Raw genomic sequence first — 56,424 nt, 5'->3', positions numbered from 1 at the left:
TGCCAGGCGCGACCGGCGTCAGGGCGCCTCGACGTACGACGGGGGGCCGGTGCGGCCCCGGCTCAGTCCTCGACGAGGGCGGCTGCCAGCCGGGTGCGCAGGCTGGCCCGCTTGCGCTCGAGCTTGGCGTTGCGCTTGAGGAGGTCCTCGACGTGCTCGCGGGTGCGGGCCAGCTCGACCAGCAGGTCGCCCAGCGCGTCGGTGGTGGTCGCGAGCCGCTCCTGGGTCGTGGGCTCCACGACCGCCCGGACCGGCGCGGGCGAGGGCAGCAGCGGCGTGGTGTCGCCGACGACGTCGTACCCGCCGTCGGCGAGGGCCTTGCGCCAGCGCTCGCCGAGGTCGAGGAGCTCCTCGTGCAGGTCCGCGGGTGCCGGGGGGAGGGCGTCGGAGGCCGGCGCCAGGTGGGCGTCGACCAGCTGGCGCCGGATCCGCCCGTCCGCGCGGCCGTCGACCGAGGCGTTGACGCCGCGCAGCACCTCGAGCGAGCCCAGGGACGAGCCCAGGGACGAGCCCAGCGAACCGGCCGCCGCCGCACCGGCGGGGCCCGAGAGGCCCGCCGGGGCGGGGGTGGCCGCATCCGCGGGGGTCTCGAGCGGCAGCGATGCGGGGTCGGCGCCGACGACGCGGGCGACGCACTGCCAGGTGGCGAGGGTCGGGTCCTCGCCCGGCTGCGGCACCACGACGTGCACCCGGTCGGGTCGCCGCAGCTCCGACGACCAGCGCTCCAGCACCTGCTCCACGTCCTGGTCGGCCCAGAAGGCACCGGCCTCGTCGAGTCGGCGGGCCGGGTCCAGGACGCGGCGGGCGTAGCGACGCAGCTCCAGGTCGGAGCCGGCGCGGACCGCCTCGGACCACGCGGCGACGAGCTGGCGCGCGGGGTCGGCCAGCGTCGCGACGAGGTGCACCTCGAAGCCGGCGAGGCTGTCCAGCAGCAGGGCGACCTGCTCACGCGTGGCGCCGGCCAGCAGGTCGTCGGAGACGACGACCGCGTCGTGGGTCTTGGCGCCCTCCTTGCGCGCGCGCTTGCACAGCAGCGCGAGGGTCCCCTCGACCTCCTTGCGCTTCAGCCCGTAGGTGCCGTGCAGGCGGCGCAGCTCCAGGGCGGCACGGCGCGCCTCGTCGGCGCTGCGGGCCGGGACCCGGACGCCGGCCTCCGCGAGCGGACCGGCGTGCGCGGCGAGCGCGGCGGCGAGTGCGCCGGCGCCGGTGTGCGGGAGTCCCAGGTGGACGACGAACCTGCGCTTGGCCATGCCGCCAGCGTGGGCCAGCGAGGGGAGCGGCAGGTGAACGGCGGGGTGGCGCCCCGCCGACGCCTCGTCTAAGCCTGGGTGAAGGAGGCCATGGTGCGCTCGGGCTCCCAGTAGGCCTTCATCGAGGTCACGCGGCCCTCGTCGTCGACGACGTAGACCATGACCAGGTCGGTCGTGGTGTGCGAGCCGTCGGCGAAGGCCGTGCGGATCGAGCCGATGTTGGCGCAGGTGTTGCTGCCCGGGTTGGCGAAGGACTCGGTGATGGTGAAGGCGAAGGTGTCGATCGGCGCGATCGCCTGCTCCCAGAACGCCCGGATGCCCGCGTGCCCGCGGTGGCCCTTGCCCTCGGGGTCGAACATCGAGGGGCCGACCGGGTCCTCGACGACCCCGTCCTCGGCGTACACCGTCAGCCACTCCTCCAGGTCGCCCTTGGCGACCGCGGAGTAGGAGCGCATCGAGGCCATCCGCGCCGGGTGCTCGTCGGTGCTGGCGCGCCAGTCGATGGCGTCGGAGGTGAGGGCTGCGGGGCGGGCGGAGCCGGTGGTGGTCGTCACGAGCGGATCGTACGACGGAACGAGAACGTGTTCTAGATCTCCGTCTCTCGCATACGTCGGCGGGACCGGCGCCCGAGGTCAGCACTGCGCCCGGGGGCTGATCTGAACCGCCGAACAGTCACTTCCGAACCGCCGAACAGTCAGTTCCGAACCCCCGAGCCGTCAGTCCTGCACGTGCCGCTGGGCCCACTCCACGAGCGGGCGCAGCGAGCGCCAGTCGTCGCGCACCAGGTCGAGCGCCGTGGCGGTGTGGATCTCCGGCCCGAAGCCGTGCTGCTTGCCCAGGGTCAGCGACTTGTGCCGCAGCAGGGCGATCCGCGGGTGGTCGGCGTCGAAGCCGCGCGGATGGGTCTTCAGCGTGTCGCCGCCGACCTCGAAGCCCTGCCCCTCCAGGCCGGCGACGAGCGCCTCGAGCTCGGGTCCGAAGCGCTCGTGCGCGACGGCCTCGCGGTACGCCGCCAGCCGGGTGCCCGACGCCTCGTAGAACCCGGCCCCCGTGCGCAGCCCCTGCGGGCTGATCTCGACGTACCACCCCGTCGCCGGGCCGACCCCGACGTAGGCCCCCTGGTGGGTCTTGTACGGGGTCTTGTCCTTGGCGAACCGCACGTCGCGGTAGGGCCGGAAGATCTTCGCGGTGCCGAACTCCGCCTCGAGCTCCTTGCACAGCGCCGTCATCGGCGCCTTCACGGACTCGGCGTAGACGTGCTTGTGGGCCTCCCAGAACGACTTGGTGTTGTCGACCTCGAGGTCGTCGTAGAAGTCGAGCGCCGCGACGGGGAAACCGGTGAACTCCACGGCTCGACCCTAGAAGCAACCGAGCCCACCGCGGGGGTGGGCTCTCGTGGTCGCAGTTTCGTATGTGGAGCGGATGACGAGACTCGAACTCGCGACATCGACGGTGGGCGGAGCGTCGCGCTCTGCGCGCTGGTGGGACCTGGAGCGGATGACGAGACTCGAACTCGCGACATCGACGGTGAGCGGAGCGTCGCGCTCTGCGCGCCACGTGGGGTTCCCACGAACTGGAGCGGATGACGAGACTCGAACTCGCGACATCGACCTTGGGAAGGTCGCGCTCTACCAACTGAGCTACATCCGCACGACCGGCTGACCGGCCGCCGTCATGCTAGACGATCGGCGGCGCAGGCGGGTGCGGGGGTCAGCGCGGGTCGGGAAGCGGCGGGTACCGGCGGTCGCACTCGGCCGGGCCCTGGCAGGAGCGGAGGTCGCGGAGCCGGGAGCGCAGGGCGTCGAGCACCTCGGCGTACTCCCTGGCGCCGGGGCGCAGGTCGCCGCTGCGCAGCTCCAGCAGGTTGTCGAGCTCGTGCGGGTCGACCTGGCGGTCGTAGAGCTCGGACTGGCCGGTGAAGTGCTCGGCGTAGGTGTAGCGGGCGGTCGTGACGCCGCGGAAGGCCCAGCCGTCGTTGCCGCGCACGGCTGCGCGGCGCTTGGTGCCGGCCTGGATGAGCGTGGTGCTGGACGGCGGTCGCGCCCGCTCGCCGCGGAAGAGGTCCAGCAGCGAGCGGCCGTCGACCCGGCCGGAGCGGCGCACGTCGTCCAGGGCGCCGGCGGCGTCGAGGATGGTCGGAGCCAGGTCGACGGTCTCGGCGAGGGCGGTCGAGGTCTCGCCCGAGGGCACGCCCGGTCCGCGCACCAGCAGCGGCACCTGGAGGTTCTCGTCGTAGACCTGGTTCTTGCCGCGCAGCCGGTGCTCGCCGAGCAGGAAGCCGTTGTCGGAGGTGAAGACCACCAGGGTGCGGCCGAGTTCGCCGGTGCGCTTGAGGGTGCGCAGGATCGAGGCGTTGGCCTCGTCGACGGCCGCGAGCGAGCGCAGCCGCTGCCGGTGGGTGCGCAGCACCTCGGAGTCGGGGACCTTCTCCCCGATGCCGGAGTAGCGCGGCTTGTCGGACACGTCGGCCTCGTTGTACGACGGCTTGCGCATCGACGGCGGGCGGGCGTCGCGGTGCAGCCGGTCGGGCCGCTCGGCGCTGAACGGGTGGCCGACCGGCTTCCCACCGACGATCGCCTCGTGCGGCGCCACGTGGCTGACCCACAGGAAGAACGGCTTCGCGGCCGGTGCCTGCGCGCGCACCCAGTCCGACGAGCGCCGGGCCAGCACGTCCGTGGCGTACCCCTTCGGCGTCACGGGCCGGCCGTCGCCGAAGAAGGTCGTGCGCGTGTAGGCGTAGGTGCGCTCGGTGGTCGGGTCCCACCAGTCCCAGCCGAGTGGGCGCGGCGAGCGCGCGGTGTAGCCGTTGAGCATCTTGCCGGTGAAGCCGGTGCGGTAGCCGGCCTGGCGCATCCAGGTCCCGAGGTTGCCGCGCAGGTTGCGCCCGTCGCGGTACGCCGCGAACCGTGCGTGGCCGCCGAACGGGCCGTCGTTGTGCTTGACCCCGTTGTTGTGGGCGTACTCCCCGGTGAAGATCTCCGCCCGGGCCGGGCAGCACAGCGGGTGCGGGGAGATCGCGTTGACGAAGTCGACCCCGCGCCCGCCCAGCAGGCGGCGGGTGAGGGGCATGGCGGAGAGGTCGGTGTCGGCCTGGTCGTCGGTGGTGATGAGCACGATGTTGGGGCGGCGGACCTTGCGGGCCTCGGGCGCGGCCGCGTCAGCACCCGCGCCGGCGCGGGAGCCGACGACGGCGGGTGCGGGTGCCGCCGGGGCGAGGGCGGCGGCGCGGACGGTCCGGCCGTCCCGGGTCGCGCCGTCACCGGCAGGGTCGGGGTCGACGACGCCGACGGCGAGGACCCCCGCGAGCACCGTCAGGCCCACCTGGGCGGCGAGCTCACGGGGGCGGCGGTGCACCCAGGGCGCGGCGGAGGTGCGGACCCACTCCGCGTGCTGCCGCAGCTGTGCGCGCCGGTCGAGCGCCTCGATCTCGCGCGGGCTCGGCACGGCCAGGTCGTGCTCGACGCCGAGCGCGTCGAGGACGGCGACGGCCATCCGCTGGTGACCGGCCGGTCCCAGGTGCATCCGGTCCTCGTCCCAGTAGCCCCAGTGGCGGTACTCCCGCATGCGCCAGAAGTCCACGACGGTGGCGCCGTGCCGGTCGGCGGCCTCGCGGACCAGCTCGTTGTAGAGGGCGAACCGTCCGCGCAGCAGGCGGTACGTCGCGGAGCCGCCCGGGTCGAAGGCGGTAAAGACGACCAGCCGGGCGCCGGTCGCGGCCAGCCGCCCCAGCGCGTCGTCGTACGCCGCCACGAGGGCGTCGACGTCGACCTGCGGCCGCAGGATGTCGTTGGCGCCGGCGTAGATGCTCACGAGGTCCGGCGCGAGCGCGAGCGCGGGCTCGAGCTGCTCGGCCAGGATCGGCAGCAGCTTGCGGCCGCGGATCGCGAGGTTGGCGTAGCCGAAGTCCGGCTCGCGGGCGGCCAGCACCTCGGCGACGCGGTCGGCCCAGCCGCGGACGCCGTTCGGGCGCGTGGGGTCGGGGTCGCCGACCCCCTCGGTGAAGGAGTCGCCGAGGGCGACGTAGCGGCGGAAGGTCGGCGGCACGGCTCGACCCTATGCGGCGGTCGCGGGACGTCGTTCCCGCGTGGGCGTGCGGCGGCTAGGGTCAGCGCGTGCTGCTCTCAGACCGGGACATCGTGGCCGAGATCGACGCCGGCCGGATCGTGCTCGACCCCTACGAGGCCGGGATGCTCCAGCCCTCGTCGATCGACGTGCGCCTCGACCGGTTCTTCCGGGTCTTCGACAACCACAAGTACCCCCACATCGACCCCGCGCAGGACCAGTCGGACCTGACCCGGATGGTCGAGCCCGAGGGCGACGAGCCGTTCATCCTGCACCCCGGGGAGTTCGTGCTCGGCTCGACGTACGAGGTCGTGAGCCTGCCCGACGACATCGCCGCGCGCGTGGAGGGCAAGTCCTCCCTGGGCCGCCTCGGGCTGCTGACCCACGCGACCGCCGGCTTCGTCGACCCGGGCTTCTCCGGGCACGTGACGCTCGAGCTCGCCAACGTCGCGACCCTGCCGATCAAGCTCTACCCCGGCATGAAGATCGGCCAGTTCTGCTTCCTGCGCCTGACCTCGCCCTCGGAGCACCCCTACGGCTCGGCGAAGTACGGCTCGCGCTACCAGGGCCAGCGCGGCCCGACCCCGTCGAAGTCCTTCCAGAGCTTCCACCGCACCCAGATCTGAGCCGCCAGCACTGAGTTAGGCAGCCCTAAGTTAGGGTTGCCTACATGACTCTCGCCCCGGCCGTGCGGCCGCTGCTGATCTGCGCCACCGAGGTGGTCCACGCCGAGCGGCTCTCCCCGTCGTTCACGAGGGTGCACCTGGCCGCGCCGGAGCTCGCCGACCTGGGCGTCGGCCCCCGGTCGTACGACCAGCGGGTCAAGCTCGTCTTCCCCGACCACGTCGACGGGCCGCTGCCCGTCCTCGGCGACGGCGAGGACTGGTACGCCGCGTGGCTGGCGCTGCCGCAGCCCGAGCGCGGTCACATGCGCACCTACACCGTGCGCGACGTGGTCGGCTCGGGCGTCGACACCCGGCTCGTGGTCGACCTGGTCGTCCACGGGGTCGAGGGTCCTGCGGGCGGGGGACACGGCGAGGCCGGGCCCGGCTCTCGCTGGGCCGCGGCCGCGCGCCCCGGTTCCCGGGTCGTGCTGGTCGGCCCGCGTCGCGGGATGCCGTACGGCGGCATCGAGTTCGCCCCGCCGGCCGGGGCCGAGCTGCTCCTGGCCGGGGACGAGACGGCCGTGCCCGCGGTGCTCGCCACCCTCGCGCAGCTGGAGCCGACCGCCCGGGGTGCGGCGTTCCTCGAGGTGCCCCTCGCCGCGGACGTGCAGTCGGTCGTGCACCCCGAGGGGGTCCGGGTCACCTGGCTGCCGCGCGTGGGGGCCGCCCACGGTGCGCTGCTCCACGCGGCCGTGCTGGAGCACCTCGGGGCCGGGTCCGCACCCGTCGTACCCGAGGTAGCGGAGGACGAGGTCGACCCCGAGCTCTGGGAGACCCCCACCCACTCCTCCTCCGGCGAGGAGCTGGAGCCGGTCGTCCACACGGTCGGCGACGACCTCGCTGACGTCTACGCCTGGATCGCCGGGGAGTCCCGCGTCGTGACCGGCCTGCGTCGCGCGCTCGTCCGTGACCTGGGGCTGGACCGGCGCCGGGTCGCCTTCATGGGCTACTGGTGCGAGGGTCGCGCCATGGGTGCCTGACCGCCTCGCGGGGATCAGCCGTCGAGGCGGTCGGCGACCCGGCGCAGCTGCTCGGCGAGCCGGTGGCGCTGGGGTGCCCGGGGCGGGCGGGGCGCGCTGCTGCGGGAGAGACGGTCGAGGTCACCTCGACTGTGTGGCGTTCCGGTTCAACCAGGTTGAACCAGAACGCCACACAGTGGTGTCCCACGCCCGTCCCGGCCGCGTGCTGTTCCCTGACGGGTCGAGGTGATGGGGCGCGGGCTCGCAGGGGCGCGGGACACTGTCGCCTCAGCGGCAACCAGCCCCGCAGCTGCGGACCGGGCCCTCCCACCCGGCGACCTGCAGCACCGCGCCGACCCCGCGGGCGGTGGCGCACGCCCGGGTGAAGACCTGGCCGTACCCCACCCGCACCGACCGCCCTCCGCGGCCCGCCACGAGCAGGTCCCGCTCGAGGTCGCGGTCGCGGTCCACGAGCAGCGTGTGGTCGATCCGACCGTCGAGTCCGACGTGCACGTTCCAGGGTTCGTAGACGACGTCCTGCCACATCGACCGTCCCGCGTGCTCCAGCAGCACCTGGCGGGCGCCCCGCGGCAACCCGTGGGCACGCTCGACCCGGCGCAGGTACTCCCGCTCCAGCACCGAGCAGCTCCCCGCCGCCACGTCCGCCAGCACAGCGACGAGCAACGCCCGACGCGACACCCGCGGCCGCAAGGCCAGCGCCTCGGAGAGCCGCTGCGCCGTCGTACGCCGGGAGCCCGCCGCATCTGCCAGCGCGGCGACCAGTCCCAGCTCGTCGGAGGCGGCCAGGGCGACGTCGAGGACCGCCTCCTCGAGCCGGACGCGAGGCGGTCCGAGGTTCCAGAGCGTCAGGTCCTCGAAGCCGGCTCGCCGGTGGACCACGATCCCCGGCGGCGGCGTGAGTCGGCGGTTCCGCTCCACCACGACGTGCAGCTGATCGGTGTCGCGGCGCCTGCGTCCGGGTCCCTCGAACGCCCGCCACGCCGACTCGCCGGCGAGCCCGGCCGGCCACGCCCAGAGCACCGCTGCCCAGGCGAGCTGCTGCCACGAGGGTGGACCCGTGTGGTCGACGTAGACGCCGCGGTGCACCTCGACCAGCTCGCGGCGGCGCAGCATCCTGTTGACGGCGGTGGCGTCGGTTCCCGGCAGGGCGAGCAGCTGTCGCCGGGCGACCACGCCGTCCTGATCCCGCAGCACCAGCCCCAGCTCGTCCATCCCCCGACCCTCGCGCGCCTCGAAGCCATTGCAGCCCGATCCTGTGGGTCCTGTGGATGACTGCTCTCGAGAGGTGGCCCGGTACGACGAGCGGGCCGGACCCGTCTCGTCCGCCGGGGACCTGCTGCGTGACCCACTGTGTGGCGTTCTGGTTCAACCAGGTTGAACCGGAACGCCACACAGCGGGGAGGGACGACTTCCTGACCGGGCTGGTGGGCCGTGCTGGGGCGTGGCGCCGGGCCGCGATGTGTCACCGCGAGCATCGGGCCCTACGAGCGTCGAGCCCATAACGACGGAGCCCCGGACCTGGCGGTCCGGGGCTCCGTGGCGTGCTGCTGTGCCGGTGGGACTCAGATGTCGAAGAGGGACTCCACCGACTCGATCTCGACGTCCGTGCGGGGCTGGTGGGCCTCGCCGCTGGAGACCGGCTTCGCCTGCTCCGGGGCCTGCTCCGGGGCCTTCTCCTCGGCAGCCGGCTCCTCGGTGGGCTCCGCCGGGGCGGGCTCCTCCTCGGTCGCCTGCTCCTCGGCGGCTGCCTCGGGCTCGGCCTCGGCCGGCGCCTCGGCGGCTGCAGCCTCGGGGGCAGCCTTGGTCGTCTCCGCGGTCGGCTCGGACGCGGTGTCCGTGCCGTCCTCGGCGAGGTTCTCGGCCGAGACGTCGACCGGGGCTGCGGCGGTCGCCGCGGCGGGGGTCGAGCTGGACGGGGCGGTCGCCTTAGGGGGTGCCGGGACGTTCTCCGGCGCCGCGATGTCGAAGAGCGAGCCGCCGGCGTTGAGGTCCACCGCGGGGGCGGCGGGCGTCGGCTCGGCCGGAGCAGCCTCGGTCTTCGCCTCGGGCTCGGGCGCCTTCTTCTCCGCCGGGGCGGGGGTCTCGGCCTCGGGCTCGGGTGCCTTCTCCTCGGCAGGAGCCGGGGTCTGGGCCTCGGTGGGCTCGGCCTTCGCCGTCGGGGTGGGCTCCTCGGCGACGATGTCGAAGAGGGAGCCGCCGCTGGAGAGGTCGACGTCCTGGGCGGGGGCCGGGTCGGCCGCGGGGGCCTCAGCCTTCGCCGCCGGCTCGGACGGCTTCGGGGCCTCGGCCTTCGGGGCCTCCTCCGCCGGGGCCTCCTGAGCCGGGGACTCCTTGGCAGCCGCCGGCTCCTCGGCCTGCAGGTCGAAGAGCGACCCGCCCGAGCCGAGGTCCGCGGACGGCTCGGCAGCGGCCTGCTTCGCAGCCGGCTCCGCCTTCGCCTCGGCCGGCTCGGCCTTGGCCGGCTCAGCCTTCGCCTCGGCGGCCTTGTCGCCCGCGTCCGAGTCGCCGCCCAGGTCGAAGAGCGAGCCGCCGGAGGAGGCGGCCTCCTTCGGGGTGGCCTTGGCGGCCTCGGCCTCCTCGGCCGGGGACTTCTCGGGCGACGCCGTGGCGGACGTGGCGGTGGTGCCCGATTCGTCGTCGAACATCGACGAGGCGTCGTCGAAGAGCGAGGAGCCGCCGGAGGCCTTGGCGGCCGGACCGGCGTCCTGGGTCTCGGTGACGGTGTCCTCGGTGATGGTCACGTCGCCGGCCTCGGGCTCTGCCTTCGTGGCCACGTCGGTCGCGGTGCCGCCGGAGCCCGACCCCTCGGAGTCGTCCGCGGAGCCCGCGGCCTTCTTGGCGGCCGGGGCCGTCGTACCGGCTGCGGCGCCGGCGCCGGGGAGCAGCTTGGTGGCCTGCTCGCCCTTGACCGAGGCCAGCAGCATCTGCGCGACGTCGAGGATCTCGACCTCCTCGCGCGCCTCGCCCTTCGACTGCTTCATGGTCAGGCCGTCGGACAGCATGACGCGGCAGAAGGGGCAGCCCACGGCGATCTGGTCGGCACCGGTGCCGACCGCCTCGTTCGTGCGGTTCATGTTGATCCGCTCGCCGTAGTTCTCCTCCATCCACATGCGCGCGCCACCGGCGCCGCAGCAGAAGGACTTCTCGCTGTGGCGCTCCATCTCGACGTACTCCGCGCCGGGCAGGACCTGGAGCAGCTCGCGCGGGGGCGAGTAGACGCCGTTGTGGCGACCGATGTAGCAGGGGTCGTGGTAGGTGATCGAGCGCTTGTGGGCGCCGGGTCCGGCCGAGACCGGGGTCAGCTTGCCCTCGCGCACCAGCCGGTTGAGCAGCTGGGTGTGGTGCACGACCTCGAGCTCGACGCCGAACTCCTTGTACTCGTTCTTGAGCGTGTTGAAGCAGTGCGCGCAGGTCGAGACGACCTTCTTGACGCGGTACTCCTTGAAGTTCTCGACGTTCTGCTGGGCCAGGCCCTGGAACACGAACTCGTTGCCGGCGCGGCGGGCCGGGTCACCGGTGCAGGTCTCGCCGTTGCCGAGGACGCCGAAGGAGACGCCCGCCATGTCGAGCAGCTCGGCCACGGCGCGGGTGGTCTTCTTCGCGCGGTCCTCGTAGGCGCCGGCGCAGCCGACCCAGAACAGCCAGTCCACCTCGTCGAGGTTCGAGATGTCCTCGCCGACGACCTTGACCTCGAACGGCAGGTCCTTGGCCCAGTCCATCCGGGCCGAGGACGACATGTTCCACGGGTTGCCCTTGTTCTCCAGGCCCTTGAAGAGGCCGTTGAGCTCGGCCGGGAAGTTCGACTCCACCAGGACCTGGTGGCGACGCATGTCCATGATGTGGTCGACGTGCTCGATGTCGACGGGGCACTGCTGGACGCAGGCGCCGCAGGAGGTGCAGTTCCACAGCACGTCGGGGTCGATGACCGCCGCGCCGTTGCTGGGGTTGTAGAACCACTCGCCGTCCTCGAGGCCGTCCATCCGGCCGCCGGTCTCGCCGACCAGCGGCTTCTCGACCTCGGTCGCCAGGGCGGTGTCGCCGGCGAGCATCGCCTCGCGCTGCGCCTCGTCGGCCCGCAGGTAGGGGGCCTTGGCGTAGGCGTGGTCGCGCATCGCGGTGATGAGCAGCTTGGGCGACAGCGGCTTGTCGGTGTTCCACGCGGGGCACTGCGACTGGCAGCGACCGCACTCGGTGCAGGTGGAGAAGTCGAGGATGCCCTTCCAGGAGAAGTCCTCGAGGGTGCCGACGCCGAGCGTGGAGTCCTCGTCGAGGTCGTCGATGTCGTCGAGCGTGACCGGCTTGCCGTTGTTCATCAGCGGCTTCATGCCGCCCAGCGCGGTGGTGGCGCCGTCGGTGTCGCGGCCGACCGACTCGCGCTTGAAGAAGATGTTGAACCAGGCGGTGAAGCGGTGCCAGGCGATGCCCATGGTCAGGTTCGAGGAGATGACCATCAGCCAGATCATCGCCAGGACGACCTTGATCATCGCGATGACGACGATGGTGTTCTCGAGCGCCGACTCGTTGCCCTCGACGCCGGCGGGGAACAGGAAGTCCCCGACGAACCCGGAGATCGGGAAGTGGAAGCGGGTGAAGTCCTCGGGGTGGTCGCTGTCGATCTGGCCGAGGTTGTACTCCGCGCCGCGGATGAAGAGGATCGCCGCGCTCTCGACGAGCACGAAGGCCTCGACGAAGTAGGCCTGCCACTGGGTGGAGCCGTAGAACCGGCTCTTGCGGCCCTTGTCGCGCGGGTGGTTGAGCTGGCGCACGATGATCAGCGCGATGATGCCGAGCGTGCCCAGGAGGCCCAGCCCCTCGCTGACCCACTCGAAGAGGAAGAAGTGGCCGAGGATCGGCAGCGCGAAGTCGGGCTTGAAGAGCTGGACGTAGCCGGTGGCGACCGCCGAGGACAGCACGATGAAGGCCAGGTAGACGAACCAGTGCATGGCCCCGACGAAGCCCCACTGGAGCATCCGCGTGTGGAGGAGCGACTCCTTGAGCAGCGTGACGGTGCGCTTGCCCGGGTTGTCGGTGCGCGACGCCGGCTGTCCGACCCGGACCGTCCCGAGGATCGCCCGCACCGCCCGCGTCGTCATGGCGACGGCGACGGCGGTGAAGGCCAGGGACACCACGATGGCGATGATCTGGATTGCTGGCATTGCTGGGATCTCTCCTCGTCTTCCCACGCCCGCTGGGGGGCTGGCGCTCGCTGGAGCCTAGGGGCGTGGGGGTGCAGCCGTCAGGCCCGTCCGGGGTGAGGATGATCCTACCGGTAGGTAACTTGCGGTGGTTCAGGAGACGCGGACGAGCCGGCCCTTCCCGTTGAACACCGCGGTCATCTCGACCTTGGAGCCGCCGGCGCCCCGGGCGCAGAACCCGAACTCCCGGCCCAGGCGCGTGTAGGGCTGGCCCACGGCCTTCATCACCTGCGTGGTGCTCATGCCCGGGCGCAGCTTCTGGCGGACCGTGGCGACGGGCAGCCGGTTGCCCGGGTTGCGGCAGGAGTCCGGGGCGATGCCGTAGGCGCGCTCCCACGTCTGCAGGTACGCCTCGGCGCCGCGGGCCATGTCGTCGAGGATCTTCTTCCCGTCGCCGCGCTCGGAGGCCTCGGCGATGAGGGAGAGGTCCTGGATCCAGTCGGGGTAGAGGCCGTACTGCGCGACGCCGTCGACGTTGAGGTCGTAGACCCGCTCACCGGCGACCTGCTGGTCGATGCGTACGCCGTTGAAGCCTCGGAACGGGTAGGTGACCGGGTTCGGGACGTCGGCGCCGCGCGGGCCGCCCTGGGCGCCCAGGCCGTTGATGTCGGCGCCGAAGCCGAAGCCCCAGTAGTAGCGCGGGTCGGCCCAGCCCTGGTGCGTGCGCCACTTGTCGACGAAGCCGCTGCTGTTGCCGGCGTACGCCGTGATGAAGCCGCCGGCCCGGTAGATCCGCGGGTAGGCGTCGGTGGTCGACCAGGAGTGGCTCGACAGCAGCCCGTGGTAGCCCATCTCCTCGATCTGGTCGAGGGCGGCGTTACGGGCCTTCACGCTCATGTGGTCGGGGTCGAAGATCATCTTGCGCTCGGCGAGCTCGTTGATCGTGTACTCGCCGAGGGTCGTGAGGCCGCGGCTGTTGCAGTGCAGCGGCGTGGGGTAGAGCGGCAGGGCCGGCAGGTTCAGCACGCCCGAGACCATCGCGACGGCGCCGAAGAGCGCGTCCTGCTGGCCCGCGGAGATGTCGGGTGCGCCGAGCTGGGTCTTGTCGGCGCTCTCGCCGTCCTCGGGGTCGCAGTGCTGCATGTCCCAGAAGGTGCCGGTCTCCAGGAAGTTGGCGGTGTTGACCGCCACGCCGGTCTCGCCCGCGTCGCCGGCGATGCCGGACAGGGCGTTGTCGAACTTGTTGACCAGCTCCATCTGGCGCACGCCGAGGTCGTGGACCTCGTCCATCTGCTCGGAGATCGCCTCCTCGTCGCAGGCCGGCACGTCGCCGACGCCCGGGACGTTCTTGAACGTGCAGCCGAACGGCACCGAGGTCTCGATCCCGAGGACCACCGCCATCTTGCCGGCGTTGATGACCCGGCGCGCCTCGTAGGGGCTCGTCACGATCCGGTAGAAGCCCTTGCCCGGCCCGCCGAACTGGGCGTCGACGTAGTCCTGGAAGGCGTAGGTCTGCGCGGCCTGCAGGCGGATGGAGTCCATGTCGTCGCAGGAGTTCCGCTTGAGGGGGTAGAGCTGGCACAGCTGGTTGTTCTCGACCAGGAGGTTGACGAACAGCCGCTGACCGCCGCGCCAGGCGCGCTCCATCCAGCGGTAGTAGGTGCCCTCGTGGGCCAGCGAGTTGGGCGCGGGCCAGTCCACGAAGGTCGGCCACCCGACGGGGTCGTGGCCCGGCTCGCCTGACAGCGCGGTCTCGAGGACCGCGCCGTAGCCGCCGGTCAGCGTGTGGTCCTCGCAGTCGACCAGGGCGTACGGCGCACCGAACCGGTCCCAGGGCTTGCCGCAGTGCACCTCGCCGCCGAGGAACTCGAAGGCCATGTGGTGGGTGTGCGCGTCGACGAACCCGCGGACCTCCTGGAACGGGGTGACGCCGGCGTGCGGGTTGCCCGAGACGTTGACCTCGGCCTCGGGGTACGCCGTGCAGCCGCTCGCCTTGCGCGGGGAGAAGGTCGTCGCGCCGTCGATGGCGAGCTCGCCGCCGGCGTTGGCGAAGGCGAACCGGCCGCCGTCCTCGGCGGCGGTCCACACCGCGTCGTCCGAGGGCTCGGCGGCGGTCCCGCCCGGCACGAGCAGCCGGGAGTCGGGGTCCTGGATGAGGTAGCTGCCGAGCTCGGTGGGCTTGAAGTAGAGCGGGGTGCCGCCGGGCACGAGGGTGTAGCAGCCGTTGGCCAGGGCGAAGACCGTGCGCGGGGTCCTCGTGCGGCGCGGGTAGGGCCGGACCGTGCGCAGCCGCGGGTCTGGCAGCGCGCGCTCGCGCTCGACGTAGCTCGTCGCGGCCCGGCGCTCGTCGGCGGTGATCGGGTCCGTGGTCTCCTCGGCGGCCGATCCGGCGCGCGAGAGCGCGTCCATGTCGACGCCCTCGCCGTCCCCGTGGCCGTGGTCGCCGTGGATGTCGCCCTTGATCTCGACCTGGTTGCCGTCCTCGTCGGTCAGCACGAGGCCGCCGCCGCTCTGGGCGCGGTGCAGTGCCTGCAGGCCGACCGTGGGCTGCGGCTCCGCGGTGGGTCCGGCCAGGGCCGGGACGGCCAGGGCGGCGGCGACGACACCCGCGGCGGTCGCGCCGGCGAGCAGGAGACGGGTGCGGCTGGGCATGACGGGACCTCCGGTGAGCACGTCCGCAGAATGTGACACACGTTCAGGTTCGGTGTCCATGGGTTGCTGGAACGTGTTCCACCCGTAGGGGTCTCGTGGCTCGGCGCCGGGGCGCCTCGCCACGAGACCCCTACGGCGGGGGCGGTCCGGCCGCGGGCTCCTCGCGGCCGAGCCCGGCGACGGCCAGGAGCACGAGCGCCGTGCCGACCAGCCCGAGCAGCCCGATCCGCTCGTCGAGCACGAGCGCGGCGACGGCCGCGGCCGTGACCGGCTCGAGGAGGGTGGCGATCGTGGCGGCCGATCCCGAGGAGGTCCGCAGCCCGGCGTACAGCAGGCCGTAGGCCAGCGCCATGGTGACGACGCCGAGGTAGACGAGGAGCGCGACCGCCTGCGGATCGGCGGTCGTGCGCGGACCGTCGACGAGGAGGGCTGCCGGCACCAGCAGCAGCGCACCGACGCCGGTGGTGGCGGTGGTGAGGGCCAGCGGGCCGGTCGAGCGGGCGAGCACCTCGCCCTGCGCGGTGGCGAAGGCGTACGCCGCCCCCGACCCGCACGCGGCCAGCACCCCCAGCAGCGGCTCGGGACCCGTGCCCCCGCCGCCGTGGCCGGCCCCGACCGTGACGAGGACCAGCCCCGCGAGGGCGGCGACGAGGACGAGCGTCCGGCCGCGGCCGGGGAGGCGGCGCCCGCGCACCGCCTCGGCGGCGGTCAGCAGCACCGGCGCCAGGCCGAGGCTGACGACCGTGGCGACCGAGACGCCCACGAGCGTGACGGCCCCGAAGTACAGCGCCTGGTAGGCCGCGGTCGAGGCGCCGACGACGACGGTGCGCCGCGGGTGGGTGCGCAGCAGGTCGCGCAGCACCGGGCCGCCGCGCAGCGCCAGTAGCAGCGCCGCGAGGACGACGCCGGCGAGCACCATCCGCCACGCGCTGATGGTGACGACGTGCATCGGCACCCGCTCGCGCACGAGCTGGACGGCGAGGCCGCCGGTGCCCCACAGGACGCCGGCGAGGGAGATCTGGAGCAGCCCGAGGCGGGCTGCGGTGGAAGGACTGGTCACGGGTGCTCCTGCGGTGCGGTCGAGACGGGCGGGCGTCAGGAGCGCGCGGCACGACCGCCGGCCGGGGAGGCCGACAGGGCGCGGAGGGCTCCGGTCAGGCGACCGGAGGGGGCAGGACCAGGAGGTTCACACGGCCATCGTGGCAGAGGGGCGGCGGAGGGTCAGGTGGTTTCCCGCGGGGCGGGCCGCCCGGCGAGCCGGGCGGTGAGCAGCTGCGCGGTGCGGCGTACGTCGCCGGCCAGCCGGGCGGGGTCCAGCGACCCGGCCTCGTGGTCGGCCACGGCGTAGGTGACCGCGATGCCGGCCGCGGGGTGGCCGGTGTGGTCGAGGACGGCTGCCGCGACGCTGGCCAGGCCCTCGGTGACCTCGCCGTCCTCGGTGGCGTGGCCGCGCTGGCGGGTCTCGGTGAGCAGCGTGCGCAGCGCCGAGGGGGTGCGCGGGCCGCGGCCGGTGCGGTCGACGAAGGCCCCGGCGTCGGGGTAGAGCGCGCGGACCTGGGCGGGCGGGAGGGCGGCGAGCAGTGCGCGGCCGCTGGCGGTGAGGTGGGCGGGGAGCCGGACGCCGACGTCGGTGACCAGCGGCGGTCGGCCCGGGGCGCGCTCCTCGACGACGTACAGCACGTCGCGGCCGTGCAGGACCGCGAGGTGCGCGCTGTGCCCGACCCGGTCGACGAGCTGGGCGAGGGCGCGGCGGCTGAGCCGCTGCAGCGGCTCCTGGCGGGTGTAGCCGCTGCCGACCTCGAAGGCCGCGACGCCGAGGCCGTAGCGCCGCTCCTCGGGCAGGTGCGCGACGAAGCCCTCGGCGACCATGACGCCCAGCAGGTGGTAGGCCGTCGAGCGCGGCAGGTCGCACTCGCGCGCGATCCGCTCCAGCGGCACGGGGCCGGGCTGGGAGGCCAGGAACCGCAGCACCCGCAGGGTGCGAGTGGCCGCGGGCACCTGGCTCATGCGCCCAGGTTCTCATCCGGGGGACGCCCGGGCCGGGTGGTCGACTCAGGCGCGGTGCGCGCGCCCGGGGTCGATCCGGTCGGCCTCGCGCAGCCGGTCCTCCTGGCGTGCCTCCTCCAGCGCCAGGTCGCGCTCGGCCTCGGCGACCCGGTGCTCGGCCTGGTCGGCCTCGGCGCGCAGCACGTCGGCCTCGTCGCGCAGGTTCTCCACGCGGGAGCGCTCGGCGGCGATCGGCTCGTCGTGCCGGACCGCCTGCTGGCGCAGCCGCTGCGCCTCCTGGCGGCGGTGCTCCCGGCGGCGGGTCGCGGCCTTGGACGCCAGCAACGCGACCAGTGCCAGGACCAGCACGGCGACGACGACGATGACGACGATGGTGGTGGTGCTCATCGGATGTCCCTCCCTGGTTCCGTTCCCCTGGGACTGCCCCGGGCGCGCCCGGGACACGCCACCCGCGCGGGTGACACGCGCCCGGGACCACCGCGCGCGGAGCAGGCGCTCAGCGCAGGGCGGACTCGCGGCGGGTCGGGACGAGGGGTGCGGCGAGGAGCGGCAGCAGGGCCGACACGGCGAAGGCGGCGGCGTACCCCACCTCCTCGACGAGGAGCCCGGCGACGGGTGGGACGGCGGAGGCGACGAGGTACTGCGCGGTGTTCTGCGCCCCGAGGGCGCGGCCGGACCAGAACGGGCCCGCGCGCTCGGCGACGGCGGTGAAGGCCAGCCCGTTGTCGGCGACGGTGACGACGGTGGCCAGCACGACGAGGGGTACGGCGACGGCCCAGTCCAGCCCGGCGGCCGCGCCGAGCGCGGCCATGCTCAGGCCGGCGGCGACCGCGACCCAGCGCAGCGGCTGCAGCCGGCTGCCGACCCGGTCGCTCAGCGCGCCGGCGGCGATCCGGCCCAGCGCGCCGGCGACCTGCGCGAGGCCGACGAGCGAGCCGGCCGCGGCCGCCGACCAGCCGCGGTCCTCCACCAGCCACACGAGCGCCAAGGTCCACACGAGGAACTGCGGCACGACCAGGAGGACCGAGACCGCGTGGATCCGGGCGAGGTAGGAGTCCTGGCGGTAGGGGTTCGGGGCGTCGCCCTCGACCCGGGCCGGGCGCGGCGGGTCGACGACGACGAGCACCACCACGACCGCGCCCACGAGTGCCGCGAGCGCGGGGACGAGCAGCGCCTGGGCGATGCCTTGCTGCTCGGCGGTGACGGCGATGGAGACAGCCGCGACGCCCACGCCGACCGGCTGCGCCATCTGACGGATGCCCATCGCCAGCCCGCGGCGGTGCGGCGGGAACCAGCCGACGACGACCCGGCCGCTGGCGGCGGCGGTGCTCGAGGCGGCCGCGCCGGCCAGGACGAGCACGAGGCCGAGGGTGACCGGGTCCTGCGAGCGGGCGGCCAGGAGGGCCAGGCCGCCGGCGGCCGCGGTGGTGAGCAGCCCGGTGACCAGGACCAGCCGCTCGCCGCGACGGTCGGTCACCAGGCCCCACGCGACCAGGGCCAGCACGACGCCGAGCGTGGGGGCGGCCGCCACGAGGCCGGCCTCGGCCAGGCTCAGCCCCAGCTGGTCGCGCAGGCTCGGGATGAGGAACGCCGGGCCGTGGATCGTGACCGCCGCCGCGGCCTGCGCCAGCGTGGAGGCGCCCAGCATCGCCCAGCGCCGGGTGGCGCTCGGTTCGAGCTGCGGCCTCGGGGCGGTCGTGGTCACCCGGCCCATCGAACCCGCTCGCTCCTCGCGGGCACGCCCGCGTCTCGCCGTACGCGCTGTGACATTTCCCGCCCCGGCGGTCAGGAATGCCCCGGCGTGGAGTCTCGGATGCGAGACAGGACCCGCGTCGGAGCGCTGGTGGCGGGGCGCAGGCAGGCGTGTCATGGGAGCCATGAGCCTCTCCGAGTCGTACGCCGCCGGGCGGGTCGTCCCGTCCACCGTCGAGGTGGGTGTCGGACCCGTCAGCCCGCACGAGCTGGTGGCCGTCGCGCGTGAGGGCGCGGGGGTGCGGCTGGGGGAGGACGCCCTGGCGGCGATCGACCGTGCCCGCGCGGTGGTGGAGCGGCTCGCGGCGGCCGACACCCCGGCGTACGGCGTCTCGACGGGGTTCGGGGCGCTGGCCACCCGGCACATCCCGACCGAGATGCGCGCCCGGCTGCAGCGCTCGCTGGTGCGCTCGCACGCCGCCGGCTCGGGCCCGGAGGTCGAGCGGGAGGTGGTGCGCGCGCTCATGCTGCTGCGGCTCTCCACGCTGGCCACCGGCCGTACGGGCGTGCGGCGCGAGACCGCGCAGCTGCTGGCCGACCTGCTGGACCACGGCATCACCCCGGTCGTGCGCGAGCACGGCTCGCTCGGCTGCTCCGGCGACCTGGCGCCGCTGTCCCACTGCGCGCTGGCGCTGATCGGGGAGGGCGAGGTGCGCGACGCCACCGGCGCGTTGGTGCCCGCCGCGCAGGCGCTGGCCGCCGCCGGTCTGGCGCCGGTCGAGCTGGCCGCGAAGGAGGGCCTGGCCCTCATCAACGGCACCGACGGGATGCTCGGGATGCTGCTGCTCGCCCTGCACGACCTCGGGGTGCTGCTGCGCACCGCCGACATCGCCGCGGCCATGTCGGTCGAGGGGCTGCTCGGCACCGACCGGGTCTTCGCGCCGGAGCTCCAGGCGATCCGCCCGCACCCCGGTCAGGCAGCCTCGGCGGCCAATCTGGTGCGGCTGCTGGCGGGCTCGGGCGTGGTCGCCAGTCACCGCGGCCCGGACTGCAACCGGGTCCAGGACGCCTACTCGCTGCGCTGCGCGCCCCAGGTGCACGGCGCCGCCCGCGACACCCTCGACCACGCGGCCCGGGTCGCGTCGTGGGAGCTCGCCTCGGCGGTCGACAACCCGGTCGTCGTGGAGGACCGGGTCGAGTCCAACGGCAACTTCCACGGCGCCCCGGTCGCCTACGTGCTCGACTTCCTCGCGATCCCGGTCGCGGACGTGGCCTCGATGAGCGAGCGGCGTACCGACCGGTTCCTCGACAAGGCCCGCAACCAGGGGCTGCCGCCGTTCCTCGCCGACGACCCGGGCGTGGACAGCGGGCTGATGATCGCGCAGTACACCCAGGCCGCCGTCGTCTCCGACCTCAAGCGGCTGGCGGCCCCGGCCAGCGTCGACTCCATCCCCTCCTCGGCCATGCAGGAGGACCACGTCTCGATGGGGTGGGGTGCGGCCCGCAAGCTGCGCCGCTCCGTCGACGGCCTCGCGCGCGTCGTCGCGATCGAGGTCATGACGGCCGCGCGCGCGCTCGACCTGCGGGCTGCGGCCCTCGACGTGCAGCCCTCGCCCGCCACCGCCGCCGTCGTCGCCCTCCTGCGCTCCTCCGGCGTGGAGGGCCCCGGCCCCGACCGCCACCTGTCCCCCGAGATCGAGGCCTGCGTCGACCTCGTGTCCTCCGGCGCGGTGCTCGCCGCCGCCGAGTCCCAGATCGGAGACCTCGCATGACCGAGACGAACCCCCGCCTGCCCATCCATGCCGCCACCGGCGCCGGCCTCACCGCGCGCTCGTGGCAGACCGAGGCGCCGCTGCGGATGCTGATGAACAACCTCGACCCCGAGGTGGCCGAGGACCCCGACCACCTCGTCGTGTACGGCGGCACCGGCCGCGCGGCGCGGTCGTGGGCGGCGTACGACGCGATCGTCGCCTCGCTCACCGACCTCGCCGACGACGAGACGCTCCTCGTGCAGTCGGGCAAGCCCGTCGCCGTCATGCGCACCCACGCGTGGGCGCCGCGGGTGCTCATCGCCAACTCCAACCTGGTCGGCGACTGGGCGAGCTGGGAGGAGTTCCGCCGGCTCGAGGACCTCGGCCTGACGATGTACGGCCAGATGACCGCCGGGTCGTGGATCTACATCGGCACCCAGGGGATCCTCCAGGGCACCTACGAGACCTTCGCCGCGGTGGCGGACCTCCGGTTCGGGGGGACGCTGGCCGGCACGATCACGGTCACCGCGGGCCTGGGCGGCATGGGCGGTGCGCAGCCGCTGGCGGTGACGATGAACGACGGCGTCGCGATCTGCATCGAGTGCGACGACGCGCGCATCCAGCGCCGGATCGACCACCGCTACCTCGACGCGCGCGCCTCGTCGCTGGAGGAGGCGGTGTCGATGGCGATCGGGGCTCGGGACGAGCGGCGGGCGCTGTCGATCGGCGTGCTGGGCAACGCCGCCGAGCTGCTCCCGCGGCTGCTGGAGATGGACGCGCCGATCGACGTGGTCACCGACCAGACCTCCGCGCACGACCCGCTGGCCTACCTGCCGGTCGGCACCCGGTTCGAGGACTGGGAGCGCGAGCGCACCGAGGACCCGGTCGGCTTCACCAAGCGGGCTCGGGAGTCGATGGCCGCGCACGTGCGGGCGATGGTCGACTTCCAGGACCGCGGCGCCGAGGTCTTCGACTACGGCAACTCGATCCGCGACGAGGCGCGCAAGGGTGGCTACGACCGCGCCTTCGACTTCCCGGGCTTCGTGCCGGCCTACATCCGCCCGCAGTTCTGCGAGGGCCGCGGCCCCTTCCGGTGGGCGGCGCTCTCCGGCGACCCGGCCGACATCGCGGCGACCGACCGGGCGGTCCTCGAGCTCTTCCCCGAGGACGAGCGGCTGCGCCGCTGGATCACCATGGCCGGCGAACGCGTGCACTTCCAGGGGCTCCCGGCGCGCATCTGCTGGCTGGGGTACGGCGAGCGCGCCCGCGCCGGGGCGAGGTTCAACGAGATGGTCGCCTCCGGAGAGCTCAAGGCCCCGGTCGTGATCGGGCGCGACCACCTCGACTGCGGGTCGGTCGCCTCGCCGTACCGCGAGACCGAGGCGATGCTCGACGGCTCCGACGCGATCGCGGACTGGGCGCTGCTCAACGCGCTGGTCAACACCGCCTCCGGCGCGACCTGGGTCTCGATCCACCACGGTGGCGGTGTTGGGATCGGCCGCTCGATCCACGCCGGCCAGGTGGTCGTCGCCGACGGCACGGCGCTGGCGGCGGAGAAGATCGAGCGGGTGCTCACCAACGACCCGGGCATGGGCGTCGTGCGGCACGTGGACGCAGGCTACGACCGGGCCGACGAGGTCGCCCGGGAGCGGGGCGTGCGGGTGCCGATGCCCTTCCGCTCGCTGGGCTGAGCCTGGCGGGACGTCATACGTCGTGCGGAAGGGGACCTCCCGTCCGTATGACGTCCCGAGGGGGCGGGGACGTCATGCGCTCTGTGCCAGCGGACGTCCCGCCCGTATGACGTCCGCTCTCAGCGGGGCGAGTCGAGGACCATCGTGATCGGTCCGTCGTTGACCGAGGCGACCTGCATGTCCGCGCCGAAGACGCCGCGCTCCACGCGGGCACCGAGCCGCTCGAGCTCGGCGGCGACGGCGTCGTACAACGTCTCGGAGACCGGGCCGGGGGCGGCGGCCTGCCAGGTGGGGCGGCGGCCCTTGCGGGCGTCGCCGTAGAGCGTGAACTGGCTGACGAGCAGGACCGGCGCCCCGACGTCGGAGGCGGAGCGCTCGTCGCGCAGCAGCCGCAGCTCCCAGATCTTGCGGGCGGTCCAGGTGACGTCGGCGGGGCCGTCGTCGTGGGTGACACCGAGGTAGACGAGGAGTCCGGGACCCTCGGTGCGGCCGACGACCGTGCCGTCGACGGTGACGCTGGCGGACAGGGTGCGCTGGACGACCGCTCGCATGCGGCTCATCCTGCCCGGGACCCGACCCCATCCGGGTCCCGGGGCAGTGGGCCGGTCGTGGACCGGTCGAGGCGTGGTGGGTCCTAGAAGACCCTGCGGGTGCTGCCGCCGATCGGCACGAGGTTCAGCACCAGGCCGACGACGAGCAGGATCGCGCCGATGGTGGTCAGGATCGGGATCGAGGCCACGAGGCCGATGATCAGCAGGACCAGTCCGAGGACGATCATGGGGTTTCCTCCCTTGCAGTGCCCGCCCGGGATGGGCGAGCGTTAGAGGAACGGATGCCCGCCGGGGGACCCGCACAACCCGCCCGAGGGGGTGAGGGCCGTGGCCCACCCGCAGATGTTCGACGACGACGACCCGGTGCTCGCCCGGCTGGGCGGGCTCGCGCTCGACCTGCCCGGTGCCGCGCGGAAGGTCTCGCACGGTCGTCCCGCGTTCTTCACCACCAAGGTCTTCGCTTACTACGGCGGCTCGCAGCGGGTGGACGGCGAGTGGGTCGCCCACGACCACGCCGTCCTGGTGCTGCCCGACGAGACCGACCGGCCGGGGCTGCTCGAGGACCCGCGGGTCTGGGTGCCGGCCTACCTCGGGCCCTCCGGCTGGCTCGGGGTCGACCTCGGTCCCGACCCTGCGGCCGTGGACTGGGCCGAGGTCGGCGAGCTGCTCGACGCCTCCTACCGGCTGACCGCGCCGGCCCGGCTGGTCGCCGCGCTCGAGGGCCGCGCCCGGTAGCGCACCTCGCACGGCCCGTCCGCGCGCGCCACCCCGCCGATCTGCGCGGGGACCGGTCGCGGTCGCGCGGACCAGCCCGGCTCCACGTCGTACGACGTCAGCAGGCGGGTGGCCGCAGCGCTCATCGCCGCGAGCGAGAACGGCTGGGCGGGGCAGGTGTGCCGGCCGTGCCCGAAGGCCGTCACCAGCCGCGGGCTGCCGAGCCCCGCGGTGTCGGTGAACCGGTGCCGGTCCCACCGGTCGGGGTCCCAGGTGTCGTGGCCGAGCGCGGGGTCGAGGTTGGTGAGCGGCAGCAGGGTCGCGATCGTCACCCCCCTCTCCACCTCGTACGACGTCGGGCCGGTGTCGAGGGTGAGCGGCTGCAGCACGTGGCGCGCCATGATCGACCGCTGCGCGAGCCGGGTCGACTCCAGGGCGCACCGGGCGGCGTACCCCTCCTCCGCGGACCGGACCCGGTCCAGCGCCTCCGGGTGCGCGAGCACGTCGACCAGCACCCACCCGAGGGCGGCGTTGAGGTTGGACATGGAGGCGACGTGCACGAGCACGACGTCGAGGGCGGCGCCCCGGCGGGCGGCCCCGGGCGGCTCGTCGGCCCACGCGGTGGCGATGCGACCGAGCAGCCCGTGGGCCCCGGGGTCCGCTGCGGCCGCGTCGACGGCCGGGCCGAGCCGGTCCAGCACGCGCTCCAGGGCGGCCCGCTCCTCGGCGTACCCGCTCTCGGCGACGGCGCGCATCGTGTCGGGGTGGACGAAGGAGGCGGCGCCGTCGAGCAGGTCGAGGTCGGCGGCCAGGGCGTCGAAGGTGGGGCCGACGGCGGAGCCGGGGCCGCCCCAGGAGGCGAGCCCCATCCGATGCCCGAGCCGGCGGGTGAGGGCGAAGAGGTCGACGGACCCGGCGTCGCCCAGGGCCGCGACCTCGGCGTCGAGGGCGAGGTCGAGGGCGGCGAGGGAGGTCGCGACGTCGTCCTTGCGGAAGAGGTCGCCGGGCAGGGTGCGGCGGCCGTCGAAGACCTCGTCGGGCAGCTTGCGCCGCAGCATGAGGTAGTCGGCGACGCCCTTGCTGGCGACGTCCTCGGGCAGGGCGTAGAAGGAGTCCACGCCGGTGGGGGAGAAGCAGAAGAGGTAGGTGTCGCCGCCGGAGACGGCGGCGAAGGTGTCGCCGTGCTCGGCGCGGGCGGCGGCCACCGCGGCCACGGCGTCGTCGACCGGTGCGTCCCAGGGCAGCGCCAGGTCGGCGACGGGTGGGGTCGGGCGGATCCTCACCTCAGGCTCACTTCAGGCCCGGGTGGCTCTTGGCGAGCACCGGCAGCAGCAGCGTCCGCGGCGTGACCTGCGAGACGGCCGCCGCGACCCGGTTGGCCCGGCCCGGGATGACCACGAGCCGGCCCTTGGCCAGCCCCGCCACGGCGTCCCGGGCGACCTGCTCGGCGGAGACCCACATGACCGCGGGCAGCGCGGCCTCGGCGTCCTCCTTGCTGAAGCCCGCGCGCTCGCCGAAGCCGGTGTGGACCGGCCCCGGGCACAGCGTCGTGGCGGTGACCCCCGTGCCGCGCAGCTCGCCGGCCAGGGACTGGGTGTAGGACAGCACGAACGCCTTGCCGGCGCCGTACCCCGCCTGGCCGGGCAGGGGCTGGAACGCCGCGGTCGAGGCGACGTTGAGGACGGCGCCCCGACCCCGCGAGACCATGCCGGGCAGCAGCCGGGCGCACAGGTCGACCACGGCCATCACGTCGACCTCGACCATGTGCATCTCGGCCTCGGGATCGGCGGCGTGCACCGGCCCGAGGGTGGAGAACCCGGCGTTGTTGACCAGCACCTCCACGGTGCGGTCGGCGGCCAGCAGCGCGTCGGCCAGGGCGGCCCGGTCCGCGCGGGAGCCGAGGTCGCAGGGGAGCACCGAGGCACCCGCGTGGCCCTCCAGCTCCGCGGCGAGCGCCTCGAGCTTGTCGACCGAGCGGGCGACGAGGGTGACGTGGTGGCCGCGGCGTGCCAGCTCGCGGGCGATCTCGGCACCGATGCCCGAGGAGGCGCCGGTGACGACGGCGGTGCGGTCGCCCGCGGGGGAGGGGAGGGACATGCGCGGGATGCTCCCAGGTTTCACCCGTGGCGCCGAGACCCCCGAGGGCACCCGACCAGCTGCTCCTAGGCTCGAGCCCGTGAGCCTGCCCCACGACCTCCCCCACCAGCTGCGGGGCGCCCTCGTCGCCGCCGACTTCACCTACGACGCCGTCGCCGAGCTGCTCGGCCCGCTGGCGCACGACGCGCTGGCCCGTAACGAGACGGTGCCGGGGCTGCGGCGCACCCGCGACGGCAGCCCGCTGTCCACGCTGGTGCGGCTCTTCCTGCTGCAGGTGCCGGTCGCGGCCTCCGCCGCCGAGTCCGCGCTGCCGGGACTGGTCGACCGGCTGGCCGCGGAGGGCCTGCTCGAGCAGAGCGTCGGGGAGGTCGCGGCCCGCCTCGACGTGCGCCCGTACGCCACCGACGACCAGCACCTGTGGGTCGTCTCCGACCTGACGCCGGGCCTGGACGGCGCCCCGCAGCGGGTCGGCCCCGACCACGTGCTCGGCATCAGCCCTGCCTCGACCTCGCTGGCGCAGCTGACGATCCGCGAGCCGGTCGGCCGCGCGCTGGACCTCGGCACCGGCTGCGGCGTGCAGGCCCTGCACCTGGCCCGCCACGCCGGGACCGTCGTCGCCACCGACGTCAACGCCCGCGCCCTGCGGCTGACCCGGTTCAACGCCGCCCTCAACGACCTCGAGGACCGGATCGACGTGCGCGACGGCTCCTTCTTCGAGCCGGTGCGCGGGGAGCGCTTCGACCTGATCGCGACCAACCCGCCGTTCGTGATCTCCCCGGCCACGGGTGAGCGGCTGGTCTACCGCGACTCGGGGCTGCCCGGCGACCGGGTCGTGGAGGACATCGTGCGGGCCGCCCCCGGCCACCTGAACCCCGGCGGCTGGTGCCAGGTGCTGGCCAACTGGGTCATCGCCCGCGACACGCCGTGGGACGAGCGGCTCGCGGGCTGGCTCTCCGACGACGTGGACGCGCTCGTGGTGCAGCGCGAGGTGCTCGACCCGGCGGCGTACGTCGAGCTGTGGCTCAAGGACGCCGGCCACCACCCCTCGACGGGCACGGTCGGGATGGAGGAGTACCACCAGCGCTACGACACCTGGCTGGCGTGGTTCGACGAGCAGGCGATCGAGGCGGTCGGCTTCGGGTGGATCCACCTGCACCGGCGTACCGGCTCCGAGGCGGGCGCCCCCGCCCGCGAGCTGCTGTCGTGGCCGTACGACGTCGAGCAGCCGATCGCCCCCGCCGTGGCCGCGTGGGGCCGGGCGGTCCACGTCGACGCCGGTCCGTCCGCGCGGCTGGTGCTGCGCCCCGACGTGCGCCAGGAGACCGTCGGCCCGGTCGGCGCCGAGGACCCCGAGACGATCGTGCTGCGCCAGCAGACGGGCCTGCGCCGCGCCCGCACCGCCGACACGGTGGTGGCCGGGCTGGCCGGCGCCTGCGACGGGGAGCTGACGGTCGGGCAGATCCTCGACGCGCTCGCGCAGATCCTCGACCTCGACCCCGCCGCCACCCGGGAGGACTACCTGCCGGTGGTCGCCGAGCTGGTGCGCGAGGGGTTCCTCGTCGAGGGCTGATCGATCGAGGGCTGATCAGGCAGGCAGTGCCGGCACGACGTCGGTGTGGGTGAAGTCGTCTCCGACGTACAGCAGCGGTGCGCCCGTCACCCTCGCCAGCGCATAGGAGTAGGTGTCGCCGAGGTTGAGGCGCGCAGGAGAGCCCGACCCCTTGCCGAAGCGTCGGTACGCCTCCGCAGCCACCTCGCTGTGCTCCTGGGTGAAGGGCACGGTCTCGATGTCCAGCTCAGCAATCAGCGGCTCCGCCCCGAGTGCCAGTCTGCGATGGGCCACGACGGCCGTCTCGACCCGGGTGGGCGCCGACATCCGGGCTCGGCCCTCACACGTCAGGATCGCGTGGGCCAGCTCGGCCGCCGTGGGCTCGCCGAGGAGGATCGCCATCACGGCGGAGGTGTCGACGATCACCGCGGCAGTCCCCACTCGTCGTACAGGTCGTCATCGGTGAGGAAGGGCTCGTCGCTCGACTCGCGGATCGCGCGGGCCAGCTCCATGATCTCCTCGACGCTGGCCCTGCGCCGAGGAACCGGCTCGCGCTCCACCGCTTCGGCCAGGGCTGCCCGCACGGCTGCGGTCATCGACGTGCCCCGCCGCTGCGCCAGCTCGCGCGCGAGGCGGTAGACCTCGGGGTCCTTGAGGTTCAACGTGGGCACTCCTCCAGCGTACGGCGGGTTCTACCGTCGAGGGTAGAAGTCGGCACCGACGTGCGAGGACGTCTCTCCACAGGCCCCGCTCCGACCTCGTGGCAGGTCCGGCGAGCCGCCCGCCCCCGACGTACGACGCGAGCCCCGTCGCCCCCACGCGCTACCGTGATCGGCGCCGACCCCCTGCGCGGGCCGGCCCCGGACCCGGGTGCACCCCCGTCCGGACGTCTCCAGCCCCGCGCAGCGCCCCCGATCGAAGGAACACCCAGCCCCGTGGCACACAAGCTCGTCATCGTCGAGTCCCCGGCGAAGGCCCGCACCATCGGCGGGTACCTCGGCCAGGGGTACGTCGTCGAGTCCTCGATCGGTCACATCCGCGACCTGCCCAACTCCGCCGCCGACACCCCGGCCAAGATCAAGGACAAGCCGTGGGGCCGGCTCGCGGTCGACGTCGACAACGGCTTCGAGCCCTACTACGTGGTGCCGCGCGACAAGAAGAGCCACATCTCCAAGCTCAAGTCGCTGCTCAAGGACGCCGACGAGCTCTTCCTCGCCACCGACGAGGACCGCGAGGGCGAGGCGATCGCCTGGCACCTGCTCGACGAGCTGAAGCCGAAGGGCATCCCGGTCAAGCGGATGGTCTTCCACGAGATCACCAAGGCCGCGATCCTCGAGGCCGCCGAGAACCCGCGCGAGCTCGCGATGGACCTCGTCGAGGCCCAGGAGACCCGCCGCATCCTCGACCGGCTCTACGGCTACGAGGTCAGCCCGGTGCTGTGGAAGAAGGTCATGTCCGGCCTGTCCGCGGGCCGTGTGCAGTCGGTGGCGACCCGGCTCGTGGTCGACCGCGAGCGCGAGCGGATGGCCTTCAAGATGGCCTCCTACTGGGACCTCGAGGGCACCTTCGACTCGATGCGCACCGGGGGGAGTCCGGGGGGTGTCCCCCCGGAGGTGCGGATGTTCCCCGCCAAGCTGCACTCGGTCGACGACAAGCGGGTCGCGCGCGGCTCGGACTTCGGCCAGGACGGCGTGCTCAAGTCGTCGGCTGAGGGCAAGGTCGTCCACCTCGACCGCCCGCGCGCCGAGGCCCTGGTCTCCGCGCTCGAGGACGCGACGTACGACGTGCGCTCGGTCGAGGCCAAGCCCTACCGCCGCTCGCCGTACCCCCCGTTCCGCACCACCACGCTGCAGCAGGAGGCCAGCCGCAAGCTCGGCATGAGCGCCAGCGTGACGATGTCGGTGGCGCAGCGGCTCTACGAGAACGGCTACATCACCTACATGCGCACCGACAGCACCACGCTGTCGGGCACGGCCGTCAACGCCGCGCGGTCGCAGGTGCGCGAGCTGTATGGCGCGGAGTACCTCCCCGACGCCCCGCGCACCTACACCAGCAAGGTCAAGAACGCCCAGGAGGCGCACGAGGCGATCCGCCCCGCCGGCGAGTCGTTCCGCACCCCCGCGCAGACCGGGCTCACCGGCGAGCAGTTCCGCCTCTACGAGCTGATCTGGATGCGCACCGTCGCCTCCCAGATGAAGGACGCCGTCGGCCAGTCGGTCACGATCCGGCTCGGCGGCGCCGCGGCCACCGGCGAGGACGTCGTGTTCTCCGCGACCGGTCGGGTCATCACCTTCCACGGGTTCCTCAAGGCGTACGTCGAGGGCACCGACGAGGGCAAGCAGACCGACGACCAGGAGACCCGGCTCCCGCAGCTCGCCGAGGGCGACAGCGTCGCCGCGGCCTCGATCCAGGCGACCGGCCACGAGACCAAGCCGCCCTCGCGCTACACCGAGGCGACGCTGATCAAGGAGCTCGAGGAGCGCGAGATCGGCCGCCCCTCGACGTACGCCTCGATCATCGGGACGATCCTCAACCGCGGCTACGTCTACAAGAAGGGCACCGCGCTGGTGCCGGCGTGGCTGGCGTTCTCGGTGATCCGGCTGCTGGAGGAGCACTTCCCGCGCCAGATCGACTACGCGTTCACCGCACGGATGGAGGACGTCCTCGACGAGATCGCCGGCGGCCGCAAGGACCGTGCGACCGAGCTCGCGGAGTTCTACTTCGGCACTGGCGAGGTCGAGGGACTGAAGAAGCTCGTCGACGAGCTCGGCGACATCGACGCCCGCGAGCTGGCGACCTTCCCCGTGGGTGGGCCCGACTCGGGCATCAACCTGCGCGTCGGTCGCTACGGCCCCTACCTCGAGGTCGTCGGGGGTGCCGACGGTGACGGGGACGGCGCGGGTGCCGGCGTACGCGCCAACGTGCCCGACGACCTGCCGCCCGACGAGCTGACGCTGGAGAAGGCCAAGGAGCTGCTGGCCAACCCCGCCGGCGAGGAGATCGACCTCGGCGCGCACCCGGAGACCGGCCTGCGCGTGGTCGCCAAGAACGGCCGCTACGGCCCGTACGTCACCGAGCTGTTGCCCGAGGACGCCCCGAAGAGTGCGAAGCCGCGCACCGGCTCGCTGTTCAAGTCGATGTCGCTGGACACCGTCTCCCTCGAGGACGCCGTCAAGCTGCTCTCGCTGCCGCGCGTGGTCGGCGCGGACCCGGAGTCGGGCGAGGAGATCACCGCCCAGAACGGCCGCTACGGGCCGTACCTCAAGAAGGGCACCGACTCCCGCTCCCTGACCTCCGAGGACCAGCTGCTCACCATCACCCTCGACGAGGCGCTGCGGATCTACGCCCAGCCCAAGCAGCGCGGCCGCGCCGCCGCTGCCCCGCCGCTGAAGGAGCTCGGCAACGACCCCGTCTCCGGGCAGCCGGTCGTGGTGAAGTCGGGCCGCTTCGGGGAGTACGTCACCGACGGCGAGTACAACGCCACCCTGCGCAAGGACGACACCGTCGAGGACCTCACCCTCGAGCGCGCCGCCGAGCTGCTCGCCGAGCGCCGCGCCCGCGGCCCGGCGAAGAAGGCGGCCAAGAAGGGCGCCAAGAAGGCTCCGGCCAAGAAGGCGGCCGCGAAGAAGACCACTGCCAAGAAGACGGCTGCGAAGAAGACCGCGAAGAAGGCTGCGGCGAAGAAGTCGTGATGGGTCGGGGTCGACCGGCCTCGCGCAGTTTCATCGGCCGGCCGCTGAACCTGACGCCGGGCCGCTGATGTTTCAGCGTCCCGCCGTGCGTTTCATCGGCCGGCCGCTGAAACTGACGGCCGGCCGATAAAACTGCCAGGCCCCGCACGCTCCCTGTCCCCGCCGCCCCGTAGGTTCGCCCCATGACCCAGCACCCGGCCGCGCAGACGACCTGGCCCGGCCGCTGGACCGACCGCGGGCTCTTCGTCTGCTTCGAGGGCGGCGAGGGGTCCGGCAAGTCCACCCAGTCGCGCCTCCTGCGCGAGCACCTCGAGCAGCAGGGCCACGAGGTGCTGCTGACCTTCGAGCCCGGCGACACCCCGGTCGGCGCCGAGCTGCGCCGCATCGTCCTCAGCCCCGAGACCGGGGCGCTGTCGGACCGCACCGAGGTCCTGCTCTACGCCGCCGACAAGGCCGAGCACGTCGACACCGTCGTCCTGCCCGCGCTGGAGCGGGGCGCGGTCGTCGTCACCGACCGGTACGTCGACAGCACGCTCGCCTACCAGGGCGCGGGTCGCACGCTGCCGGTCGCCGACGTCGCGCACGTCGCGCGCTGGGCGACCGGCGACCTCCGCCCGCACCTGACCGTGGTCCTCGACCTCGAGCCGTCGGCCGGGCTGGGCCGGTTCGAGGGGCGCGACCGCATCGAGGGCGAGTCGCTGGAGTTCCACCAGCGGGTGCGGCAGGCGTTCCTCGACATGGCCGCCGCGGACCCCGAGCACTACCTCGTCCTCGACGCCCGGGCGGCGGTCGACGAGATCGCCGCCGCGATCCGCGAGCGGGTGGAGGCGCTGCTGTGACCGCCCACCCCGCTGGTCGAGGTGCGAGGAGCGCCAGCGACGAGCCACGAGACCCCGCAACCACGGCGGTGGCCCGATGAGCGTCTGGGACGACCTGGTCGGCCAGCGGCCGGTCATCGAGACCCTGCGCGCCGCCGCCGCGGGCAAGGGGATGACCCACGCCTTCCTCATCACCGGCCCGCCGGGGTCGGGGCGCTCCAACGCCGCGATCGCCTTCGCCGCCGCGCTTCAGTGCGAGCGCGGGCCCGGCCCCGAGGCCGGCTGCGGGGCCTGCAACGCCTGCACCACCGCGCTGGCCGGCTCCAACCCCGACGTGACCCGGGTGCAGACCGAGTCGGTGCAGTTCCGCGCCAAGGACGCCCGCGAGATGGTGCGCAAGGCCGCGATGAGCCCGGTCTCGCACCGCTGGCAGGTGATCGTGGTCGAGGACGCCGACCGCTTCAACGACACCTCCGGCAACGCCGTGCTCAAGGCCGTGGAGGAGCCGGCGCCGCGCACCATCTGGCTGCTGTGCGCGCCGACCGTCGAGGACGTCCTGCCCACGATCCGCAGCCGCTGCCGCCTGGTCTCGCTGTCCACGCCCACGGCGCCCGACGTCGCGGAGTTCCTCGTGCGGCGGCACGGCGTGGGGGAGGCGCTGGCGTCGTACGCCGCCCGGGCGAGCCAGGGGCACATCGGCCGGGCCAAGGCGCTGGCCCTCGACGAGGCCACCCGCAACCGCCGCCGCGAGGTCGTGTCGCTGCCGGCGCGACTGACCACGCTCGGCGCCTGCATGCAGGCCGCCACCAACCTCGCCGACGTGGCGAAGGAGGAGGCCGAGGCGATCACCACCGAGCTCGACGCGCGGGAGAAGGCCGACCTCGACCGGGCCTTCGGCTACGAGGACAAGGGGCGGCGCCCGCGGGAGTACGCCTCGGCGCTGCGCGAGCTGACCGAGGACCAGAAGCGGCGCGCGCGGCGCCGGGTCCTCGACGTGGTCGACCGCAGCCTGATGGACCTGGTCTCGGTCTACCGCGACGCGATCGCGCTCGGCACCGGCGCGCCCGGCGAGCTGGTCAACGAGGAGATCCGCCCCGACGTGCAGGAGGTCGTGCGCACCTCCACGCCCGAGCTCAACCTGCGCCGGATCGCGTGGGTCTTCGAGGCGCGCGAGCAGATGCTGGAGTTCAACGTCCCGGTCGCCTTGGCGCTGGAGTCCATGATGGTGGCGCTGAAGGTGCCCGAGGGGAGCAGGTAGCCGATGTCGCAGACGATGGTGCGCGTGATCGCCGGGGTGACGGCGCTCGCGCTGGTGCTCACCGGCCTCGGGGTGGCCCTGGCCCTGGTCTTCACCGGCGACGACGGCGCGAGCGTCGGCCGCGACGGCCCGGCCCCCACGACGACCCCGGCCCCGGGGGCGACCGACGCCCCCGACCCCGCGCTCGAGGAGTACTACTCCCAGCAGCTCGACTGGGCCCCCTGTGAACAGGACGACGACCTCGAGTGCGCGGTCCTGACCGTGCCCGTCGACTACGCCGAGCCCGAGGGCGACACCCTCCGCGTGGCCCTGCTCAAGGTGCCGGCGACCCGGCCCGACCAGCGCATCGGCTCGCTCGTGGTCAACCCGGGTGGCCCGGGCGCGCCCGGCACCACGTACGCCGCCTCGGCCGGCCAGGTCTTCCGGCCCGCCCTGTTCCAGGCCTACGACATCGTCGGCTTCGACCCGCGCGGCACCGGCTCCTCGGCCCCCGTGGACTGCCTCTCCGACGCGGAGATGGACGAGTTCCTGGCCGCCGACCCGGCCCCGGACACCGAGGCCGAGGTCGACGCGGTGGTGGAGGGGCTCGAGGACTTCTTCGAGGCGTGCGAGCAGAACTCCCCCGACATCGTCGGCCACGTCACCACGGTCGAGACCGCCCGCGACATGGACGTCCTGCGCGCGGCGCTGGGCGAGTCCGAGCTCGACTACTTCGGCGCCTCCTACGGCACCAAGCTCGGCGCGACCTACGCCGAGCTCTTCCCCGACCGGGTCGGGCGGCTGGTCCTCGACGGCGCCGTCGACGTCTCGCTCTCCTCGCGCGACCTGACCCTCGGCCAGGCGGCCGGCTTCCAGCGGGCCCTCGAGGCGTACGTCGGAGCCTGCGTCGACGCCGGTGACTGCTTCCTGGGCGACTCGGTCGACGCCGGGCTGCAGCGGATCGCGGACTTCCTCGACGAGGTCGACGCGCAGCCGCTGCCCGCGGGCGAGCGCGACCTCACCGTCGGCAACGCCTTCTACGGGATCATCACCCCGCTCTACGTCAGCGACTTCTGGTTCCTGCTCGACGAGGCGCTCGAGACGGCCTTCCGCGGCGACGGCACCTCCCTCATGCGGCTCGCGGACCTCTACGCCTCGCGCAACCCCGACGGCACGTACGCCGACAACTCCACCGAGGCCATCTACGCCATCAACTGCCTCGACGACCCCGGCTCCACCGACCCGGCCGAGATCCCTGCTCAGATCCCCGAGGTCGAGGAGGTCTCCCCGACGCTCGGCGAGGTCTTCGCGTGGTCGCTGGTCGGGTGCCTCGGGTTCGACCTGGAGCCGGCTGAGGAGGCTCCGCGGATCCGCGCCGAGGGAGCCGCGCCGATCCTGGTCGTCGGCACCACCCGCGACCCGGCCACCCCCTACGAGTGGGCCGAGGCGCTCGCCGACCAGCTCGCCTCCGGGGTGCTGCTGACCCGCGACGGCGACGGCCACACGGCGTACAACTCCGGCAACGAGTGCATCGACTCCACCATCGAGTCCTACCTGCTCGAGGGCACCGTCCCCGAGGACGGCAAGCGCTGCTGAGACCTTCGCTGGTCGAGGTGCGGGTCGTGGTGCGGGTCGAGGCCTGGTGACGCGCAGGACCGCGTCCTGGGGCCTCGACTCCGGCCACGACTCCGGCCACGAGTTCGGGCCGCCCGTCGTACGCCGTGGGCTGTTCCTGCGGCCGGTGCCCAGGGGTCGAGGTGTGGGTCGAGGTGCGGGTCGAGGCCTGGTGACGCGCAGGACCGCGTCCTGGGGCCACGACTCGGGCCTCGACTCCGGCCACGAGGCACACCTCGACCCCGGCTCCCGGCGCGCGGGCTCCCGGCGCGCGGGCCCCAGGTGCCGGTGCCGAGTCGGTTACCGCGGCAGGACCGCCCGGACCAGCCCCCGCAGCGTGCCGGCCGCGAAGCCACCCATCGAGAACGCGTCGTCCCAGACGACGATCTTCCCGTCGCGCAGCGTGAAGGTGCCGCGCACCCAGAACTCCGAGCGCAGGCGCCCGAGGGTGATCCAGTCGGTGCGGTCGGTGAGCACCGAGTCCCCGTCGGCGGCGACCGCGACGGCGTGCATCTCGTAGCCGAACCCGACCCCGCGCTTCTCCATCCCCAGCAGGGCGCCGGTCGCGCGGCGACCGCGCAGCGTCGGCAGCCCGGTGTTGCGCCACTCGACCTCGGGGTCCAGCAGGTCGACCGCGGTGCGGGCGTCGCCGGCGGCGAGGGCGTCGAGGAACGTGGTGACGACGGAGACCTGGTCGATCATGCGCACAGGGTAGGGGTGTGTCCGGGCGGGGGGTTCGTCGGCTCCCCGACCAACCCGGAAGCTCCACGGCAGAACTTTGTCGTCGGACGTCCGGGTCTGTCGGGTCGCCGACAAGCCCGGACGCCGGATCCGTCGGCTCCCCGACGAACCTGGCCGGACCCGCTCACAGCACCCCCAGCACCTCCCGCGCCGTCGCCTCCCCGGAGAGCACGGCCCCCTCCATGTAGCCGTTCCACACCGGCGAGCACTCGGTCCCTGCCCAGTGGATCCGCCCGACGGGCTCGCGCAGCGCCGGGCCCAAGCCGGTCCACACACCGGGGGCGAAGTGCGCGCCGTAGCAGCCACGGGTGAACTCTTCGGTGGTCCAGTCGCGCTCGACGTACTCCACGGGCGAGGCGGCCCGGGGCCCGAAGTAGCGCACCAGGCACTCCACGACGGCCGCCTGCCGCTCGGCAGCCGGGCGGGCGGACCAGTGGCGGGCGGCCGCGCCCTCGAGGAAGCCGGTGAGGATGCCGCGCTCGTAGCCGGGAGGGGAGTTGTCGAAGACGACCTTGAACGGGCCGGTGTCGGAGCCGACCTGGCCGTTGAGCCCCTCCTCGCGCCAGAACGGCCGGTCGTAGACCACGTGCGCCTTGATGACGGAGCCCTGCGGCAGCTTCTGGGTCAGCTGGTCGCGCCGCGCCGGCAGCGCGGGGGAGTAGCGGAGGCGGCCGGCCAGGGTCGGCGGGATCGTCACGACGACCCGGGCGCCGTCGAACCGCGAGCCGTCGCGGGTCAGCACCGAGACGCCCGAGCCGTCCTGGGTGATGGCGGCCACCGGCTGCCCGAGCCGCACGTCGAGACCCTCGGCCATCCGTTCGGAGACCAGCACCGAGCCGCCGTCCACCCGGTCCTGCTGGGCGCCGCGGTCCACGGCCATCAACGTGTCCAGGTCGGTGCCGGAGCGGGTGTAGAAGAGCGCGTGCAGCAGCGAGAGGTCGGCGGGCTCGCAGGCGAACACCGCCTCCGTGAAGAGCTCGAAGTAGGCCCGCCCCTGCCTGGTGCGCAGGGTGCGCCGGATCCAGGTCGCCAGCGTCTGCTCGTCGAGCCGGTGGGCTCCGGGCGTGGTCCACGGCGCGTCGAGGTCGGTACGCCGGGCCAGCCGCCCGAAGCGGGCGACCCCCTGCGCAAGGTCGGCGAGCGCGACGGGATTGATCCGCGGCACCGCGCCCTTGCGCCCGGCCAGCCGCCCCGTCCGGCGACCGAGGCCGAAGACGATGTCGCCGTCGTTGTACGTCGGGACCGTGCTGAGCCCGAGCTCGGCGACCAGCTCGTACATGCGGTCCTGGGTCGGTCCGATCCACTGTCCCCCGAGCTCGATCCACTGCCCGTCCGACAGCGTCCCGCCCTCGGTGCGGCCGCCGACCCGGTCGCGGGCCTCGACGACCACGACGGAGCGGCCGTCCGCAGCGATGGCCCGGGCCGTGGCCAGGCCCGACAGGCCGGCCCCGACCACCACGACGTCCCAGGTCATGTGTCTCCTCCTTGGGTCCGGCCTCGGGTGAGCGGTGACCAGTCAACCGTTCGGGCCGCTGGTCCGGTTGAGGACTCACCGCCGGTCGGGCTGGTCGGGCCGAGCGGTGACTGTTGAACTGTCCGGGGTTCGCGAAAGGTTGAGCAGCAACCGCTGCCCGGGTCAGTCGCCCGCCCCGCCGCCCGGCGTCGCCGGACGTCGGGACGCGGTCGCCTCCGCGATCGCCTGCATCCGGGTGGTGGCGAGCTCGATCATGAGCCGGGCGGCGGGGGAGAGGACCGCGCCCTTGCGGTGGACGACGGCGAAGGTGTCGAACTGCCGTGGCCGCAGCGAGACCCAGCCGGCGTCGGGGGCGAGTCGGGGCAGCAGCTGCTGGGCGGCCCCGAGCGGGATGATCGAGTCGGCGTACCCCCGCCCCACCAGCTCGACCGCCGTCTCGATGTCCTCGACCTCGACCCGACTGGCGGGGTTGCGACCGGCCTCGTGCAGCATGCGGCGCAGGGTGAGGCGGGTGGGGTCGGTGGCGCGGAAGCTGGTCTCGGGCATGACCAGCGTTGCCAGCGAGAGCCGGTGCGCGGTCACGGGCGTCTCGAGCCGCGCGGGGTCGACGGAGATGTAGACGAGCTCCTCGCGGGCGACGGGGGTGACCTGCATGCCCTCGCTCTCGACCGTGGAGACGGCGAGCATTGCGGCCTCGAGCCTGCCGCGGCGCAGCTCCTCCATCACCTCGGCGGAGTTCTGCCCGACCAGCTCGACCCGGACGCCGGGGTAGCGGTCGAGCACGTCGGCGATGAGGTCCGCGCCGGCGTACAGGCGGGCGATGCCGAACATGCCGAAGCGGATGGTGCCGGTCTCGAACGACTTCACGCTCTGCACGGCCTCGCGGGCCTGGTCGAGGGAGGCGATGACCTGCTCGGCGTAGGGGCGCAGGGTGTCGCCCACGGTCGTCGGCACCACTCCGCGGCCGACCCGGCGGAAGAGCTGCACGCCGAGGGACTTCTCCAGTGCACGGATCTGCTCGGAGACCGAGGGCTGCGCGTAGCCGAGGTGCTCGGCGGCCCGTGTCAGCGACCCGTGCTCGTAGGCGGCCAGGAAGCATGTGAGCTGGTGCACAGAAAGCATAGGAATTTCCTTGGGAACAGGCTGGAAAACCAGGCTACCCCTGTTCCTACTGGCCGGTCACACTGGAGGGGTCCCCGATCAGATCCACGAGGAGGTCCCCCATGTTCATGTTCACCCACGACTGCTCTGCCTGCGACCGTCGTCAGCTCATCTTCCCGAGCATGATCGAGGGCGTGACCCGCACCGAGGACGGCACCCAGGTCTCCTTCACCTGCTGGTGCGGTGCCCCGCAGACCTCGCTCCGCGGCTCTGCCTCGCGCGCCGGCGACCGCACGCTCGTCGCCGCCTGATCCTCGGATCCACCCGTCCCACCACGAAGCCCCGGGCACTGCCCGGGGCTTCGTGCTGCCTAGGGTGAGGTCATGTCGCACCTCGACCCGCTGCTCGCGGAGCACTACGAGACCGTCCTGCAGCGCAACCCCGGCGAGCAGGAGTTCCACCAGGCGGTGCTCGAGGTGCTGGGCACGCTCGGTCCGGTCGTGCGCAAGCACCGGGAGTACGTCGACGCCGCGATCATCGAGCGGATCTGCGAGCCGGAGCGGCAGCTGATCTTCCGGGTGCCGTGGACGGACGACCAGGGTCAGGTGCAGATCAACCGGGCGTTCCGGGTGGAGTTCAACTCCGCGCTCGGGCCGTACAAGGGCGGCCTGCGCTTCCACCCGTCGGTCTACCTCGGGATCGTGAAGTTCCTGGGCTTCGAGCAGATCTTCAAGAACGCCCTGACCGGCATGCCGATCGGCGGCGGCAAGGGCGGCTCGGACTTCGACCCCAAGGGTCGCAGCGACGCCGAGGTCATGCGCTTCTGCCAGTCGCTGATGACCGAGCTCTACCGCCACCTCGGCGAGTACACCGACGTCCCCGCCGGCGACATCGGTGTCGGTGGTCGCGAGATCGGCTACCTCTTCGGGCAGTACAAGCGCATCACCAACCGCTACGAGTCCGGCGTCCTCACCGGCAAGGGCCTGGCCTACGGCGGGTCGCAGGTGCGCACCGAGGCGACCGGGTACGGCACTGTCTACTTCACCGAGGAGATGCTGAGGACCCGCGGCGAGTCCCTTTCCGGGCGTCGCGTCGTGGTGTCCGGCTCGGGCAACGTGGCGATCTACGCCGCGCAGAAGGCGATCCAGCTCGGCGCCCAGGTCGTCGCCTGCTCCGACTCCTCGGGGTACGTCGTCGACGAGGCCGGCCTCGACATCGACCTGCTCCGGCAGGTGAAGGAGGTCGACCGGGCGCGGATCTCGGCGTACGCCGACGAGCGCGGCACCGCCGAGTTCGTGGCGGGCGGCTCGGTGTGGGACGTGCCGTGCGAGGTGGCGCTGCCGTGCGCCACGCAGAACGAGCTCGACGGCGCCGAGGCGCGCACCCTCGTCGAGAACGGCGTGGTCGCGGTCGCCGAGGGTGCCAACATGCCGTGCACGCCCGAGGCCGTCGACGTGTTCCAGGAGGGCGGCGTGCTCTTCGCCCCCGGCAAGGCCGCCAACGCCGGTGGTGTGGCCACGAGCGCGCTGGAGATGCAGCAGAACGCCTCGCGCGACTCCTGGACCTTCGCCCACACCGAGGAGCGGCTGCGCGACATCATGGCCGGCGTGCACGACCGCTGCGCTACGGCGGCCGAGGAGTACGGCAGCCCGGGCGACTACGTCGCGGGCGCCAACATCTCCGGCTTCGCCAAGGTCGCCGACGCCATGCTCGCCCTCGGCGTCGTCTGACCCCTGGCATCACCGCTGTGCCTCCCGGTGGTCGAGCAGTGAGGAGCGTCAGCGACGAGCGGGCGTCGAGACCACGCGCCGCGACGCCCACCGCCGGTTGAGGAGGCGCGCCAGCGCCGTCTCGAAACCCGGTGACCGGACCGCCCCCAGCGCGAGCTCAGCGGTTCAGCCACCAGATCGACGCGTTCAGCACACTGGCGAACCCCACCCACACCAGGTACGGCACCAGCAGCCACGCCCCGAGCCTGCTGCGCCGGCGTACGACGACGATCGTCGCGACCACCGCAACCAGCAGGAACCCGATCTCGACGAGTGCCCAGCCGTACTCGCCGGCGCCGAAGAAGATCGGCGTCCACGCGGCGTTGAGCACCAGCTGCACCACCCACCACGCGATCGCGGCGTCGACCCCGGCCGCCCGCCACGACAGCCACCCGGCCACCGCGATGCCGACGTAGAGGACCGTCCACACCGGACCGAAGAGCCACGACGGCGGCGCGAACGGCGGCTGCTCGAGCGAGGCGTACTCCGAGCCGGCCGACCCGGCCGCCGCGCCACCGAGGCCGGCCGCGATCCCGACGGCGACCGCGAAGACCAGCAGCGCCAGCCAGGGCCGCGCGCCCTCGCTGCGGTGCTCGTCGGCTCGTGCGTAGGCGTGGCTGGGCGCAGTGGTCATGCTCCCACGGTGCCCGCGGTCACCGCTCCTCTCACCACCCGCAGGGACGGCTCAGGGGTTGCCAGCCCCCATGCCGACCATCTGGCGCAGCCGGCGCTCGGCCTCGGCTGTGCCGATCTGCGCGCGGGTCGAGGGATCCGCTGCCCAGTCCTGCAGCACGAGGAGCAGCCAGGGTGAGTGCGGCTCGACCGCCCGCGAATCGATGTCGACCCGTCCTGGGGCGATCGGGACGCGCCCCGGGAGCACGTGCGGCAGGCGCCGGCCGCGCCAGCTGGTTCCGGCGGTGTAGCCCGCTGCAGCGATGACCATTCCGCGCGGTCCGAGGTCGAGGGTCACCCGCTCGACGTCGTCCCAGGCGATGCTGCTCTCGGTGTGCCACGACCGCACCGTGAGCCGTTCACGGTCGGCGACGACCTCCGCTCCGCGAAGCAGGGCGAGCAGCGTGTCGACGAGCGGCAGTCCGAAGAGCAGCACGAACGGCAGGCCGAGCAGCAGCGACACCCCGGTGTGCCCACCCGCCACCCCGAACGAGGTGCCCAGCACGGCGACGAGGGTGGTCCAGCCGAGCGCCCAGGCAGCGGCGTACGCCGGCACCCGGTCGTAGGCGATGACCGTCGCGCTGTCCCGCGTGCTAACGCGGTCGGCCCACCGCACCGAGCCGGACCCCTGGCGCGCCAGGAAGGGGACGTTGCCGAGGAGTCCGATGCCCACGATGGCGATGCAGAGCCCGGCCCGCGGGCCCCAGGGTCCGAGGAGGCCGGTTGCGAGCACCCCGATCCCGAGGAGGACGCTGAGGGTCAACAGCGCCACCCGGATGAGGCGGCGCCGGGACTGCGGCTGCTGATCACGTGGGGTGAGATCTCGGCTGGGTGTGACCACGTCCCGGTTGTAGCCGTTGGAGCCGCGGTCAAACCACGGCGCCCGCCTCAGGTGGCGCTGGAGGCTGAACCCGCCCGTTTTCGCGGCACACCGGGGCCATCCCTATACTTCTTCGGGTTGTCCGTCACTAGGCGGCCAGCACGCCGCCTTAGCTCAGTCGGTAGAGCGATTCACTCGTAATGAATAGGTCGTCGGTTCGATTCCGACAGGCGGCTCCCGGAAAGGCCCCTGACCTGCGGAGACGCGGCAGGGGCCTTCGCGTGTCCATAGGTCGGCCGGGCGGATCGATCGAATGCCCTCGACCGATGCCGAGCCTCCAGGAACTGATCCGTCGAAGACCGGGCAGAAGGCCGGTGCGGAATCGACGAAGCCATCCCCCGCAGATGGCCGCCGTACCCTGCGGACGAACTCACACGACTTCGAGGACACCATGGGCATGCTCCGCAGGAAGACGCCGAAGAACACCTCTTCGCTGCACACCGTCTTGCGCACCGGGTCGATCGCCGAGCTAGAGCAGCACTACTCACCGTCGTTCGTGAACTACGACGGCTACCCCGGCGCCACCCTCCTCACCACCGCACTCGGCAACTCCGACCCCTCGAGCCGGGTGGCGCTCGCTCACCGGCTCCTCGACGACGGCGCCGATGTCACCCGCCACGCGCCCCTGCACGTGCTGCTGGGTCAGAACGCCCACGACCCCGAGCCCGAGGCCGAGCTGCTGGCTCGACTTCTCGACGCCGGCGCCGACGTCAACCACGCCGTACCCGACGTCGGTACGCCGCTCGAGACGATCGCGAAGAAGTTCAAGTTCAGCGACGCCGACAACCAACCCTTCTACGACGTCCTCCTGGCCCGACCCGACATCGACTTCCTCGCCCCGGGTCTGGACGGGCGACCCGTCCTCGTCAACCTGCGCAAGTGGTACGCCCTGCGCGGCCATCTCGTGGAACAAGTCGAAGCCGTGCTGAACAGGCGCGGGATCACGGCGCCACCCGAACCAGTGGACGACTGAGCACTCGACCGGTCAGCTCCACCGGAGGGGACTGCTGCAAGAACCGGTGCCCCGGTCGTCTGTAGCGCGCCCGAAGTGCTCAGGGCATCGATCAGTCCTCCCATCGGACCCTGCTCCTGAGGGGGACTCGGGATGGCCTCTCGAGTGGACGACGGGCCGGCGCGGGGGTGTGTGCGGAGATCGTGAGTGGCACTGGGTGGCGGCCAGGACCTCCATTCCACGTCGTCGGGCGATGAGAAGGTGCGGCAGTGACGACGACAGAGGCTTCCCCGGTGGGACTTCGCCTGGCGACCTGGTTCGGTGTGTCCGTGCTGGTGTCCCTCGGGTTGCCGGCGACCTGGATCGGGCTCGTGGGCCTCGGCTCGGGCGTGGGGCGGGGGCTGTTCTGCGGCGGGCTGGTCCTGCTCGTCGGCGCCGCGGGTGGCGCGGCCAAGGAGGAGGCCGAGCGGCGCGCACGACGCGACCCGCCTGATCCGCGGCTGGACCTGGTCGCCGATGAGCCCGCACTCCTCTTCCCACGAGCGGCGGGACCGACGCTGGTGTCCTCGTGGGTGCTGGCCGCCTACGCCGCGGTCGCGGCGCTCGGAGCGGTGTTCGTGGCTCTGTCGGAGCGCTGGGGCTGGGTCGCGGTGCTCGTCGCTCTCGCGGCGTGGCTGGCGTGGACCAGCGGAGTCCAGCACGGTTCCGGGCTCGCCGGTGGCCTCTGGCTCACTCCGACGAGGCTGCGGCACGAGGACCGTGGATTCGCCGTCGACGTGCCGTGGGAGTCGGTCACGGGTGTCGTGCCTGAGCAGCCCATGCCTGTCCTGCTCAGGCCGGATCGGCAGGTCGAGGTCACCCGTACCGGTCCTCCGGGGCGCACGTGGCGTCCGTTGGGTCGTGACGGCACCACCCTCGTCGTGGACGCGCGTCACCTGCCGGGCGGCCCCGAGGTCGTGTCCTACGTGATCGCCAAGGCCGTCACAGACCGGGCGTCGCGCCACGTCTTGGGCACCAAGGCGAGCCTTCCCCCGCTCGGAGCTTCGCCCTCGGGGGCCGATGGGTAGGGGCTCGCCGACAGGGGCGGCGCCAATTGCGAGGAGGTCTGTGGCCTGCAGAGATCGCCGATCTCGACTCCGGCGTGACCGGCTGGCAGCCGTGGACCTCACCGACTTCGCCGCCTGCGGTCTCTCAGTCCTGGTCTGACAACGACAGCAGCCGTACTTGCCCCAGCGCGCGTTGAAGCACCCCCACCAATGCATGCCGATCCAGCGCGGAGAGCTCGTGCGCTGCGTCCTGGTGGGGCGCGGCGTCGTAGGGGCCGAGCTCCGTGGCTGTCTCGATGCAGTCGCCGACCAGCTGGAGGACAGAGGCGGGGAACTCGTAGGTCGTGCCGATCGAGTGCTCGTCGCCGGCGAGGATGATCTCCAGGCACGGCGCCTCCGATTCCGCGTTCCACACCTCCTCGACCACGACGGGTCGCATTAAGAGCACCATCAGGAGCGTCGCGAGCTCCTCCAGCTCGTCGATGTCCATCACCGAGAGCAGGTGCTCGACATCGTCGGCTTCGGTCTCGAATCGTGAGTCCAGGATGCCGTGATCCTCGGCCATTCAGCCCTCCTCGAGCCGGCTCAGCACCGCGCGATGGGTGCCGCCGCTGTAGGCGACCACGCGAACCTCACGGACCCGGGTCCTTGTGGTCTGCAGGGTCGTCACGGCGGCGTCAATTGCGTCATCCAAGGGCCACGCGTAGACGCCGGCGCTGATGAGCGGGAACGCGACGGTCTCGGCGCCGAGCTCGTCGGCGACCTCGAGGCAGCGGCGGTAGCAGGAGACGAGCAGGTCGCGGTCGGTCTCGCCGCGGCCGTGGTTGGGGCCGACGGTGTGGATGACCCAGCGGGCCGGCATCTGGCCTGCGGTGGTCCAGCCGGCGTCGCCGGTGGCGAGTCCGTGGGGGAAGCGGCGTATGCAGTCTGCGAGGACCTCGGGGCCGCCGGCGGCGTGGATGGCGCCGTCGACGCCTCCGCCGCCTCGCATGCGGCGGTTGGCGGCGTTGACGACCGCGTCGACGTCCTGGGTGGTGATGTCGCCGCAGACCGCCACGACGTCGGCGTACGACATGGTCACCAGCTCTCTCTCGTCACGGGTTCGCCGCAGGCGGGGCAGAGGACGCTCTCGCTCGGTTGGCCGGGCTCGGTGCGGCCGCGGGTGCCGCAGAAGTCGCAGACCCACCGTTCGCGTTCCATGGCTGCATCTTCGACCACGGCACCGACAACGCGCCTAGGTTGACGCCATGGCGCGCTGCATCCCGGAGGAGCCGACGTTCGTCACCGAGTCCGAGCGGCAGGTGTGGGAGCGGCTGCGCGACGGGTTGCCGGGTGACTGCGTGCTGATGGCCAACGTCCGACTGACCGACGAGGTCAAGGACCACGAGATCGACCTGCTGGTGCTGATCCCAGAGGCAGGGTTCGTGTGCCTGGAGGTCAAGGGCGGGTCGGTGTGGCTGGAGGACGACGGGTGGTGGATCAAGCGCGGCGAGAAGGTCGAGCGGTGCGACCCGGTGACGCAGGCGCGGGAGGGCAAGCACGCGGTCAGGAGGTACGTCGAGTCCGACCCGCGGTGGGGCAGCCGCGACCAGGTGGCGTTCTCGCACGGGGTGGTGCTGCCGCACACCGAGCTGCCCGAGGGGTTCTCGGTGCCGGAGCTGCCGCGGTGGGGGTTCCACGACCGCGGTGACATGGCGGATCTGCCGGAGCGGGTGCGGACCAACGGGTGGGGTCTGGCGCACGGACGCTGGACGCCCAACCACGACGACGTCGAGCTGGTGACGGAGATCCTGGCGGGGCGGTCGCGGCCGGCGTACGACGTCAACGCGGACGCCGAGGAGCGCGCGGCGACCGCGGACCGGCTGACGCAGGAGCAGATGGTGATCCTGCAGGTCACCCGGATGCTGCGCCGGGTCGAGGTGCGCGGGGGCGCGGGCAGCGGGAAGACGGTGCTGGCGCTGCAGAAGGCCAAGGACCTCACCCGCGGTGTGGGGGAGGGTGCGCGGCGGGAGCGGGTGGCGCTGCTGTGCTACTCGATCGGGTTGGCGGAGTACCTCAAGCGCGTCGTCGCGGGCTGGGACCGGCGGCACCGCCCGGCGTTCGTGGGCACCTACGAGGAGCTGGGGCGGCTGTGGGGCGTGGAGATGGGTCCGAGGACGACCCGGAGTTCTGGGAGTCCGAGCTGCCGCGGCTGATGGCCGAGCAGGCCGCCGGACTGGCCGAGGGGCACCGGTTCGACTCGGTGGTGGTCGACGAGGCGCAGGACTTCGCTGACTCCTGGTGGGCCGCGGTGCTGGGTGCGCTGCGGGACGAGGAGGCCGGTGGGGTCTTCGTGTTCAGCGACGAGAACCAGCGGCTCTTCGCACGGTTCGGGCGCCCACCGGTGCAGCTGGTGCCGCTCGTGCTGGACCACAACCTGCGCAACACCCGGCAGATCTACGACGCGTTCGGGCCGCTCGCGCCGTCGCGGATGCAGGCCCGGGGCGGGTCGGGCGCCGAGGTGCGGTTCGTGGCCGCGGCTAGCGAGGACGCCATCGATGTCGCTGACTCCCAGGTCGAGGCGTTGATGTACGAGGGCTGGGACCCCGCGCGGATCGCCCTGCTCACCACCGGCCACCGCCACCCGGAGCAGACCGCGCAGGTCACGCGGCACGGGAAGGTCGCCTACTGGCGCTCGTTCTGGGAGGGCGAGGACGTCTTCTACGGCCACGTGCTCGGGTCGAAGGGCCTCGAACGTGCGTGCGTCGTGCTGTGCGTCAACGAGGCCGGCGAGCGGGACCGGGCTAGGGAGCGGTTGTACGTCGGGATGTCGCGCGCCACCGACGTGCTCGTCGTCGTCGGCGACCCTGAGGTCGTGCGGCGGATCGGTGGCGAAGAAGTCTCGCGGCGGTTGGGGATCTCCGGATGACAGCGGCTGAGAGGCACTCGACGCCTGTCTCGCTGAGAATCGGTACCTGGAACCTCGAGGGTCGCTCGGGTCCGCGGCAACGCGACTTCCTGGATGCGTTGGGGTGCGACGTTCTGCTGCTCACCGAGGTGCCCGAGGCCCTGGACCTGGGCGGGTGGACGGTGCACCCGTCGGAGGCACCCATCCGTGATGGCGTGCGGTACGCCGCGGTGGTGGCGCGCACCCTCGCTCCGCACCCGTCACCCCATCCGGCATCGGCCGTCGCCGAGTACGAGGGCTGGCGCTTCTGCTCCTCGGTACTGCCGTGGCGCACCAGCGGCGGGGCTGCCCCGTGGTCGGGTGACAGTCAGGCAACGCGGACCCAGGCCGCCTGCGAGGCCATCGCGGACAGCGAGATCGACGTGTGGGGCGGGGACTGGAACCACGCGATGGAGGGTCGTGACGGGGCAGGCAGTCGGGCCGGTCGTGCGGCCATCGAGGAGGCGCTGGTCCGTCTCGGGTTGCGAGTCGCCACCGGGTCTCTTCCTGCTGCAGGCGAGTCGCAGCGCAGCATCGACCACATCGCTGTCCCACTTGCTGCCGACGTCGAGTCGACGGCGCGCGTCGTGGCTGCTGATGCGCGAGGTCGGCTCTCGGACCACGACGCCTACGTCGTCACGGCTCGTGTGCCTGAGGCGACAGCAGCCGAGACGGAGCCGGTGTGTAGGAGCAACGGCAGCCACCAATGGCTTCCACTGGTCTACGGCCTGCCGACCCCGTCGACGTTCGAGGCTGCGGAGCGCGGCGAACTCCTGCTCGGTGGATGTGTCAACTGGGACGACGCACCGAGCGAGCGATGTGCCACGTGCGGCACTGAGCGGCTAGTCGATCCCTAGGTGCTGACGCAGCGCAGAGGCCACTTCTCGTGAGGCCAGGTCGACCCGTTCGATGATGCGCGAGGGCACGACCGCTCCGCGGTCGATGAGGACCAGCCGCTGGGTGTCCATCAACACTGCTGGGACGTCCAAGGTCGCCGCATAGTCGGTCACCTGCGCGAGGTCCGGCGATCGCTGCCAGCTTCCGGCGTCATTGATCGCGAGCTTGACTTCGATCACGCACTGGGGCACTTCGCTGCGGGTGACGACGTAGTCAGCGCGCTTGCGGCCGATGGGGAACTGTCGGGTCCACGCGAGCTCCGTGTCAGCCAGGACCGCGCGCAACAGTGGTTCGACGACGTACTCCTCGACGTCGGCCTCCAAGCGCATAGCGCCTCCGGCGAGCGACACGACGTCGTCGAGGGTCATCGACTCCGCAGGCGGTAGGTCGGCACGGCCCGTGGGTGTGGTGACCACCTCGTCGACGTAGCCCTGGAGGTCCGGATCGGTGGAGACGAACGGCAGGGCGGCGATGGTCGCGGGCTTCAGGAACTTGCCGGACCGGCCTCGAAGGAGCAGCTCGCCGTCGGTTGCGTCCCGGATCACCTGCAGAGGGATCGGCTCGATCGGCATGAGGGGAGTGCAGTAGACCCACCACTGCTGGTCCCTGACCGTCCCGAGAGCATCGACGGCGAGGTCAGCGGTGTAGAAGGCGGACGAGGCGGCACGGGCGACGAAGTGCACCGCCTTGCGCTGGCCCGTGAAGTAGAAGAGGAGGAGGTCCCCCGGCTGGGTCTGTTTGGCTGCGGTCCACAGCACCTCGAAGACGCCCGACTCCCCGCTCTGCCACGCCTCGTCCAGTGCGTCGTCGGTGGGGAAGGAGGCTTCATCGCCGAGCATGAGCCAAGCCTGCTGCGGCGCTTCGTCGCGCGGGTCGGGCATTGCCTGCGCGAGCTCAGGAAAGTGCAGATCAGCACCGGTCGCCCAAGCCGTCTGGATGTGAGCGAGCTCGTCACGGATCGGGTCGGTCGCGTCGGGCGTCGCGTCGGTGCTTCGTTCCCACACCAGGCGCAGGACTGCGCCCTCGTCAGGGGTCCCCCAGATCGCCAGCTCTGAGGTTGGCGGTAGGACCTGCGAGTCGAGCCAGGCATGGGCGGCGTCGACATCCGGGACCTGAGCCACGACTACGCGTCCGCGTAGGCGGCTCCCGCCCTCTTTGACGTTGACCGTCGCACGCTGGCCGGACAGCTCGAAGTCGACGAAGCCGTCATCGTCGAAGACGGGCGAGGACCCGCCGATGGCCTCGACGTAGTCGGCGAGAAGCGCCTGGTGTTGGTCGAGAGCCATGCCGTCCTCCGGGTGTTGTTGGTCCGTTTTGGGGTGGTCGGATCCGATGAGCGCAAAGGTAAGGGACGCTTGCGACAAGTGTGTGTCGGTTGGTGCCGCTAGCCTCCGGTGGATGCAGAGCGCGGAGCCGCTGTACGACGGCCGTGTCGGCCTCAAGGTCGCCGACACCGTGCGCGGCGCGTGGGCCCTGCCGTCGTACGAGCGCGTATCGGTCGGCCGGCTGCCGGGCGCCGGCATCCACATCCCCGACTCGTGGGTGCCGAGCCGCTTGTGCCGGTTCCTGCCCTACGAGCAGGGGTGGCTGGTGCAGCTGGGGCGGGCGCGGGCGACGGTGCGCAGCAAGTACCTCGACGACGTCACCTTCCGCAGCCGCACCATCGTGGCGCTGCAGCCAGGCCAGTCCCTGATCGCGTTCCCTGAGCTCGACGACTACGTCCGGATCGCCGTGGTGATCGGGGCGGGTCAGGGCGAGGGGTTGCCTCTGGCCAGCGATGCGGCGGAGGGCTCGAGGGCGCCCGAGTTCCGCACCGCCTACCCAGGCGCCAGCGCGTCGCTGACACCCACGCAACGGCGGGTGATGGCGGTGACCTTCCACCACCTGATGACCGAGCAGCCTCCGCCGTCGAACCTCGCCGCGGCGGCCGCCGCCAAGCTCGGGACGACCGAGGCCAACGTGAAGGTCACCCTCGGGGCGGTGCGGAAGAAGGTCAACGACGAGCGGTGGATGAACCTCGAGAAGAACGACCAGCTCGGCCACTACCTCGTCCGGCTGACCCGCACGATCACCTGGGACGACCTGCCCTCCGAGCTCCAGTGAGCCGATTACCTGGGTAAGGGCCCGTTGAGGGCGCCTCGGCGCACTGTTCTCCTGTCGGCCCACCCGGGGCCGGAGTGAGGAGGCAGCGATGATCGAGCTGCACGTGGGCCGCGGGATCACCCGGGGCGCGATGACGGTGTTCCCGCTGTGGAGCGCCACCAGCGGCTACCGCCGCTACACGATGGGTGGCCGCGGGCTGCACGTCACCGAGTCACCGGAGGAGCCGCAGGTCGGCAGGCTGATGGTCGGCAACGTCGAGGACCGGCCGGCGCTGGTGCTCGAGGGCCAGCTCTTCGAGGGCGGGTGGCAGCACCGGATGTCGCGGCACTCGCTGATGGTCGGCGTGCACCAGCAGGTGCCCGTCGAGGTCGCCTGCGTCGAGCAGGGGCGCTGGGGCGGCACGTCGTCCCAGCACAGTCGGGGACGGCGGGCGACGCCGTACGTTGCAGACTCGGTGCGCCGCGGTCACGACGTCCAGGGGGAGGTGTGGCGCCGGGTCGCCGAGCACACCCGCGGCTTCGAGGGGCTGGAGACCGGGAGCTTCGTCGACCGGCTCGACCTGGCCGACGCCGAGCGGGCCCGGTGGGCCGACCTGCGACCGCTGCCGGGACAGTCCGGCGTGCTCATCGGCATTGGCGGGCAGCCGTACGTCGCGGAGGTCTTCGACTCCTCCTCGCGGCTGCGCGCCCAGCTGCCGGCGCTGCTCGAGGCAGCCGCGCTCGACGCCCGGTTCGCCCCGACCGTCGCGACCCCCGGTCGCCGGGCACGCCGGTTGATCGAGCGGCTCGACCGGGTCCGCCCGCGGCGTACCGAGCCGGCCGGTATCGCCGAGCGCTCCAGTGGCGCCAGCGAGCACCTCGACGTCGTAGCGCTGACGTGGCAGGGCCACCACGTGCACACGCGCGTCACGCACGTCCAGCACCCGCTCCTGGTCGGAGCAGGCCGATGAGGCTCACCAGCGCGCAGCACGACCGCGCGTGCGGGGTGCTGCTCGCCTCCGCGGTGGGCGATGCACTCGGCGCGGGCTACGAGTTCGGGTCGGCGACGTACGACGGGTGGCCGGCGATGATCGGCGGCGGACTGGGCGGCTTCGCGCCGGGAGAGTGGACCGACGACACCGCACAGGCGGTCGCCATCGCACGGGTCGCCATGACCGGCGCCGACCTGCGCACGACAGAGGCGCTCGATGCGATCGCCGCAGGCTTTCTCGAGTGGTACGCCGGAGATCCGGCCGACGTGGGCATCCAGACCTCTCACGTGCTCGGCCTGGCCGGTTTCGACGCCACCGCAGCGCAGCTCACCGCGGCCGCGGCGACCGTGCACGAGCGCAGTGGCGGCCGGTCCGCCGGCAACGGTTCGCTGATGCGCACCGCCCCGGTCGCCCTGGCCCACCTCGACGACCCGGTCGCCCTGGTCGAGGCCGCGATGCGGATCAGCGCGCTGACCCACCACGACCCGGTCGCGGGCGAGGGCGCGGCGCTGTGGTGCCTGATGATCCGGCACGCGGTGCTGCACGGAGCGTTCCCGATCGCGGAGGACGTGGTCGCGCAGCTCGGGACCACGACGACCGACTGGACCGCTGTCCTGGCAGAGGCCGAGGACCGGGCGCCGTCGGCGTTCACCGAGAACGGCTGGGTCGTCGGCGCGCTCCAAGCCGCGTGGTCCGCGATCACCCACACCCCCGTGCCCGAGCCGATGCCGTGCCGCCACCTCCAGGACGCGCTGGCGACCGCGATCGGCATCGGCCACGACACCGACACGGTCGCCGCGATCGCCGGCGCGCTGCTCGGCGCGCGGTGGGGTGCGAGCGCGGTGCCGCAGGAGTGGCAGGCGCCCCTGCACGGCTGGGGCCTGCCGCTCGCCGGCCACGAAACCGGCGCTTCGGCTCTGGTCGCGGCCGCGGCGCTGACCGTCCGCGGCGGCAGGCCGGACGGGCGCGGGTGGCCGACGGCCGCGCGAGTGGAGTACGACGCGTGGGAGGCCGCCGGCACCTGCGTCCCACACCCGCTCGTCCGCGACGTGTGGATCGGCGACGTGCGTGGACTCGACGAGCTGCCGGCCGAGGTCGACGCGGTCGTGAGCCTGTGCCGGGTCGGCCCTGACCAAGCGCCGGGGCTGGTCAGCCACCACATGCGGCTGCTCGACTCGGTGCCGGCCGACAACCCGAACGTCGACTTCGTCATCGACGACGCCGCGCGCACCGTGCTGCGGCTTCGAGATGCCGGGCGCCGGGTCTACCTGCACTGCGTCGCCGGTCAGAGCCGTACGCCGACGGTGGCTGCCAGGGTCGCGGTCCTCGACGGCGTACCCCTTGACCGCGCGCTGCGCGAGGTCACCGCCGTCCTCCCCGGAGCCCGGCCCCAGCGCTGGCTTCTCGACTCCCTGCGTCGACTCGGCGCCTCCACGAACGGAACACCCTCATGAGTCCCACCCACGCCAACATCAGCCAGGTCGCGCCGCGACTCTGGATCGGCGGCGACCTCGCCACTCACCAGCCCACCCTGGCCGCGGTCCAGCTGCACGAGATCGCCGACCTCGGCATCACCGACATCGTCGACTGCCGCCTGGAGTGGAGCGACGAGGACTGGGTCACCGCCGCCCACCCGGAGATGAGGTACCACTGGCTCGGTGTCGACGACGCCGGCCAACGGATGCCCGACGTCTGGTTCGACACCGGCACCGCGCTCGTTCGTGACGCCCTCGACGCCGGCGGCGCCGTCCTCGCGCACTGCCACATGGGCATCAACCGAGGACCCTCCATGGGGTACGCCGCGATGCTCAGCCTCGGCTGGGACCCGATCGAAGGCCTCGACGCCATCCGCCGGGCGCGACCGATCGCGTACGTCGCCTACGCCGAGGACGCCGTCGACTGGTGGCTTCCGCGCATCGGCGCGGACGGATCGGCCCGGGACGCAGCCAGGACCAGGTTGGCCGAGTGGCGACGTACGCACCACCTCGACGTTGCGAGGGTCATTCGGCAGGTCAGGCTGGGACAGGGGGCCTGAGCGCATCCGGACCCGGTGGCCGCCGGCTGAGCATGCTGGCGGCCATATCCATCGACCTCCAGGATCGACACCATGACTGGCCACCTCTTCGTCGTCCACGGACGCATCGAATCCGTCATCCACGACTTCGCCCTGGTGCCGACCTCAAGTTCCTTCAGCGTGCGCGGGTACTGGAAACCGGTGGTAGGCGCCGAGCCTGAGCGCGAACGACCCCCGGGGTGGCCGGGACGCGGGTACGCGCGGGCGAAGCACCGCAAGGACGTCTGGTTCGTCGATGTCGGCGGCCGTCGCAGCCATGGTGCAGACGTGGTGGTGGAACGCGCGGTCGGGGCACTCACCGAGATCGCCGCACTGGCCGAGCGTCCGTCGACAGGGCGCACCAAGTCACTGGTGGCCGTGCCTGTGCTGGGTATCGCCGGCGGGGGGCTGGGGGAGGACCGGGGCGCAGTACTCCGCCAACTGTTGAACGCGATGTCCCACGCGGCGGTCGAGCGGGACCTGGACATCGCGGTCGTGACCCCGGACCGCTCGCTGTACGGCGCAGCGCAGCACCTGCGCCGTCAGCAGCCGGCCTGGTCGCTGCCGGCGAAGCAGGTCGCGCAGGCCGAAAGGCTGGGGCGACGTGCTCGTGAGGGAGAGCTGGCCCTGTTCATGGGCGCCGGCGTGAGCATCCCCGCGGGCTTGCCCACCTGGGACGGGTTGCTGCGACGCCTGGCCCTGGCCTCTGAGATCGACATGGACGGCGGGCTGTCGAAGCTCAATGTGCTGGATCAGGCGAAGTACCTCGGGGCCACACTTCCGGACCTGGGACAACGGGTGGCCGCCATCGTCGGCGAGAAGACCGTTCCGTCCCTGAGTCACACCTTCCTGGCCGCGCTCGGCTGTCGCGAGGCAGTCACGACCAACTATGACCGTCTCTACGAGAAGGCTGTCCGGATGCAACGGGGGCGCGCCAACGTCGCCACGATCCTGCCGTGGCAGCCGCCCCGTGCAGGCAAGCAATGGGTGCTGAAGATGCACGGCGATGTGAAGGAGCCGGACAGCATCGTGCTGACCCGGCAGCAGTTCGTCCGCTACGACGCCGAGACGAAGCCGGCGGGAGCTCTGCTGCAGACGTTGCTGCTGACGCGGCACGTGCTCTTTGTCGGCGCGTCGCTCAATGACGACAACGTCGTCCGACTGGCCTACGAGGTGGAGCAGTTCCGCGAGAAGCACCGCCTCAAGGGTTCGATCGGCACCTTGCTCGACGTCGAGGACGACAAGGTCCGCCGGCAGCTGTGGGCGCCAAAGCTCGGATGGATCGCCATGAAGGGCGAGTCCATCCAGCATCGGGCGCGAACCCTCGAGATCTTCCTCGACGCGGTGGCTGCGTACGCATCCGACGACGCCTCCTGGTTCCTCGACGAACGCTTCGACGCGCTCGCAGGCGAGCACCGAGACCTCGTCAGGCAGGCGCGCAGGTTGTACGAACGGGCTGCGGCCGCGGGCGAGGCGTGGCAGCCGGTAGCCGATGCGCTGGCGGCCTTCGGCGCAGCATCGGGGTCGGATGCGGACGAAGCGGAGGAACGTCGCTGGCGCAGCCAGCTCCCACGGGGCTGACGACCACGAGGATCCTCGTCAGCGGACGATCTTCGGTCTGAGGCTGCCACCTGCCAGTCCAACGCCGAGAGGCGGCTCCTTCCATCTGTGGCGCGCGCCTGTGGGTGACCGTCATCGCTGCTAGCGTCGCGGGCATGACTCCGGGGTCGACTGCGGCGTGGTACCCGGACCCGTACGGTCGCTACGAGTTTCGATTCTGGAACGGCGAGGCGTGGACCGAGAACGTCTCGACGCAGGGGATGACTGCCGCGGATCCACTCATCGCGGCTCCGCCTGTCGAGGTGACGACACCCTCGTGGCAGGCGGACCCCTTCGGTCGATTCGAATCTAGGTACTGGGACGGGTCTCGCTGGACCGATCACGTCGCCTCCAGGGGCGTCACAGCCCTCGATCCACCCGTACCTGGCCCACGGTTTGGGGGCCGGCTGGCGGAGTCAGGCATGTCTGGCGCCGCGGCGTCCGTCTACGGAGAGTCGCGCTTCTTGGTCAGTCAGAAGGCGCGGATCCTGTCCAGCAACGCCAACTTCTCTCTGTCGGCGCCGGATGGGCGGCCGCTTGGCGAGGTGCGAGAGGTCGGCCGAGGCGCGATGCGCAAGCTGGTCGACCCGCGGTCTGATGGCAGCAGGACCTACAGGCTGGAGGTCAACGACGCGAACGGGCAGCCGATCCTTGTCATGATGCGCCCAGCCACGTGGAGCAAGTCGCGGATGAGCGTCGATGGACCAGGCGGACAGCGCATCGGGTACGTCGTTCAGGATCGCTCATCCTTCGCTGGTGGTGTGTCGTCGGCCGTGCAGTCAGCGAGATCGGTTCTGGGAGGTGCCGCGGCCGGTTCCACGGGCGACCATCGGGGCCCGACGTACGCCCGCTTCCGACTCGAGGCCTCGGGCCAGGTCGTAGGTCGTATCTATGCAGAGGACTTCGATGCGTGGAATCTCCGCATCGTGGATCCTCAGGACCGCGAACTAGCTCGCATCACCAAGGAGTGGGCTGGTTGGGCCAGGGAGCGCTTCACCCGCGCTGACCACTACGCCGTCGAGGTCTTCGCCTCGCTGCAGGACCCCCTGCGCTCGCTGGTGATCGCGTCTGCGGTGGCAGTCGATCTCGCCCTCAAGCAAGGTCACTGAGCGACCCGCTCGCGTTCCGTGGAGCTGGTGTCGGCCAGCGCTCAAGCAGGGCCCGCACAGCGCTCGGCGATGGCCGCAATGACGGCCTGCTCCTTCTTGGTCTGCTCGCCGTCCACCTCGGCTATGAGGCGCGCCGCCTCGACGAAGTGTGAGAGGTCGCCGTCCTCAGCATCCAGGCGAGCGAGGACGTCCGGCAGGTGGATATCGATCAGACGCGCCAGCTCGTCATCGACGATGCCGTGCTTTCCCTCGGCCATCGCCACGATGTGACGCAACAAGACGGCCTCGTCGTCGGAGATTCGAGGATCCGCGGTGACCACTGCCCATGCGACCCACAGCAATGAGCGAGGGTGCGAAGTCCTGTCTGTGAGCCGGTTCGCCAGCTCGATGATGCGGGCCTCGTTGCGGAACACCGCTCGTGCGTGTCGACCGGCCACGTGGGTGGAGTAGCGGTTGACGATGACAGACAGCGGCACCCCGACCGCTGGAATCCCGACCTTGATCACGTTGCGCTGGAGGAGGTACTTGCCTACGACCGGCAGACCTTTGGCTGTCTGCAGCACTCCTGTCCGGAAGTAGCGCTTGATCAGCGGCCGCACCAGCACCGGCACCGCCTTGACGACACCCTCGCGCGCCACCTCTCCGGACTTGATCGTGAACGCGACGCGGATCAACTTCCACAGGTCGTCGGGATCTTCGAGGTCGAGCGGTACGCCGTACAGGACGGCGATGTCGTAGGCAAGTCGCAACTGGAGCTGGGTCACGTAGACGACATCGGCCATCAACGTCGTGACAGCGGCAGGCACGGTGGCGGGGGACGCGCCGCCAGCCGTCCCGATGGTCGCGGCCACAGCGCCTGTGTAGGCACTCGCTGACAAGCCGCCCTCGACGGCGGCATACCGTGCCGCCATCTTGATCCGCTGCTCGACGATGGCGTCCGCCGGTAAGCCACTGTACTTATCTTGGAAGTACTGCCAGTCGACCTTCGTGGCATACGTCGCGAGCGAGTAGGTCAACAGCTTGGCGAACCAGGTGCCGCTCTTGATGTCGTCACCACTGAGCTGCTTGACGAAATCCTTGATCTCCGCCTGCTCGGATTCGACTACTTCACGATCCGCGTCGTCGACGGACGCCCCCATCAAACCGCCACCTTTGGTCTCGATGGTTGCTTCGTCCTTTTGTGACATGACTGCCTCTACTTCCTGATCTGTCGCGGGACGCGGCACGGGTAGCTGCTGTAGGTCTGCCCGTCCCTACCGCCCAGCAACCGCACCAGATCGGGAGAGCAGCGACCAGCTACTGCTCGTCGGGCCATGTCAAGGGCGCAGGGAATCGGGAAGTGAGCAGCGCCGCCGATGGTTCGACGCTCTCGCTCTCGCTCGTTGAGTGACGCGGGTGCACCTGCGAGCAACGGTGTGCGCGGGCTACTCGCTGTCGTCCCGATCGACCAGCTGAGTGACGACCTCGCCCAACCAATCGGCGTACTCGTCGAGTCGGTCTATCGCCGCGTCGCGGGCTCCCTGCCCCCGCTCAACCATCCTGACGAGTTCCTCATCCGACAGCCGCGCCAACCGCTTGGATGCCGGGGTACCTCGCAACCACCACCTGAGGCCTTGCGTGTCGAGGGAGTAGCTAACCAGCACCGCTCCACCCGAGGTTGAGAACGTCGGGGTCCGGCCCCCGCTGTCCAGTAGACGATCCTCAGCCTCGGCCATGACAGAACCCGAATGGAGCCCTGCTTGGTCGACCTCCAGAAGCAGGTCCGCGAGGCGCTGGACCAGCTCTTCGAATCGACCTTCATCAGCTGACTCAGTGCGGGTGCGAGGGGCATCAGTCACGAGGGACCTAAGCCCGGATCCGTAAGTTCTTGGCTGGCCCGGGAGGGTCGGGTGTGGCTGAGCCTTGATCGCCTTGCTGGTGGCTCCGGTGGATTGGCCGCCCGGCTTCTCCTGGGGCGCCTTGGCTGCTGATTGAG

At 72.4% G+C, this 56,424-nt stretch carries 50 protein-coding genes, 2 tRNA genes and 1 pseudogene; 25 read left to right on the top strand and 28 right to left on the bottom strand.

Annotated elements, in window-relative coordinates; all coding sequences use genetic code 11:
- Positions 1-62 precede the first annotated feature (62 nt).
- The 5 genes from ACYVID_RS10405 to ACYVID_RS10385 all read right to left on the bottom strand — a co-directional run bounded on the left by ACYVID_RS10405 (position 63) and on the right by ACYVID_RS10385 (position 5,294).
- Complete coding sequence (locus tag ACYVID_RS10405) at positions 63-1,250, bottom strand: hypothetical protein (protein WP_460736720.1); 1,188 nt, start codon at positions 1,248-1,250, stop codon at positions 63-65.
- A gap of 68 nt (positions 1,251-1,318) precedes the next feature.
- A complete protein-coding gene (locus ACYVID_RS10400; RefSeq protein ID WP_460736718.1) occupies positions 1,319-1,804 on the bottom strand; it encodes a nuclear transport factor 2 family protein in 486 nt (161 codons plus the stop codon).
- Positions 1,805-1,966: 162 nt separating this feature from the next.
- Complete coding sequence (locus tag ACYVID_RS10395) at positions 1,967-2,599, bottom strand: DUF2461 domain-containing protein (RefSeq protein ID WP_460736716.1); 633 nt, start codon at positions 2,597-2,599, stop codon at positions 1,967-1,969.
- Positions 2,600-2,824: 225 nt separating this feature from the next.
- Positions 2,825-2,900 (bottom strand) — tRNA-Gly (locus ACYVID_RS10390).
- A 60-nt stretch (positions 2,901-2,960) separates the two neighbouring features.
- A complete protein-coding gene (locus ACYVID_RS10385; RefSeq protein WP_460736714.1) occupies positions 2,961-5,294 on the bottom strand; it encodes a sulfatase-like hydrolase/transferase in 2,334 nt (777 codons plus the stop codon).
- A 68-nt stretch (positions 5,295-5,362) separates the two neighbouring features.
- On the opposite strand from ACYVID_RS10385, the gene dcd reads away from it, so the two are divergent.
- On the top strand, positions 5,363-5,938 hold the full coding sequence (dcd, locus tag ACYVID_RS10380) for a dCTP deaminase (protein ID WP_460736712.1): 576 nt from the start codon (positions 5,363-5,365) through the stop codon (positions 5,936-5,938).
- A gap of 44 nt (positions 5,939-5,982) precedes the next feature.
- Positions 5,983-6,957 (top strand): siderophore-interacting protein, encoded by a 975-nt coding sequence (locus tag ACYVID_RS10375; protein WP_460736710.1) that lies wholly within the window; start codon positions 5,983-5,985, stop codon positions 6,955-6,957.
- Between the two features lie 267 nt (positions 6,958-7,224).
- Here the strand turns inward: ACYVID_RS10375 and ACYVID_RS10370 are convergent, their stop codons facing one another.
- From ACYVID_RS10370 to ACYVID_RS10340, 7 genes are all read right to left on the bottom strand, one after another.
- On the bottom strand, positions 7,225-8,169 hold the full coding sequence (locus tag ACYVID_RS10370; RefSeq protein WP_460736708.1) for a hypothetical protein: 945 nt from the start codon (positions 8,167-8,169) through the stop codon (positions 7,225-7,227).
- 350 nt (positions 8,170-8,519) lie between these two features.
- Entirely contained in the window at positions 8,520-12,113 is a 3,594-nt protein-coding gene (locus ACYVID_RS10365) for a (Fe-S)-binding protein (protein WP_460736706.1), read from the bottom strand.
- Between the two features lie 132 nt (positions 12,114-12,245).
- A complete protein-coding gene (locus ACYVID_RS10360; RefSeq protein WP_460736704.1) occupies positions 12,246-14,744 on the bottom strand; it encodes a hypothetical protein in 2,499 nt (832 codons plus the stop codon).
- Between the two features lie 130 nt (positions 14,745-14,874).
- Complete coding sequence (locus ACYVID_RS10355) at positions 14,875-15,804, bottom strand: DMT family transporter (RefSeq protein WP_460736702.1); 930 nt, start codon at positions 15,802-15,804, stop codon at positions 14,875-14,877.
- Between the two features lie 161 nt (positions 15,805-15,965).
- Positions 15,966-16,751: an IclR family transcriptional regulator gene (locus tag ACYVID_RS10350; protein ID WP_460736700.1), complete on the bottom strand. Its 786-nt coding sequence runs from the start codon at positions 16,749-16,751 to the stop codon at positions 15,966-15,968.
- Between the two features lie 45 nt (positions 16,752-16,796).
- The gene (locus tag ACYVID_RS10345; RefSeq protein WP_300645735.1) at positions 16,797-17,138 is read right to left on the bottom strand and encodes a hypothetical protein; all 342 of its coding nucleotides are present in this window, start codon (positions 17,136-17,138) and stop codon (positions 16,797-16,799) included.
- Positions 17,139-17,247: 109 nt separating this feature from the next.
- A complete protein-coding gene (locus ACYVID_RS10340) occupies positions 17,248-18,465 on the bottom strand; it encodes an MFS transporter (RefSeq protein ID WP_460736698.1) in 1,218 nt (405 codons plus the stop codon).
- A 163-nt stretch (positions 18,466-18,628) separates the two neighbouring features.
- Here ACYVID_RS10340 and hutH point away from each other — a divergent pair, with 163 nt between their 5' ends.
- Both hutH and hutU read left to right on the top strand, forming a co-directional pair.
- Entirely contained in the window at positions 18,629-20,215 is a 1,587-nt protein-coding gene (gene hutH, locus ACYVID_RS10335) for a histidine ammonia-lyase (protein WP_460736696.1), read from the top strand.
- Complete coding sequence (gene hutU, locus ACYVID_RS10330; RefSeq protein WP_460736694.1) at positions 20,212-21,885, top strand: urocanate hydratase; 1,674 nt, start codon at positions 20,212-20,214, stop codon at positions 21,883-21,885. The genes hutH and hutU overlap by 4 nt, the downstream gene beginning before the upstream one ends.
- Positions 21,886-22,004: 119 nt before the next feature.
- On the opposite strand, the gene dtd is transcribed toward hutU, so the two are convergent.
- Positions 22,005-22,436: a D-aminoacyl-tRNA deacylase gene (gene dtd, locus ACYVID_RS10325; protein ID WP_460736692.1), complete on the bottom strand. Its 432-nt coding sequence runs from the start codon at positions 22,434-22,436 to the stop codon at positions 22,005-22,007.
- Between the two features lie 83 nt (positions 22,437-22,519).
- On the bottom strand, positions 22,520-22,663 hold the full coding sequence (locus ACYVID_RS10320; protein ID WP_460736690.1) for a hypothetical protein: 144 nt from the start codon (positions 22,661-22,663) through the stop codon (positions 22,520-22,522).
- A gap of 100 nt (positions 22,664-22,763) precedes the next feature.
- Here ACYVID_RS10320 and ACYVID_RS10315 point away from each other — a divergent pair, with 100 nt between their 5' ends.
- Entirely contained in the window at positions 22,764-23,171 is a 408-nt protein-coding gene (locus ACYVID_RS10315) for an MmcQ/YjbR family DNA-binding protein (RefSeq protein WP_460736687.1), read from the top strand.
- Here the strand turns inward: ACYVID_RS10315 and ACYVID_RS10310 are convergent.
- Both ACYVID_RS10310 and ACYVID_RS10305 read right to left on the bottom strand, forming a co-directional pair.
- Positions 23,114-24,433, bottom strand: a complete 1,320-nt coding sequence (locus ACYVID_RS10310; protein ID WP_460736685.1) for a cytochrome P450 — start codon at positions 24,431-24,433, stop codon at positions 23,114-23,116. The genes ACYVID_RS10315 and ACYVID_RS10310 overlap by 58 nt on opposite strands.
- A gap of 7 nt (positions 24,434-24,440) precedes the next feature.
- Positions 24,441-25,247, bottom strand: coding sequence for an SDR family NAD(P)-dependent oxidoreductase (locus tag ACYVID_RS10305; protein WP_460736683.1), 807 nt, complete (start codon positions 25,245-25,247; stop codon positions 24,441-24,443).
- A 79-nt stretch (positions 25,248-25,326) separates the two neighbouring features.
- Here ACYVID_RS10305 and ACYVID_RS10300 point away from each other — a divergent pair, with 79 nt between their 5' ends.
- The gene (locus ACYVID_RS10300) at positions 25,327-26,817 is read left to right on the top strand and encodes a DUF7059 domain-containing protein (RefSeq protein ID WP_460736681.1); all 1,491 of its coding nucleotides are present in this window, start codon (positions 25,327-25,329) and stop codon (positions 26,815-26,817) included.
- Between the two features lie 15 nt (positions 26,818-26,832).
- Here ACYVID_RS10300 and ACYVID_RS10295 read toward each other — a convergent pair whose 3' ends face one another.
- Both ACYVID_RS10295 and ACYVID_RS10290 read right to left on the bottom strand, forming a co-directional pair.
- The gene (locus tag ACYVID_RS10295; RefSeq protein WP_460736679.1) at positions 26,833-27,222 is read right to left on the bottom strand and encodes a type II toxin-antitoxin system VapC family toxin; all 390 of its coding nucleotides are present in this window, start codon (positions 27,220-27,222) and stop codon (positions 26,833-26,835) included.
- Positions 27,219-27,467, bottom strand: coding sequence for a type II toxin-antitoxin system VapB family antitoxin (locus tag ACYVID_RS10290; RefSeq protein WP_460736677.1), 249 nt, complete (start codon positions 27,465-27,467; stop codon positions 27,219-27,221). The genes ACYVID_RS10295 and ACYVID_RS10290 overlap by 4 nt, the downstream gene beginning before the upstream one ends.
- A gap of 264 nt (positions 27,468-27,731) precedes the next feature.
- On the opposite strand from ACYVID_RS10290, the gene topA reads away from it, so the two are divergent.
- The 4 genes from topA (at position 27,732) to ACYVID_RS10270 (ending at position 34,139) form a co-directional block, all read left to right on the top strand.
- On the top strand, positions 27,732-30,488 hold the full coding sequence (gene topA / locus ACYVID_RS10285) for a type I DNA topoisomerase (RefSeq protein WP_460736675.1): 2,757 nt from the start codon (positions 27,732-27,734) through the stop codon (positions 30,486-30,488).
- Positions 30,489-30,670: 182 nt separating this feature from the next.
- Entirely contained in the window at positions 30,671-31,327 is a 657-nt protein-coding gene (tmk, locus tag ACYVID_RS10280; RefSeq protein ID WP_460736673.1) for a dTMP kinase, read from the top strand.
- Between the two features lie 76 nt (positions 31,328-31,403).
- Entirely contained in the window at positions 31,404-32,564 is a 1,161-nt protein-coding gene (locus tag ACYVID_RS10275; RefSeq protein ID WP_460736671.1) for a DNA polymerase III subunit delta', read from the top strand.
- A 3-nt stretch (positions 32,565-32,567) separates the two neighbouring features.
- Entirely contained in the window at positions 32,568-34,139 is a 1,572-nt protein-coding gene (locus ACYVID_RS10270) for an alpha/beta hydrolase (protein WP_460736669.1), read from the top strand.
- Between the two features lie 318 nt (positions 34,140-34,457).
- On the opposite strand, the gene ACYVID_RS10265 is transcribed toward ACYVID_RS10270, so the two are convergent.
- The 3 genes from ACYVID_RS10265 to ACYVID_RS10255 form a co-directional block, all read right to left on the bottom strand.
- The gene (locus ACYVID_RS10265) at positions 34,458-34,859 is read right to left on the bottom strand and encodes a limonene-1,2-epoxide hydrolase family protein (RefSeq protein WP_460736667.1); all 402 of its coding nucleotides are present in this window, start codon (positions 34,857-34,859) and stop codon (positions 34,458-34,460) included.
- A gap of 163 nt (positions 34,860-35,022) precedes the next feature.
- A complete protein-coding gene (locus tag ACYVID_RS10260; RefSeq protein ID WP_460736665.1) occupies positions 35,023-36,372 on the bottom strand; it encodes a flavin monoamine oxidase family protein in 1,350 nt (449 codons plus the stop codon).
- 162 nt (positions 36,373-36,534) lie between these two features.
- A complete protein-coding gene (locus ACYVID_RS10255; protein WP_460736663.1) occupies positions 36,535-37,494 on the bottom strand; it encodes a LysR family transcriptional regulator in 960 nt (319 codons plus the stop codon).
- A gap of 101 nt (positions 37,495-37,595) precedes the next feature.
- Between ACYVID_RS10255 and ACYVID_RS10250 the strand changes: the two genes are divergently transcribed.
- Together ACYVID_RS10250 and gdhA are read left to right on the top strand one after the other, a co-directional pair.
- Entirely contained in the window at positions 37,596-37,784 is a 189-nt protein-coding gene (locus tag ACYVID_RS10250) for a hypothetical protein (protein WP_460736661.1), read from the top strand.
- A 72-nt stretch (positions 37,785-37,856) separates the two neighbouring features.
- Positions 37,857-39,203 (top strand): NADP-specific glutamate dehydrogenase, encoded by a 1,347-nt coding sequence (gene gdhA / locus ACYVID_RS10245; protein WP_460736659.1) that lies wholly within the window; start codon positions 37,857-37,859, stop codon positions 39,201-39,203.
- 157 nt (positions 39,204-39,360) lie between these two features.
- Here the strand turns inward: gdhA and ACYVID_RS10240 are convergent, their stop codons facing one another.
- The gene (locus ACYVID_RS10240) at positions 39,361-39,876 is read right to left on the bottom strand and encodes a TspO/MBR family protein (RefSeq protein ID WP_460736658.1); all 516 of its coding nucleotides are present in this window, start codon (positions 39,874-39,876) and stop codon (positions 39,361-39,363) included.
- Between the two features lie 51 nt (positions 39,877-39,927).
- Positions 39,928-40,686, bottom strand: coding sequence for a hypothetical protein (locus ACYVID_RS10235; protein WP_460736656.1), 759 nt, complete (start codon positions 40,684-40,686; stop codon positions 39,928-39,930).
- A 211-nt stretch (positions 40,687-40,897) separates the two neighbouring features.
- On the opposite strand from ACYVID_RS10235, the gene ACYVID_RS10230 reads away from it, so the two are divergent.
- From ACYVID_RS10230 to ACYVID_RS10220, 3 genes are all read left to right on the top strand, one after another.
- Positions 40,898-40,970: transfer RNA gene (locus ACYVID_RS10230), tRNA-Thr, on the top strand.
- Between the two features lie 77 nt (positions 40,971-41,047).
- Entirely contained in the window at positions 41,048-41,767 is a 720-nt protein-coding gene (locus ACYVID_RS10225; RefSeq protein ID WP_460736654.1) for a hypothetical protein, read from the top strand.
- A 272-nt stretch (positions 41,768-42,039) separates the two neighbouring features.
- Positions 42,040-42,813: a hypothetical protein gene (locus tag ACYVID_RS10220; protein ID WP_460736652.1), complete on the top strand. Its 774-nt coding sequence runs from the start codon at positions 42,040-42,042 to the stop codon at positions 42,811-42,813.
- Between the two features lie 124 nt (positions 42,814-42,937).
- Here ACYVID_RS10220 and ACYVID_RS10215 read toward each other — a convergent pair whose 3' ends face one another.
- Together ACYVID_RS10215 and ACYVID_RS10210 are read right to left on the bottom strand one after the other, a co-directional pair.
- Positions 42,938-43,357: a hypothetical protein gene (locus ACYVID_RS10215; RefSeq protein ID WP_460736650.1), complete on the bottom strand. Its 420-nt coding sequence runs from the start codon at positions 43,355-43,357 to the stop codon at positions 42,938-42,940.
- The gene (locus tag ACYVID_RS10210; RefSeq protein ID WP_460736864.1) at positions 43,358-43,867 is read right to left on the bottom strand and encodes an O-acetyl-ADP-ribose deacetylase; all 510 of its coding nucleotides are present in this window, start codon (positions 43,865-43,867) and stop codon (positions 43,358-43,360) included.
- Between the two features lie 172 nt (positions 43,868-44,039).
- On the opposite strand from ACYVID_RS10210, the gene ACYVID_RS10205 reads away from it, so the two are divergent.
- Genes ACYVID_RS10205 through ACYVID_RS10195 form a run of 3 tightly spaced genes read left to right on the top strand, consistent with a single transcriptional unit; the run spans position 44,040 to position 46,575 of the window.
- Positions 44,040-44,987 (top strand): nuclease-related domain-containing protein, encoded by a 948-nt coding sequence (locus tag ACYVID_RS10205; protein ID WP_460736648.1) that lies wholly within the window; start codon positions 44,040-44,042, stop codon positions 44,985-44,987.
- Positions 44,924-45,700: an ATP-binding domain-containing protein gene (locus tag ACYVID_RS10200; protein ID WP_460736646.1), complete on the top strand. Its 777-nt coding sequence runs from the start codon at positions 44,924-44,926 to the stop codon at positions 45,698-45,700. The genes ACYVID_RS10205 and ACYVID_RS10200 overlap by 64 nt, the downstream gene beginning before the upstream one ends.
- Positions 45,697-46,575, top strand: a complete 879-nt coding sequence (locus ACYVID_RS10195; protein ID WP_460736645.1) for an endonuclease/exonuclease/phosphatase family protein — start codon at positions 45,697-45,699, stop codon at positions 46,573-46,575. Before ACYVID_RS10200 ends, ACYVID_RS10195 begins: the two co-directional genes overlap by 4 nt.
- Here the strand turns inward: ACYVID_RS10195 and ACYVID_RS10190 are convergent.
- Positions 46,561-47,901: a hypothetical protein gene (locus ACYVID_RS10190; protein ID WP_460736643.1), complete on the bottom strand. Its 1,341-nt coding sequence runs from the start codon at positions 47,899-47,901 to the stop codon at positions 46,561-46,563. The two genes, ACYVID_RS10195 and ACYVID_RS10190, sit on opposite strands and share 15 nt — an antisense overlap.
- 112 nt (positions 47,902-48,013) lie before the next feature.
- Here ACYVID_RS10190 and ACYVID_RS10185 point away from each other — a divergent pair, with 112 nt between their 5' ends.
- The 7 genes and pseudogenes from ACYVID_RS10185 to ACYVID_RS10155 all read left to right on the top strand — a co-directional run bounded on the left by ACYVID_RS10185 (position 48,014) and on the right by ACYVID_RS10155 (position 54,449).
- On the top strand, positions 48,014-48,718 hold the full coding sequence (locus ACYVID_RS10185) for a hypothetical protein (RefSeq protein ID WP_460736641.1): 705 nt from the start codon (positions 48,014-48,016) through the stop codon (positions 48,716-48,718).
- A gap of 88 nt (positions 48,719-48,806) precedes the next feature.
- Positions 48,807-49,667 carry an ARPP-1 family domain-containing protein gene (locus tag ACYVID_RS10180; RefSeq protein ID WP_460736639.1) on the top strand — a complete coding sequence of 287 codons (861 nt, stop codon included), beginning with the start codon at positions 48,807-48,809 and terminating at the stop codon, positions 49,665-49,667.
- Entirely contained in the window at positions 49,664-51,142 is a 1,479-nt protein-coding gene (locus tag ACYVID_RS10175; protein WP_460736637.1) for an ADP-ribosylglycohydrolase family protein, read from the top strand. The genes ACYVID_RS10180 and ACYVID_RS10175 overlap by 4 nt, the downstream gene beginning before the upstream one ends.
- Positions 51,139-51,723, top strand: a complete 585-nt coding sequence (locus ACYVID_RS10170; protein WP_460736635.1) for a dual specificity protein phosphatase family protein — start codon at positions 51,139-51,141, stop codon at positions 51,721-51,723. Before ACYVID_RS10175 ends, ACYVID_RS10170 begins: the two co-directional genes overlap by 4 nt.
- 72 nt (positions 51,724-51,795) lie before the next feature.
- Complete coding sequence (locus ACYVID_RS10165; protein ID WP_460736633.1) at positions 51,796-53,322, top strand: SIR2 family protein; 1,527 nt, start codon at positions 51,796-51,798, stop codon at positions 53,320-53,322.
- Between the two features lie 134 nt (positions 53,323-53,456).
- A pseudogene (locus tag ACYVID_RS10160) lies at positions 53,457-53,684 on the top strand (DUF2510 domain-containing protein); the annotation flags it as partial.
- Between the two features lie 78 nt (positions 53,685-53,762).
- A complete protein-coding gene (locus ACYVID_RS10155; RefSeq protein ID WP_460736862.1) occupies positions 53,763-54,449 on the top strand; it encodes a phospholipid scramblase-related protein in 687 nt (228 codons plus the stop codon).
- A gap of 41 nt (positions 54,450-54,490) precedes the next feature.
- On the opposite strand, the gene ACYVID_RS10150 is transcribed toward ACYVID_RS10155, so the two are convergent.
- Both ACYVID_RS10150 and ACYVID_RS10145 read right to left on the bottom strand, forming a co-directional pair.
- The gene (locus ACYVID_RS10150) at positions 54,491-55,636 is read right to left on the bottom strand and encodes a hypothetical protein (RefSeq protein ID WP_460736631.1); all 1,146 of its coding nucleotides are present in this window, start codon (positions 55,634-55,636) and stop codon (positions 54,491-54,493) included.
- Positions 55,637-55,873: 237 nt separating this feature from the next.
- On the bottom strand, positions 55,874-56,424 hold a 551-nt coding region (locus ACYVID_RS10145), incomplete at its 5' end, for a hypothetical protein (RefSeq protein WP_460736630.1).

Source organism: Nocardioides ginkgobilobae (genome assembly GCF_054781275.1).
This window is presented reverse-complemented; position numbering and strand designations above follow the sequence as displayed.

Coding starts and splice junctions, on each gene's coding strand:
- ACYVID_RS10270 (WP_460736669.1), top strand. CDS start 32,568: ATGTCGCAGACGATGGTGCGCGTGATCGCCGGGGTGACGGCGCTCGCG.
- hutH (WP_460736696.1), top strand. CDS start 18,629: ATGAGCCTCTCCGAGTCGTACGCCGCCGGGCGGGTCGTCCCGTCCACC.
- ACYVID_RS10250 (WP_460736661.1), top strand. CDS start 37,596: ATGTTCATGTTCACCCACGACTGCTCTGCCTGCGACCGTCGTCAGCTC.
- ACYVID_RS10170 (WP_460736635.1), top strand. CDS start 51,139: ATGAGTCCCACCCACGCCAACATCAGCCAGGTCGCGCCGCGACTCTGG.
- ACYVID_RS10260 (WP_460736665.1), bottom strand. CDS start 36,372: ATGACCTGGGACGTCGTGGTGGTCGGGGCCGGCCTGTCGGGCCTGGCC.
- ACYVID_RS10360 (WP_460736704.1), bottom strand. CDS start 14,744: ATGCCCAGCCGCACCCGTCTCCTGCTCGCCGGCGCGACCGCCGCGGGT.
- ACYVID_RS10195 (WP_460736645.1), top strand. CDS start 45,697: ATGACAGCGGCTGAGAGGCACTCGACGCCTGTCTCGCTGAGAATCGGT.
- ACYVID_RS10375 (WP_460736710.1), top strand. CDS start 5,983: ATGACTCTCGCCCCGGCCGTGCGGCCGCTGCTGATCTGCGCCACCGAG.
- hutU (WP_460736694.1), top strand. CDS start 20,212: ATGACCGAGACGAACCCCCGCCTGCCCATCCATGCCGCCACCGGCGCC.
- ACYVID_RS10345 (WP_300645735.1), bottom strand. CDS start 17,138: ATGAGCACCACCACCATCGTCGTCATCGTCGTCGTCGCCGTGCTGGTC.
- ACYVID_RS10255 (WP_460736663.1), bottom strand. CDS start 37,494: ATGCTTTCTGTGCACCAGCTCACATGCTTCCTGGCCGCCTACGAGCAC.
- ACYVID_RS10180 (WP_460736639.1), top strand. CDS start 48,807: ATGATCGAGCTGCACGTGGGCCGCGGGATCACCCGGGGCGCGATGACG.
- ACYVID_RS10150 (WP_460736631.1), bottom strand. CDS start 55,636: ATGTCACAAAAGGACGAAGCAACCATCGAGACCAAAGGTGGCGGTTTG.
- ACYVID_RS10215 (WP_460736650.1), bottom strand. CDS start 43,357: ATGGCCGAGGATCACGGCATCCTGGACTCACGATTCGAGACCGAAGCC.
- ACYVID_RS10275 (WP_460736671.1), top strand. CDS start 31,404: ATGAGCGTCTGGGACGACCTGGTCGGCCAGCGGCCGGTCATCGAGACC.
- gdhA (WP_460736659.1), top strand. CDS start 37,857: ATGTCGCACCTCGACCCGCTGCTCGCGGAGCACTACGAGACCGTCCTG.
- ACYVID_RS10155 (WP_460736862.1), top strand. CDS start 53,763: ATGTCTGGCGCCGCGGCGTCCGTCTACGGAGAGTCGCGCTTCTTGGTC.
- ACYVID_RS10240 (WP_460736658.1), bottom strand. CDS start 39,876: ATGACCACTGCGCCCAGCCACGCCTACGCACGAGCCGACGAGCACCGC.
- ACYVID_RS10365 (WP_460736706.1), bottom strand. CDS start 12,113: ATGCCAGCAATCCAGATCATCGCCATCGTGGTGTCCCTGGCCTTCACC.
- ACYVID_RS10265 (WP_460736667.1), bottom strand. CDS start 34,859: ATGATCGACCAGGTCTCCGTCGTCACCACGTTCCTCGACGCCCTCGCC.
- ACYVID_RS10305 (WP_460736683.1), bottom strand. CDS start 25,247: ATGTCCCTCCCCTCCCCCGCGGGCGACCGCACCGCCGTCGTCACCGGC.
- ACYVID_RS10205 (WP_460736648.1), top strand. CDS start 44,040: ATGGCGCGCTGCATCCCGGAGGAGCCGACGTTCGTCACCGAGTCCGAG.
- ACYVID_RS10320 (WP_460736690.1), bottom strand. CDS start 22,663: ATGATCGTCCTCGGACTGGTCCTGCTGATCATCGGCCTCGTGGCCTCG.
- ACYVID_RS10165 (WP_460736633.1), top strand. CDS start 51,796: ATGACTGGCCACCTCTTCGTCGTCCACGGACGCATCGAATCCGTCATC.
- ACYVID_RS10210 (WP_460736864.1), bottom strand. CDS start 43,867: ATGTCGTACGCCGACGTCGTGGCGGTCTGCGGCGACATCACCACCCAG.
- ACYVID_RS10225 (WP_460736654.1), top strand. CDS start 41,048: ATGCCCTCGACCGATGCCGAGCCTCCAGGAACTGATCCGTCGAAGACC.
- ACYVID_RS10405 (WP_460736720.1), bottom strand. CDS start 1,250: ATGGCCAAGCGCAGGTTCGTCGTCCACCTGGGACTCCCGCACACCGGC.
- ACYVID_RS10340 (WP_460736698.1), bottom strand. CDS start 18,465: ATGGGCCGGGTGACCACGACCGCCCCGAGGCCGCAGCTCGAACCGAGC.
- ACYVID_RS10350 (WP_460736700.1), bottom strand. CDS start 16,751: ATGAGCCAGGTGCCCGCGGCCACTCGCACCCTGCGGGTGCTGCGGTTC.
- ACYVID_RS10190 (WP_460736643.1), bottom strand. CDS start 47,901: ATGGCTCTCGACCAACACCAGGCGCTTCTCGCCGACTACGTCGAGGCC.
- ACYVID_RS10185 (WP_460736641.1), top strand. CDS start 48,014: ATGCAGAGCGCGGAGCCGCTGTACGACGGCCGTGTCGGCCTCAAGGTC.
- dtd (WP_460736692.1), bottom strand. CDS start 22,436: ATGCGAGCGGTCGTCCAGCGCACCCTGTCCGCCAGCGTCACCGTCGAC.
- ACYVID_RS10370 (WP_460736708.1), bottom strand. CDS start 8,169: ATGGACGAGCTGGGGCTGGTGCTGCGGGATCAGGACGGCGTGGTCGCC.
- tmk (WP_460736673.1), top strand. CDS start 30,671: ATGACCCAGCACCCGGCCGCGCAGACGACCTGGCCCGGCCGCTGGACC.
- ACYVID_RS10175 (WP_460736637.1), top strand. CDS start 49,664: ATGAGGCTCACCAGCGCGCAGCACGACCGCGCGTGCGGGGTGCTGCTC.